Below are 57,671 nucleotides of genomic sequence, written 5' to 3' on the forward strand. Positions count from 1 at the left end.
AGACCGATATTTACCTGTCCTCCATCAATGATCATATCAATGGCTTCTCCCAGATCCTCTGCCACATGTCCCGCTGTCGTAGGACTTGGTCTTCCGGAAGTATTGGCACTTGGCGCTGCCACATATCCGCCAGCCGCAAGGATCAGCTCCTGTGCGATAGGATCACTTGGAAAACGTACTGCCACACTGTCCAGTCCTCCGGTTGTTTCCTTTGGCACGATATCTGCTTTGGGAAGGATCATTGTCAGCGGACCCGGCCAGTATTTCTCAGCCAGTATTCTGGCTTTTTCAGGAACCTCCGTAACGATCTTATCCAAGTCACGGATATCTGCGATATGTACGATCAGCGGATTGTCCGAAGGTCTTCCCTTGGCTGCATAGATCTTCATCGATGCTTTCGGATCCAGGGCATTTCCTCCAAGGCCGTATACAGTCTCTGTGGGAAATGCCACAAGCCCGCCGTTTTTCAGGATCTCGCCACCTCTGGCAATTGCCTTTCTGTCTATATTCTCCGCTGTCATAACTGCTATTTCTGCTTTCATTTTACGCTCCATTTACTGTCTGATATAAATCCCCTGCTCTTCAATAAAATCTTCCAGATCCTGAAGGGCATCCTGTGCCCAGGTTTCGGATTTCTGAAAAGTCTCCGGGAAAAACATGTCTTTTACTATTTTTTTACCTGTTTCTGTTTTAAAGATCTTCTCTGCACTTTTCTTTATATGTTCTTTATCCAGTCCATCTTCAAAATAATTAACCAGAAAATCAGCTTCCACAAGGATCTGATAATCCAGCCCGTCAATATCCTTATAGGTATGATGATGTCCTACCAGATATTCCACTCTGCGGATCACCCTCTCCTGAAAGCCCAGTGCGGTAAGCATCTCTCTGGCAGCTGCCGGACCTTCTGCTTCCTGCGTCTTTCCATCAGAGCGTCCGTATTTTTCCATACCGACTTTGATCCCGATATCATGAACGAGAGCCGCAGCTTCCAGAACATGCATCGTATCTTCATCCAGACCCTCACTCTGGCCGATCAGCCTTGAAAGATCATGCACCTTCACAAAATGCTGGATATGCTTCGGATCCCCCTGATAATAATGGATCATTTCCATATAAAGTCTGTCGATTCTGTTCATAATATCCTCCTCTCTGCTGCCATCCTGCAACTGTCACTTTTTTCTGTATACTGCTCAGCAGAAATCTCCTGCTGAGCATATCCGTTAACAGATAGCTACATAATAGTTACATTATAGCGTTATTATGGAAAAAATGTCAATCCTGCTCCACTTTCACAATGTAGGTTCCTGACATATCATCTTCAAAGACAATGCTTCCCAGACTCTGAAGAACACTGTCATTAAGCTCTGTTCCGTATTTTTCTTTTTCCTGTCCTCCTACAAAGATATAGGAAATATCATAACGGCTGATCAGTTTTTTTACCGTCTCTGCATCTGTAGATGTATAAATAGTCTGGATGTCCGCACTTTTTTCATTGAGGTCAGGTACATTATTTCTCCAGAGCCATTCATGCACATACCATCCCAGTACGGTCGGAAGCCCCGTAGATGCAGAAACTCTCTCATATCCGGTATAGCTGTCCCCGTTAGCCTCGAGCACCACAGGAGAGCCCTTGATATTCTGCTTCAGCCAGCGGATCGCCGACGCATCCTGAGGAAAATCCTGCTCAAGAAATGTAGTTGCATCCAGTCCCTGATACTCCGAAACCTTCCAGACATCCCCAAACCAGGAATGCACGGCATTTCCGAAATAGCCCACGGTCCAGAGCAGTACAAAAAGCCCCACACCTGAAAGGATCCGGATAATCTTCTGTCTGGATATCACCAGCATACGATAAATCCCATATCCCATTGTCATTCCGAAAAGGATATATGCCTGATACGTCAGCTTGAACATAGTATTGGCTCTGGCATTTCCATTTTCATAAATATCCCGCACATATACAAGCTCCGGGATCAAAACCAGTCCGATAGCACATAAGCCCATGATCACTGCAAAAAGATCCGGAACTGTGATCGCCTCCAGCAGCCTGTAAAGACTTTTATGCTTCAGTCCCTTCATTTTTTCTGTGATGACAGACAGGATCAGCAAAACAGTAAGGAGCACCGGAAGTCCCCAGAGGATCAGAAGCTGATACCACAGTGAATGATGCTGTGCCAGTGCCACCCCCTGTACCATCGTATCAAATTTCAATGTAAAGGGCAGGATCACCAGATAAGAGAGACCTATGATCTCCACTGCCTGTACGATCGTCACTGCCAGGATCCTGATTATCTTTCCCTCAAATCGTATGATATTTGCGATCAGGACAACTCCACCGGTCACTACAAAATAGATCACAAAATCCCAGTAATTGGTCCACTGGAACATGCCAAGAAAAACGGACGCCAGAAGGATATGCGGCATCAGAAGCTGTCTCAGCCAGAAAACACTGCGTTCCTGTTTTTCAGGCTCAGGCCCTCTTTTTCGGATCATTTTCAGCCATGCATAGAGCATTCCCACCAGAAATGTCACAAACATCACATTTACCACATGGGCATGAAGATCTCCCAGAACAAAGGAATAGCATGGGAATTCATGTATGGTCTTATCACTGTCATTCATCGGATTATACCCTATGTAACGAGTTGCATCCGGGAACCAGTAGCTGGCTGTTTCTGCCACTCCCTGTATCTTCCGGATCAGCGGCAGTACACAACGGTAGACGATATAATGTACATTTCCCGCGATAGATACTGCAATGCCTGCAGTAACTCCTGCCAGTGAAGGAAGATATTTCTTCTTTCCATCCAGCCGTCCATACAGCCTGTCCTTCGTCATCTGACGGACCAGGGAAAACGGATACACAAAGGCAAACGCTGCCACAAAGGTACGCATCAGATTATAAGTCACTTCCACTCGGCTTCCTGTAAGCTTCGTAAGAAATACTGCAAAATACTGCCCGCCATAGTAATAATTGATGGTTCCCTGTGAATACCAGAGATCACGTGCAGGAAGAGTTTTGCTCCGCATCATGGCCTCCATGAAGCCATAATCCATAAATTTCTCTGTTCCGTATGCCTGCGGCCGGAATCCTGCCAGATAAGTCCACAGCAGAAAGATTCCAAAAAACAGAAGCTCCTCCCGAAAGATCAGCTGCATCTTTCCTGACGGATAACATTCAATGCCATGCTTCAGCTGAACATGAAAAAGTACAGCACATAAAATGCCAACAGCCACAGATACTCCTACACACACTGCTGCTGTAAAAGGAAGGATTTCCACCGCTACCAGAAGCCAGGTGAGAAATCCGGTAACCGCAATGGCAAGTACCTTTGAAAAAAGCCATCCCCGGTCTTCAAAACTACCAAAAAGCCTTCCTGTGACCGGCATTGCCACCATTCCCATAAACAGCGCAAGCAGCCACCAGGTCCAGAATGTCCATACATCTCCTCCCAGGAGATACGCAGAAAGTACTGTCAGGAGCACTGCTGCAGTCAGCTCCGGAAATAATTCTCTGATCTTTTTTTTCATCCTTCTGTCCCTCCTGTATCAGATTCTGCCCCGCAGACGGATAAAGTCCGCAAATGCCTGTCTTCCGATCTTTATGATCCGTTTCATGTTGATAGAGTTTTTTCCGGCCTGTCTCGGTCGGAATGTGATGGGGATATATTCCACATAAAGATGATGTTTTTCATAGATCACGGTCATCAGCACATTGGAAAGGAAAAATCCGCTTGGGATACGCTTCAGTACTTTGGCGAGCTGTTTTCCATCCATCAGCCGATATGGCGTATTTGCATCTTTTACCCAGGTTCCAAAAATAAGAAAAAGCACAAGCCGCAGTATTCTTGTCACAAAAATCCTGGAAAGCCCATCCTCTCTCTTCTGCCGATAACCGATAAGAAGCCCGCACTTTTGACGTTTTTCCCAGAACTGCCAGAATTCCTCCGGAAGTGTCTGGCCGTCTGAATCCGTCTGAAAAATATAATCGGCACCTTTTTCTACTGCGTAACGATATCCCCTGAGTATTGTTCCTCCATGTCCTTCATTCGGTTTATCGATTCCGATAAGACGGTCATGATTTTTCTGATAATTCTGTATTTTTTTGTAGGTCGCATCTTTGCTGCCATCATTCAGGATCACCAGGCGGCTGTCCCCGCCGATTCTCTCCACTACCGGATACCATTGCTCGATCACGGTCCCGATATTTTTTTCTTCATTATATGCCGGCATAATGATATATAAGCTGTCATGTTTCATAGATTCTTATTCTCCCATCCTCTGAGGTATACACCAGTGGATATGTCTCCCTGATGATATCCTCACGACATTCCTGCTGTTCAAATTCCATATCCTCCTCAAACAGGATATATGTGATCTTTTCCTGTTTTACGGTAGCTTTCAGTAGCTCCGGATCATCCGTGGTATATATGAGCACTGCCTGGCCGGCACGATAGCTCGTATCGTACCCTGCAGACCATGCATAATAAGGCCATCCGCAATACAGCATGGCACCGGACATAGTGACCTCGTTCATGGTATATTCCGGTGTCAGCAGAAGATCATTTTTCTTAAGATTTGCACTGAGCCAGTCCGTCAGGCTGCTTTCCATATTTACAGTCATCCTGTGTGCGGAATCGTTGTCTCTTAAGATGATCACGTAATCATAGATCCCCGTTGCACTAAGACAGATACAAAGGACCGCTGCCGCTGCGCGACCGGCCCATTTCTTCCAGCTGTTTTTCCCTGCAAGGAAAACACATCTTACGATCCAGCCCCAGAAAACTGTCACAAAGGCATAGGAAATCATCACATATTTATGATTGACATTGATGTCCGGAGTCAGAGATACCAGAAATGCAAATGCCATTGGAAGCAAACAGCCCATCAGCACTGCCCGCTGACCTCTCTTCAGAAATACTGCTGCCACGATCATTCCCACAAAGAAAAATCCACTGATCTCCACCAGATACCAGAGTACACCGGAAATGCTTTTATTGTCTGCCAGAAAGCCCCAGTAAAAGGATGGACTCATAACACTTCCCGACACAAAGATCTTCGACTGCAGTTCCGAAAAAAGCACTGCCAATCCGGCACAGATCACATAATCCAGCTTACCGTCAGAAAACACTGCCAGTCCGGCAAGGATCAGAAGTCCGCCGATCAGCGCAGCTCCGTTCCAGAAGGCAGTTAATCCCAGAAACAGTCCCAGAAGAATCGCCGTATCCACATTTCTGCAGATCCAGGCTTTTTTTGTAAAAAAACGGTTACGGACCCACAAAAATCCATGCTCCTTGTGACTGCATCCGGCTTCCACCCAATCCATAAAGGTCCATACCGCTACAGCTGCCATCAGAAGGCCGAAAGCCAGATGACGCTGGTTCAGATATACATTGAAATTCCATAATCCCCAGTTTTCATTGGTAGTATAACCGATAAACGCCGTATTTTCTTCCAGCGTCCGTACAAGGTCCCCCGCCTGAAGATGTTCCCACAGATAATGCCAGAACGCTGTTCCGCTGCGGAAAAAAAAGAAAACAATGGCAGCTGCCCCTGCCCAGAAGCTTTTGAACATCCGGTAGCTGATCCCGTAAAGCACCATAAGAAATCCCGCCAGAGACAGGATGCTTACCAGATTATATCCCAGATCAAGACGGAGGCCCAGATACTCCAGATTTCCTACAAGGAACTGGAACATAAAATGATATTTCACATCCTGCCCGCCATAATGCGGATACTGGGTAGGAAAATTATTTCCCCTTGAAAAAGATCGCATCATTGCCGTGTGGGGTGCATAATCTCCGTATACCGAAAAGCCGGAGTACAGAATGCCGTCTTTCATATGGAAAACGTAAAACATCATCCAGGTCACAAAAACCGTCAAAATGCCAAAAAGCAGAAGCTCTTTTTTCAGGATCCATTTTCTGCTGATCATCCGTTCGGATATCACAAACATTTTTTGCTGTTTTTTCTTTTTCCACCGGAAGATTCCCGAAAGCAGCAGGATATCTACCAGAAATACGATCAGATTTCCATAAAAAAGAGGATGCTCTGCCCCCGCGCATATGCTGAACATCCAGGAAAGAATATAGACTGCCCAGGTCAGCATCAGGATTCCCATCCCAAACGCTGCCGGCAGGACCACCCATATCCTGTTTCCTCTTTCAGTTGTTTGACGCGGAAACAGACATCCTGCCATTTCCATTCCTGTTAACATACATAATATAAGATAAATGATTCCAAGCATAGGATTCTCCTTAATTCACGTAAAGTATAGCAGAATCACCTTCCTATGAAAAGGCTATTCACATTTTTTTCAATTATTTTCGTTTTCCTTCTGTTTTTTCAGATATGTAACGATTCCATCAGCCACAGCCTCTGCTACCTTTCTCTGATACTTCTCTGTCTGAAGCAGGGCAGCTTCCTCCGGATTTGTAAGAAATCCACATTCTACGATATTGATCACACCCGGACTTCTCTTCAGAAGATAATAGGTTCTGTTTTCTTTTGCCACCCGCGGCCGTGCAATGGAAAGCTTCCGGTTCATGTTTTCCTGGATCGCAAGTGCCAGTTCTTTTCCGCCTTCCGAATCCTCATAATAAAATACCTGCGGACCTTTTACTCCGGGATCACTGTAGCTGTTCTGGTGGATACTCACAGAAAGCACCGGTTCATATTTCCGGATCTGTTCAATACGATTCTGCAGATCCTGTGCTTTCATATTTTTTGTACCATTTTCATAAAGACCTTTATCTTCTTCCCGGGTCATTACTACGGCAAGGCCTTTTTTTTCCAGGATCGTTTTTAGCTTCATGGCAATATCCAGATTGATTCCTTTTTCCTTCAGTCCACCGATTCCCACCATTCCGGAATCCACACCGCCATGACCGGCATCCACCAGGATCACCTGATCTGCTTTTATATTTCCGGATACATCTATAAGTCTGCCTGCAGTTTCTGCCGCTTCCCATGACAGAATATAAAAACAGACCAGCATAAGAACTGCCATTGCCAATTCTATGAAATGTTTTTTCAACGCAAAACACCCCCGGCATATTTATTTTAATATATGTTGCCGGGAGTGTTTTTAGCATTGTGAAGATCACAATGTTTTCTTCTGTTTATGACAGGTTTTCTGTGATCACGCTCCAGATCCCGCTGTTCTCGAATCCAAGCTTCCACTCTGCCACACCTGCCAGTTTATATTTTTTGATCAGTTTAACCTTTTCCGCAATAGACTTAGAGTCCTCCAGCCAGATCTGGTATGTGGCACCGTCCCCTTCATAGGTTCCATAATTCTGACTTGTCTTCTTGTCCCAGTATGTTTCTGCTCCGTTATCACTGATCGTCTGCTGTGCCTGATCCATACCGATGGCCTCACTTGTCAGTGCACCGCCATCTGTAGTCTTCCAGAGCCTTGTGTAGAACGGAATCGCAAGGATCGTCCGTTGAGCCGCTACTTCTGAAAGCGTATCCTTAACCCCCTGTTCTACCCATGGCAGAGATGCCACAGAACCGGCATCGGAGCCTACGTAATGCTCATCATAGCCCATAATGATCACATAATCCACAACCTTGCCCTGCTCCGCACGGTCATAATGACTGGTAAAATCTTCCGGAACCGGATTATCTACAGACAGTACCAAATTATTGGCGTGACACTGGATAGAAAGCTCTCTTAAAAACTGAAGGAAATGGATTCCTACTCCTTCGCTCAAAGATTCAAAATCAACATTGATTCCATCCATTCCTACTTTCAGTGCATAAGTGATCAGCCGATTCTCCAGATTCTGCCTTGAACTGGTTTTTGAAAGAACTTCTTTGGTATTCATGTTCTCATTAAAATTATCCACCAGTCCCCATACCTTCAGTCCTTTTTCATGTGCCTGCATCACATACTCCCCAGATGCAAGACTTGAAATATTTCCGGAGTTATCTGTTACAGAAAACCAGGTTGGAGAGATCACATTCACGCCTGTCATATTCTGTACCGCATCTGCGAAATAGCTGTTTGCATCTGTGCTGGTAACCTGGTGCCATGCCAGGTTCACCGGTTCATCCATGGTAAGATATGTATAGGACTCTGTTTTAAAATCCCTTTCATAATCCGTTGTATCCACAGCACTTACTTTTTTCTTCTGAACATAACCGATGTAACCGTCATCGGTTGCCACCTGATCCCAGTCCTCTCCTTCATTCATCAGCCGGAGAACTGTATTCTTCGCCAGTTTGGAAAGGATCGGCGCCTTGATCCCGCCCCGGTAACGGATCACGGTATCTTTCTTCGTGGTCACGGTCTCCACATTGGTAAATTTGTACTGTATCGCAATCCTTGCAGGATCCTGCTCTATATAAGAATCGATATCTGTATACTTTTTTACATAATCCAGTTTCAGATAAACCGTGTCATCCTTCAGCCACACGTTTCCGTCTGCCTTATCTAAAGCCGGTTCCTCTGTGAGACTGGATGGTGTTGCATACAGTATCTTCTTGTTTTCGCTATCCCAGTAATATCTCTGATTCAAATATCCGTTCACTACATCCAGCGGAAGATATACATCTTCTCCTGAGATAAGTGCCTTCTCTTCCAGTTTCTCAGTTCCAAGTATCAACGCAGCCTCACCGTCTGCATTCTGGCCGTAGTATTCTGTCAGATCCATTTGTTTCCTGCTTGGTATAAGCTTATTGATCCCGTAAACAGTCCCTCCGGCAAGAGCGACCAGAACGATCAGCAGACCTACCACAAGGACCGGTATGTGTTTTTTTATCATGTTTTTTTCCTTTCGGTATAAAATGTCATAATTTGCTTTATTATAACATATCTTGTCTACATTTCGTTATAAAAATCGACTTTTAATAATTTTTCACAATTTCTTTAGAATTTCGGTTCCCCGCATGGTATGCATGAGTGCAGGGGATGATCGTTATTCGGGGAACCGTTTTTTCTTATGTACGGTCATTCTTTGCGAATAAGATCAAAGCTTACACAGGCGATATGGCCGTCTTCATCTTCCGTATAATCCCGCATATAGACCCCGTTTTCCGCAATCTGACAGGCTTTTGCGATTTTTTTCGGAGTGCTTGGTGCTCCATTGAGATAAAGAGAAACTCCGTTCTCACGATAAAGCTCCAGTTCCCTTCGAAGGGGTTTTGCGGATTTCTTTTTTTCCTGTGATATATTTGGCGTATCCCGACCTCCTTTCCTGGTTAGATTTTCAGAAAACACCAGCAATGGTTCTCGAAAAGCTGCACCTTCCCTGTTAGGATGATACTTGTAATAAAATATAAATAATAAAATGGGGGGAAATTTCTCTGTGTACCGACAGACTCGCCGATGAATTTCACACAGAATCCTTATCTTCAGAAAAATATGACTTTAAGTTATCGTTACTGTCTTCTTACTTCCGGGAGGAGACAGCTTTTCTGCTTTTCATTATACCTGATTTCTCTTCAGATGCAAGTCTTTTATAAAAGAATCAGAAATTTTCTTTTTTCTCCGGTTTCTACATCTTTACATCTTGTGTATAACTGTTATATAATACAGTATGTAAAAGATTAAATTTATTTACCTATAGGATGTGATCATATGAAAATAGAAAAAATCAATGAAAATCAGATCCGCTGTACCCTGACGAAAGAAGATCTGGACAGTCATCAGATCCGTATCAGCGAACTTGCATACGGTACCGAAAAAGCCAAACGTCTCTTTCGTGATATGATGCAGCAGGCACAGATACAATTTGGTTTTGAAGCAGATAATATTCCTCTGATGATCGAGGCTATTCCTGTCAATGCCGAAAGTATTATCCTCATTATCACTAAAGTGGAAGATCCTGAAGAACTGGATACACGTTTTTCCAAATTTGCACCCTTCAAGGGCAACAAACCTTCCGATACCGTAGAGATCGATGGCGCTGACAATATCATCGATATCTTCCAGAAGCTCTGTGAATCCAAGCTTAAGGATCTTTCACAGAAACCGGAAGAAAAAAGGGCGGAAACTTCCGCCTCTCAGGCAACAGAAACTCCGGATGCATCACAGCAGCCGGCTGAGAGTTCTGTAAAGCTTATACGCCTGTACTCTTTCCCGGGGCTGGATGATGTTATTGCCGCATCTCATGGTATGAATGGTTTCTTTACCGGTGATAATACTCTCTATCGTGAAGGAGAAGACGGTGTCTATCAGCTGGTACTTCATCAGTCAGACTGTACACCAGAAGAATTTAACAAGGTCTGCAATATCCTTTCCGAGTATGGCATCGGCCGCGCATTCACACCAGCCGGTGAAGCCTACCTCAGAGAGCACTGTGCACTGATCGCTGATCATGCACTTCAGAAGCTTCTGAATATCTGACAAACCAAATATCCTACAGACAAACAAACCGCTGTCGGAATGCGATCCATATGATCTGCATTTCCCGACAGCGGTCCTTTTGTTTCAGCAAAAAAACTTCTGTTTATTACTCACCAAGAAAATCATTGATCTGAGCTACGAGGACATCTGCGTCCAAGCCATGGACCATTGCTGCTTCTTCCAGAGATTCCATCTGTGAAGACGGGCAGCCAAGACAATGCATTCCTGCTCTCATCAGGATCGGTGCGATATTCGGGTCTACAGTGAGCAGTTCTCCGATCAGCATGCTCTTTGTAACTTTTGCCATGATTGTATTCTCCTTTACTGTTTTATCGAAATATTTTCATTCCGTTCTGCTATTATAATACGAATCCTGAATGGAATCAACGGGTTACGAATTTTCAGTTTTGTTTATAAATTTATACTTGTATTCTTTATGCAGATATATTAGAATGGGAATAGAATCCCTGGTAGGGGATACATATAATACACAATTTAAAAGGAGGATATCAATTATGGCATATGTAATTTCTGACGAGTGCGTTAGCTGTGGAACATGTGAGGGTGAGTGCCCGAACGAGGCTATTTCTCAGGGAGACGAGCATTATGTAATCGACGCAGACGCTTGTGTTGACTGCGGAACATGCGCTGAGGCCTGTCCAGTTGGTGCTATCTCTGCTGAGTAATGCATCATTAGCTTGATAAGCTGCTATAATGAATGAGGCTGCCGGTTTACCGGCAGCCTTTTCTGTTTTTTTTATTCTTTTTTCCCTCACAGGAAGCTGCCGCTTCTCTTCTTGCCTGCTGCTGCCTGCGGATCGCTTCATCCAGAGAACGACACCGGTACTCTCCTTCTTTCTTTCTCTGCATTTCCTCACGGATCAGGCGTTCCATGATTTCCTGAAACTCCAGTATCTTATCATTATCTGCCTCGCACTTCTCTGTATTCCCGGATTCCGTTTTTTCCATGAACTCCTTTTCAGATCCCGTTTTTTTCATTGGGATATCTTCAAGCTCAACAGCTTCTCCATCCAGGATCCTGATACCAGATTCTGAAAAATCCGGTGTATCTGCCTTTCTTGCCTCCGGTGGGATCAGTGTACGGATTGCTTTCAACTGAAGTCCTTTACTTTTCAGCTCATTTATTTTAAGAAAAAGCTGGATATCAAACGGTGTATAATAGCGATGTCCCAGTTCATTGCGTCCGATCCGAAGCTCCAGTTCTTCCTCCCAGTAACGCAGGACATAAGATTTCACTCCGGTCAGTGTTACGGCCTGTCTGACTGTATATCTTTTTTCCATTGTGAACGCCCCCTTATATAGAGATTCACTGCTGCTGTCTACAGTATAACCCCTGAGATCAGGAAATAGCAAGAATAATCGGTTGACATAATTTTACCAAATATGACTCTTTGCCTATATCCATAGCATCCTGAACTCCACGATCACACAGCCAAAAATACAAAAGGCCATCAGGATAACTATAAGCTTTCATCCTGACAGCCTTTCATTTACCGTCTGCACGGCTCTATTTTTTCATATTTACAAACTGGGTATATCTCGGCAGCCATACCAGCTCCACAGTTCCGATAGGACCGTTTCTCTGCTTGGCTATGATAATTTCCGCAATGTCTTTCTTCTCGGTATCTTTGTGATAATAATCATCTCGATAGATAAACATGACCACATCCGCATCCTGCTCAATAGCTCCGGACTCTCGAAGATCCGAAAGCATCGGCCTGTGATCCGGTCTCTGTTCCACTGCACGGCTAAGCTGTGATAACGCAATTACCGGTACATCGATCTCTCTTGCCAACGCTTTCAGCGATCGTGAAATATCTGAAATTTCCTGCTGTCTGGAATCCGATTTTCCACTTCCGCTCATCAGCTGAAGATAATCGATCATGATGATCCCCAGATTATGCTCAAGCTTATATTTTCTGCATTTGGAACGAAGCTCCGCAATGGAGATTCCAGGTGTATCATCAATAATAAGATTGGAGCCACCGATAATATCCGCTCCTTCTACCAGCTTCGTCCAGTCCTCATCTTTCAGATTTCCGGTACGGAGATTCTGGGAATCCACGTGAGATTCCATAGCAAGAAGACGGTTTACCAGCTGCTCCTTGGACATCTCCAGACTGAAAATAGCCACGGTCACATCTTTACGAAACGCCATATACTGGGCAATATTCAATACAAAGGCAGTTTTTCCCATGGAAGGTCGAGCTGCGATCAGTACAAGATCGGATGCGTGCATACCGGAAGTCTTATAATCCAGATCCACAAATCCGGTCGGAATCCCGGTAACGGAGCCCTTCAGCTTGGAAGCCTTCTCAATATTGCTGACTGCATTCAACACAACCTGCTGGATCGGCACATAATCGCTGCCATTTGTTCTCTGCAAAATATTAAACAGCTTTTTCTCGGATTCCTCAAGTATGGTTTCCGTACTGTCCTTTTCCAGATAACAGGCATTGGCAACTTCTTCCGTAGTCCGTATCAGCCGACGGAGAACTGCCTTTTCGCTTACGATATTGGCATAGTATTTCACATTGGCTGATGTAGGAACTGCTGCGATCAGATCACGGACATATTCCATACTGCTGATGTCCGGCGGAAGCTCTTTCTCCTTGAGACGATTCTGCAGAGTGATCAGATCTACCGGCTGTCCTTCATTACAGAGCTCCACCATGGCATCAAAAATGATGCCGTATTGTTTTTGATAAAAATCATCACTGGTCAGGATCTCGGAAGCCACCAGGATCGCATCACGATCCAGGATCATGGATCCGATCACTGACTGCTCTGCCTCAATGCTGTGAGGCAGAATCCTCTTGATCAGTGCTTCTTCCATTGATTACGCCTCTTTTACCCAGACTTTGAGACTTCCGGTTACCTTCGGATGAAGTCGTACCGGAACATTGGTAACACCCAGGTTACGGATCGGATTCTCCATCTGGAGCTTTTTCTTATCGATATCAAGATTCAGTTGTTTTTTGGCTGCCTCTGAGATTTCTTTTGAGGATACAGAACCGAATGTTCTTCCGCCTTCACCTACCTTCAGAGTAAGGATAACCTCCTTTGTGGAAAGCTCCTCTGCAAATGCCTTGGCAGCGTCCAGATTTTCCTGTGCAACCTTTTCTTCATTTGCCTTACGGAGTTTCAGGTCATTGAGATTCTTGGATGTAGCTTCAACACCAAGCTTTTTTGGCAGGATCATGTTTCTTGCATATCCGTCACTTACATTTACGATCTGTCCCTTTTTACCCAGGGATTTAACATCTTCCAGAAGAATTACTTTCATTTCTATTTGTCCCCTTCCTGATATAACTGGTCTATAATTTCTTTCAGCATTCTTTCGGTCTCATCCATGGTGTCTTTCACCTGTGCACCGGCAATATTCAGATGTCCGCCGCCGCCCATCCGTTCCATCATGACCTGTACATTCACTTCATCAATGGCTCTGGCACTGATGTAAACCTCATTATTATAGCTGGTAAGAACAAAAGATGCCTTGACTCCTGCGATATTGAGCAGCTCATTGGCCGCCTGTGCTCCTACAACGGTAGGACTTTCCAGACCTTCACTCGGACATCTTGCAATGGCAAAATAATCTCTGTAGATCTCCGCAGTACGAACTGCCTCCGCTCTCGCCTTATAGGAATCAATATTATCCCGGAGCATCTTACGTACACGTGTCACATCTGCTCCGCATCTGCGCAGGAATGCTGCTGCCTCAAAGGTACGCACACCCGCTCTTGTTGTAAAGTTGTTGGTATCAATCATGATACCCGCATAAATACAGTCCGCCTCAATACTGCGAAGCTTCAGCCCGTCTGCAAAATACTGCAGGATCTCTGCGATCATCTCGCAGCTTGAGGATGCATATGGCTCCACATAGGACAGAACTGCATTCTGGATCACCTCGCTGCCGCGGCGGTGATGATCCAATACCACAATGGTCTTTGTCATATAGAGAAGATCCTGGCATTCGGTATAGCTTGGCTTGTTGGTATCCACCACAATTACTACCGTATTGTTATCCACCAGTTCTTTGGCCTGATTACTGTCCACAAACATGGACGGCTCATAATCCGGATTCTCCATAAATCCACTCATCAGCGGCCGAATGGATGTGGTCGGATCATTGATCACAATATGCACCGGCTTACCAAGAGTCTTACCGGCACGGTAAATACCGATCCCAGCTCCCAGAGCATCCACATCTGTGATCTTGTGTCCCATAACCACCACTCGATCCTTGGTGCTCATAAATTCCTTCAGAGCCTGAGCCTTCACTCGTGCCTTCACTCGGGTTGATTTCTCCATCTGCTGTGCCTTGCCGCCAATGTAGGTAATATTATTTTCATTTTTGATCACTACCTGATCACCGCCACGGCCCAGTGCCATCTCAATGGCAATTCTGGCATATTCGTAATTCTGGATATACGTAGAAGCATTCAGACCGATTCCGATACTTAATGTCACAGCCATTTCATTTCCGATGTTAACCGTCTTAACCTCATCCAGGATATGAAAACGCTGTTCCTTCAGTGTTTCCAGTGAACTCTGGCGCATGATCAGAAGATATTTATCTTTCTCCAGTTTCTTCACAAGGCCGTCAAAGTTGGAAAAATACTTGGTGATCTTTCGGTCGATCAGTGCGATAAGCAGAGATCTTCTCACATCCTCCACGCTCTCCAGTGCTTCTTCATAATTATCCAGATAAGCCAGTGCTACAACAAGCTTGTTATCCTCATTTTTCTGGATGTATTCCTTAAGCTCTGTTTCATCATAAAGATACATGGCGATCAGACTGACATTCTGGGACATATTCTCCAGAATATCCGCATGGCTGACTACTTCACCCATAGTCACCCGCTGCATGGAAACCCGATAGATCCGATCCCCGAAATGTATACTCATCTCAGAAATTTCCGGTTCATCGGCTACAGGAAGCTTGTCCGGAGTAATATCCGGGAAAACTGTGCTGATATTTTTTTTATAAAACTGATCTCTCCCCGTGATCTCTGAAAAAATACGGTTGGACCAGATCATGCGGCCTTCCATATCCATAATGGCATAAGGAAGCGCCAGTTCTTCCAGCATCCGCTTTTCTACCACATCATACTGATTGGCAAATGCGATCATATCATTGATGATCAGCGGTTTGTGATATCGAAAAAGCTGTACTGCGATAAAAATATAGATCACAGTACCTACAGACACCAGAATTCCGGCCTTTACACTTACAATAAACACCAGCAGGTCCAGCAGCACGACCAGGACCGAAAGGTACAGCGGCCAGCGCATGAAGTGTTTCATAGGCCCCTTGAATTTAACTTTGTTGTTCATTGCTTTTTCCTGTTCTTAATGTAATTTAACCCATAAGTTATTTAACATTATACCAGATTCCTTATTATAATTCCATAGCAATGATAAAATCTGTTTTGCTCATAAAAAAAACAGGGCCGCTGCCTCCAGATGACTGCTCATCTGTTTCGCAACGACCCCGTATAAGATCAGAATTAGTCCTGAACGTATGGCATCAGGGACATATGACGTGCTCTCTTAACAGCAACTGTCAGTGCTCTCTGATGTTTCGCACAGTTACCTGTAATTCTTCTCGGGAGAATTTTACCTCTCTCGGAAACATACTTTCTTAACTTTGCTACATCCTTGTAATCGATCTCGTTATTCTCTTTACCGCAGAATACACAAACTTTTTTTCTTCTGCGTCCGCCTCTTCTCTTCATCGGAGAATCTGGTCTCTCGCCTCTATTGTAAGCCATGATTGTTTCCTCCTATCTTATTCGTCTCATCTGTCTTGATCAGATGTTCTAATTGAACGGCAGCTCCTCATCAATTCCATCTGGAATGTTCATGAAGCCGTCGGCGCTTGCTGCGCTCGGACTCGGCATAGACGTTGCAGGTGCTGCCTCTGTTCTCGGATGAGCTGCTGCATAGCTGTCGCTTGATGCTTTGCTCTCAGCAAATTCCTGATCCTCAACAACAACCTCTGTCGTATAAACCTTCTGTCCCTCACGGTTCGTATAGCTTCCTGTCTGGATACGTCCCGTAACTGCAATTTTCAGTCCCTGTCTGAAATACTTTTCCGCAAATTCTGCTGTACGTCCGAAAGAAACACAGCTGATAAAATCAGCACTTGCCTCTCCGTCACGACGGAATCTGCGATCAACTGCCAGTGTATATCTGGCGATTGCCAGGGCATTTTCTCCTGCGGAATATCTTACCTCAGGATCTCTTGTCAAGCGTCCCATTAATATTACTTTGTTCATCGTTCTACCTCTCTTATGATTTCACTTAACTGAACAGGTTCTTAATGGTGTTTTCAAAAATCCGCTGCAAAAATTATGCCTCTTTCTTGACAACCAGGTATCTTAATACATTGTCCATGATGCGGACATGTCTCTCGATCTCCGCCGGGCACTGAGAATCTGCTTCAAACTGAATAAAATAGTAGAAGCCTTCATGCATTTTCTGAATCTCGTAAGCTAATTTCTTCTTACCCCATTCTTCAACTTCTGTGATCACGCCGTTGTAACGTGTGATGTAGCCTTTTGCTTTCTCAACTACAGCGTCACGTGCTTCGTCCTCAAGCTTAGCGCTCACAACTAATGCTAACTCGTACTTGTTCATGCTTGTCTTAACCTCCTTATGGTCTTTTGGCCCTTTGCCTGTCAAAGAGCAAGGATATGAAATATATCACGATTGTTGATTCTAGCACATCTCTCCCGTGATGTAAAGCATAAATTTAATTTTTTTCAATTTTTTTCAAATCTCGTGTATTTTTCTCAACCAGCTTACGTGCCACCATGATCTGATGTCCGCAGCCCTTGCATTTCAGGCGGAAATCCGCTCCTACGCGAAGGATTTCCCATTCTTTACTGCCACAGGGATGAGCCTTCTTCAGTGTGACAATATCTCCAACTTCATAATTTAATCCCATTTGATACTCCTCATTTTTAATTTGCAGATCATCCCAGGTTCCCATATTTTCAGACTCTTATCTGAGAAAACACCTGCCCGATCGGTTCTTTAATAAGAAGATCCGCATATTTATCCCTCGGTGTCGGTGCCTTATTGATCACCACCAGATGATTTCCCCGGAAATAATCGATCAGGCCTGCTGCCGGATATACCGCCAGAGAAGTTCCCCCAATGATCAGCACCTCCGCCTCCGAGATCACTCTTACTGATTCCTGGATCGTATAGTCATCCAGCCCTTCCTCATAAAGGACCACATCCGGCTTGATCATGCCGCCGCAGCTACACCGCGGAACACCTTTCGATTCCTTCATATATTTAAAATCATAGAATTTCCCGCATTTCATACAATGATTTCGGTAAACGCTTCCGTGGAGCTCCAGGACCTTTTTACTTCCTGCCATCTGGTGAAGATTATCGATATTCTGAGTGATCACAGCCTTCAGCTTTCCTGTTTGCTCCATCTCCGCCAGCTTAAGATGTGCCGCATTCGGTTTTGCAGTATCACAAAGCATCTTATCTCTGTAAAATTTAAAGAATTCCTCAGGTTTTCGCATAAAAAATGTATGGCTTAAGATCGTCTCCGGCGGGTAATCATATTTCTGGTTATACAGTCCGTCCTGGCTTCGAAAATCCGGGATCCCGCTTTCTGTTGAAACACCTGCGCCGCCGAAAAATACAATATTTCTGCTCTCATCAATGATCTTTTGTAATTTTTCTATCTCATTTCCCATATCATTTCCTCCCAAACTTATCCGCAAAAGCTCTACTGTGGGTTCACCGCATTCACTCTTTTTCCCTGTACCACAAAACGTGTTGCCTGATTGCCGGTACAGGTTGATAATGTAACGATCTTATCCTTCACATTGGCTTCACTTGCAGTGGCATCTGTTCTGATCTCCGAATTCTGGAACATTTTTTTCTCATATTCCAGAAACTCTTTGCCAGGTCCTTTAAATAAGGTATACGTATCGCTGTTTACAGAAGTCGTATACGCTGCAATGATCTCATACCGGTAATCTTTTTCCGGTGTGAGGATCCAGAAATATTTGCTGGTATTATAAAGCGTCTCATCCGCTCTGTACTTTTTCAGCATTCCAAACATGGAACCATTCTTCATGTTGTGTCCGTACACCAGGGTATTACAATCGCTGAAATCTCTTTTGTTCTCATAATCAATAAAGATCGTTCCCGCAAAATTATAATTTTTCTCATATGTCTGGTGCAGATAAAAATTATTATCCTCTCCCTGTACCACCGGATAACTGATCTCAGGCAATGCTTCCATATAGATCCAGCCGATCACATCCTCATTGATACTCCTGAGAGAATCAAAATCAATGCTCACAGGTGCTACAGGCTGTTCATCCGGCTGATCTATCTCTTCCACCTGGTCCGGATCACGTTCTGTCACTGCCATTTCGGAAATGCTGTTATATTCATCGGTTCCTTTTTTATATTCTGTATAAATATGATAAAGGTTAAAAGCTGCATAACAGAAAATACAGATTGCCACGATCAGAACGATCGTCAGAATATGATCTCCAACTGTTTTTTTCTTTTTCACCTTGTTTTTCCTGCTCATAATCACACTCCTTTAAATCTGTCAGGATCATCTGGTTTCTGTATTTATTATAAATATCCCTCCGTTTTCTTGCAACCGTTTTGTTTTTGTCCTGTTTTATACAGAAAGAAGCCGCCTCGGAATGGGCATCCGAAGCGGCTTGTAAGGTATATTCTATTTCAGAGCTGCTGTTATTTTTCAGGCCAGTTCTTTTCCTGTAAGCATTTTGTATGCCTGGAGATATTTCTCAATAGTCTTGTCAACGATCTCCTGCGGAAGTGTCCAGTCGTTGTCCGGATTGGCTTTCAGCCAGTCACGTGCAAACTGTTTGTCAAAGGATGGCTGACCATGTCCTGGTTCATAGCCTTCTGCCGGCCAGAAACGGGAGCTGTCCGGTGTCAGCATCTCATCACCGATAACCATGTTTCCGTCCTCATCAAGACCAAACTCGAATTTTGTATCTGCAATGATGATTCCCTTGCTGAGTGCATACTCTGCACATTTTTTGTAAAGAGCAATGGTGTTGTCACGAAGCTTTTCTGCATACTCGCGTCCTTTTCCTGGGAAGTATTTCTCAAGATGATCGATACTCTGCTCAAAGGAAATATTCTCATCGTGATCACCGATCTCAGCCTTGGTAGATGGTGTGTAGATCGGCTCAGGCAGCTTGTCGGATTCCTTCAGTCCCTCCGGAAGCTTGATGCCGCATACAGTGCCGTTCTCCTTATAGCTTGCCCAGCCGCTTCCTGTGATATATCCACGTACGATACACTCGATCGGAAGCATGTTCAGTTTACGGCACATCATGGATTTTCCTTCGAATTTCTCCTGCTGGAAAAACTCCGGCATATCCTTGGTATCTACAGAGATCATGTGGTTCGGAAGAATGTCCTCAGTCATGTCAAACCAGAATTTGGACATCTGGGTCAGTACAGCACCTTTCTTTGTAACTTCGTTATTCAGAATTACGTCAAAGCAGCTGATACGGTCTGTTGCAACCATGATCAGACTGTCTCCATTGTCATAGATCTCACGTACTTTACCTTCTTTGATTGGTTTTAATTCCTGCATGTTCTCACACCTCATCATTCGGTTATTTGATTTTTGTTTTCGACACCGTTACCGTATCACCTCACAAGCCCTCCTGTCAAGATATCAGGCCCCTTTCAGTCATAAGTATTCGTTAAGGGATCATTCATATTTCTAATAGTGATGCACATTCCTCCTGAAGCTTTTTCTCCTGTTTCCGGTAAAGAAGCTTCTCACTGCAGGCAAAATAAGGATCACAGCCATACTCTCGGATAAAGGCCGCCGCATGGCTGTTCCGGGTCAGTCCGGTGACAAAAAGCACCGTTTCCTGTCCGTCCCCGAAGCATTCCTTCATAAATGCAAATGCCTGTTCCAGCTCCCCGCTGATCTTTTTCGCACAGGCCTTTCTCTTCTCCGCCATTTCCGTAAACAGCTGCCGGATCCGTTCAAAGCCAGCCTCTGTTTCTGTGATATGCTCCTTTCGGATAGTAAGGCTGAATTCCTCCAGAGTGCGGATCACAAGCTCTTCTGTAGTCTGCTGATCTGCGGTAAGAAGCTCCGCCTCCAGACGGACAGCCAGACTTTTCTTCTTCATATCTGTAAATTCATCCAGCGCTGTCATGTCCTTTTTATCCTGAAGAAAAGCTTTCAGATGCAGAAGTTCCTGATAAACAGCACCTGTCTCACCATCCATCTTCTCATAGGTCAGAAAACCTCCGTTCAGACCGTCAAGCAGAAGCCCTGTCACAAGGAAGCGTTCCTCAAAGGAAGCTTCCTTCGCCATTTTTACCTTTTTCTGCTGTTCCTCCTCCGGCATCTCTCCGGAAAGCAGACGTTCCAGGCCATAGTCCTCTCCGTACTTCCGGTACAGCTGATAGCTGGCAAAAAAGCTTCTTGCGATCTCCTCTCTGCATAAATACTCCCCGACCAGATTCTCTGTGATCTCCACGCCCAGCTCCTCATAAGCCTTCAGGATCTCAGACAGGTCTTCCCAGCCTCTTGCTGTCACGAAGAATTTCCCGTCCACTGTATTTTCCACAGAATAAAAATGATCCTTTTTCATGCCGAGATAAGCCAGGATCGATCCGTGGATCTCCTTTTTCCAGGCATACTCCATCCACACCTCAAGATCTGCCTCGATATCCATCCTCCGCACACGGTCCAGTGTTACAATATCAAACTCCCGGACCGATTTATTATATTCCGGAGGATTTCCTGCTGCCGCGATCAGCCATCCTTCCGGCACACTGTGGCTTCCGAAGGTCTTGTTCTGAAGGAACTGCAGCATGGTAGGCGCAAGTGTCTCGGAGACACAGTTGATTTCATCGATAAACAGGATTCCCTCCTTCTTTCCGGTACGTTCCATACAATCATACACAGAAGCAATGATCTCGCTTAAGGTATACTCTGTGATGCTGACCTCTTTTCCGTTGTAGCACCGGGTCACGATCCTTGGCAGTCCTACCGCACTCTGTCTTGTATGATGGGTAATGGTATAGGCTACCAGACCTACATTACATTCCTCTGCCACCTGCTCCATGATCGCTGTTTTCCCGATTCCGGGAGGCCCCATAAGCAGGACGGGACGCTGCCGGAGTTTGGGAAATGTGTAGCGTCCGGCTGCATCCTTCCGGTTGTAAGCCAGTAAGGTATGTTTGATCTCTTCTTTTGCCTCTTTTATGTTCATGTTCTGTAACGCACTCCTTCCTGTTCTGCCACAAGCCGGATCGCCCAGGGCGGAACAAGCTCCATTTTTTCTGTTTTATGTAAAAATACAAAGGCCGTTTCATAATCCGGTTTGCTTCCGGGATATATCCCATCCCCGTCTGTAAAATAGATCAGAGCCTTAAGACTGCGGATTTCTTTTTTCTCCTGCTGCTCCTTCACATACCGGAACACCGGCCGGAAATCTGTTCCGCCCCGGCCCTGTATGGTGATATTTTTGCTGTATTCCTTCCATTCTTCCTCGGAATGGATCACCTTAACATCCTGGATACAGCAGTCACACTGGATCAGGTACACCTTCATTTTATGGAAAAAATTCTCTTTTTCACTGAGAATGGAATACGTTTCTCCAAGGAATCTCCGCACAGTCTCTCCATCACAGGAGCCGGAAGTATCAATGGCGATCACCAGCTCCTCCAGACGGTTCACTTCCTTATATTCCAGCGGCTCGATCAGCGGAAGATTTCCATAATGCTCCATCCCGTAATTATAAAAAATATAATCAAAGCTTTCCGTATCCAGCTCCACCTCTTCCCGCAGCACAGAAAACTGACGGAGAAATTTTTTGTAATCGTATCTTCCGGATCTTACCGTTCCTGCCTCTTCCTTCTGGTCCCCTTTCTGACTTCCCCGCCGTTTCCGGTGATCCTGACGGTTTGCGGCAGTATAGGAAAGAAGCTTGTTCCATTTTTCCTTTGTTCTTTTTCCTTTTTCTCCTGTGCAGGCATCCCATAGTGAGTGATCATCAAAATGGAACGCTTCTTCCATCTCTTCCAATCGAAATGGAAATACCTGATCTTTCAGTTTCTGGCAGATCTTTTCTGCGGAATCCGCGCCGTTTCCAAGCATATGGAAAACTTTTTTCCGGATTTTTTTTTCATTTCCACCTGTCTCCAGAACCGGGATCTTTTCTCTGGAAATGATCTGTTCCACCGCAATATCACAGGCTAGGTTCCATAAACGTCTGTCTTCCTGATTTTCCCGAAAAAGATGCAGATACAGGCAGTGCAGCAACATATGCAAATACCCTCGTCGCACTGCCTCCGGCTTTTTCACATAAAGTTCCAGCAGATATTCCGGAGAAAAAAGGAAGAACTCTCCGTCTGTTCCAATGGTTCTGGTCTCTTCCGAACCCTTCCCGGAAATGCAGGCAAAAGCACCGTCCAGATATGGAAAATAGTAGTACAGTTCGTTCCTCACATTTTCCAGGATATGTATTCCCAGTTCTTCCTGATTCCGGTCCACCGAATCCGCCTCCTGTCCTTCTGATCAAACTATAGCACTCCAAAAAAATACTGCACACTCTTGACAACAGGACTATGATAGAGTCAAGAGGTGATTATTATATTACATGATGAAACACGTAAACTACTTATTGAAGCTTGGAATAAAACGCACAATGCAAAAGAAATCCCAGAGTGTTTTTCTGTGAATACCAGTACTGTTTACCGCCTGGAAAAACAAATGCGTGAAACAGGTTCTGTAAAAACAAGAACATCACAGAGAGGACGTAAACATGCCCTGACACCGTAAGATATCCAAAATATTGACCGGGTGGTTCAGCAGGAACCAGATATCACAATTGATGAAATCATCGATAAACTTGGTCTGCATGTTTGTAATGAAACAGTCCGCAAGGCAGTTATTAAACTCGGGTATTCTTACAAGAAAAAATCTCTTCATACCTCAGAGCAGGAGCGTCCCCGATGTCAGGGAAAAACGCAGAAACTGGAAAAAACATATGTCGGAGAGAGACATAAATCATCTGGTCTTTCTGGACGAAAGCGGAGTAAACATCAATATGACGCGACATTATGCCAGAGCATGGAAAAACCGGAGAGCAGTAGATAAAACTCCACTCAACACGCCCTGCAATACAACCGTTCTTTCTTCCATACGTCTGAATGGAGACTGTGCCTATACAGTCTATCAGGGAGGAACTACTGCAGAGCGGTTTGCAGAATACCTGAAAACAAAGTTGCTGCCGACGCTTTCAGAAGCAGACATTATCGTTATGGATAATATGCGTTCCCATCATGCAAAAGTGGTGAAACAGCTACTGGACAGCTCAAAAGTAACCTATCTGTATTTACCCCCGTATAGTCCGGATCTGAATCCGATTGAAAAGATGTGGTCAAAACTCAAAGCATTTTTAAGGAAAGAAAAGATACGGATTGCATCGGAATTACCATCAGCTATTTCAAAAGGATTTTTAACAATTCGTCCAAAGGACTGCATAGGGTGGTTTCATTCGTGTAATTATGTGCAATAATTTATTGGATTGCTATAGTTTTTCACCAGATTTATTTACAATTCAAATTCCTTCTCTTTAAATCCATAATTTGCTTTTTTCAAATGGAGAAGTCCCATCAGCGCTGCAGGTCTCCTCCACTCTTCAGCCAGTTTCAGGAACACCTCCAGCTCCTGTTCCCCAAACCATTCGTTCTCATAAAGCTTCTCGATCTTTTCCCAGTCATCTTCCAGGATCAGGCGTTCCACAGCCGGACGGATCCTTTTCTTAAGATATGCTCCATAATGCGCGCGTTCCTCTTCCTCCACACCTTCCTCCAGAAAATATCCCCGCAGGGCAACTGCCAGCCGCAGCGGCTCCTGCTTGGTACTTCCGAATTTCCGGTAAAGATGAATGGCCTCTTCTTTGGCATCCTCGTTCTCCGCCCGCATTTCAAGAGCAGTGGCAGCAACTTCCACATCTTTTTGAAAACGGCTTAATTCTGTCATAATGATCCCTCCTGTCTGCTGTCTGTTTATAGTGTTCGAGAAAATGCTTTTGTATGACATTATCATATCACGTACCGCTTTGTTTGAACATTATTTTTTGATAAAAAAGAAGCCGCCACTGCCTTTTTTCTGACAGTGACGGTCCGAAATTATTTTCTCAGATTCCCTTTTTATAAAGAATAAATGAATAGATCATTGGCACAAGGATGACCAGCAAAATTACCGCAAAAACAATTTCCGTTTTCAGGAGCAGCGAATTCATAAGAAAAAGCAGCCCTGACAGGATCAGTATCCAGCCTGTCATACGGTTGGTACGGTTCCAGTTCTCCTCGCTGTTCAAGGTCCAGGGAAGCTTCATTCCCACTGTATAATTCTGTTTCACCTTATGAACGTAATTTCCGAGAATGATAAACATGATCCCCACCATGATATTCACGATCACACCTATATCAATGTCCATACCCAGAGCAAGACCATAGATTGACATGCAGGTGATCACAGACACCACCGGAACCAGCCACAGGACCATGGTAAAAATACGCCTGTTGATATTTTTTCTCTTTGGATCATTGGCTGTAAAAAACACGCAAAACAAATGGATCAGCAAAAGCAGAAATGGAATTCCAAAAACTGCCATCGGCTTGCTGCTCCAGCCGTTGGCCACATTGTGCTGATCAAAATGTGTTGCGATCTTCTCCGGCAGACGGTTCCACAGCAGGATCCCTGCCAGTGACGGTGAGATCGTAAGGATACTCCCGGAGATCAGGGACATTTTATATTCCTTCAGAAACTCTTTTCTTTCTTCACCTTTCATCATTCTTTCCCCCTTTCAGATCACTGAGCCACAGAAGCAGCTCCTCTACAACTGTGGTATTCAGTTCATAATACACGAAATTCTTCACCTTCGTTTCCCACACAAGATCTGCTTTCTTCAAAATTTTCAGATGATAGGATATGGTTGCACCCGTCATGTCAAAATGTCCTCCGATCTCACCGGCTGACATTTTCCCGTTTTTCAGAAGCTGCAGGATTTCTCTCCGCACAGGATCCGAAAGTGCCTTGAAGGTTTCCGCAAACGCCATCGTGTATGTCTTCCTCCTTTCAGATAGTATTTAGAAATATTTCTAAATAGAATATAGCATTTTCGAATTTCCCAGTCAATAAGTATTTAGATTTTTTTCTAAATACTTACATTTGTCATCTATAAAAAAATGAGGATACCGATCATCGCCTCTGCGATCTTACGATATCCTCATTCACCATCGATCAACCATTATTTATTTTTTCCCCTCTTAAACCTACCTCATGCAAAAACCAAGACTGGATGTGATCTCCGGCGCAAGCTCCGGCACATGTGCACAAAAGTCCATCTCTCTTCCAAGGCCAATGGATGCAACTCCAAGAATGGATTTGCCATTTACCGTTCTGCTTCCCCTTTTCAGATCCACTGCAAACGGAAAATGCTCCGTCACATCAAGAAAACGGTTCACTTCATCCATGCTCTCAAACTGTACTTTTTTTACTGTCATCGTTTTTTTCACCTCTTTTCTCTATCTATACTACTATTTTACTATGATATAATTATTTGTATAGAGTAATTTTTTTATAAAAAAGGTGATTTTTTTAGATGTTATCTTCTCCTATTTCTGTTACAATATAAAAAAACAACACCCAGGAGGTATCAGAATGTCAAAAAAGAACCTTATCGCAGGACAGTCCGGCGGACCGACCGCAGCTATCAACAGCAGTCTTTACGGTGTGGTATCTGAAGCACTTAAACATACAGAAGAGATTGACCATGTTTATGGTATGGTCAACGGCATTGAGGGATTTTTAAACGGAACAGTCCTTGATTTCCAGGAAGCACTTCCGGGAGAGCAGCTTCTCGCTCTTACCTGGACCCCCGGCGCTTACCTTGGCTCCTGCCGTTACAAGCTTCCGGAATCCCTGGAGGATCCGGTTTATCCGAAGCTTTTTCAGAAATTCGAGGAGATGAACATCGGCTGGTTCTTTTATATCGGCGGCAACGATTCCATGGATACCGTCAGCAAGCTTTCCCGCTATGCTGAAAAGATCGGCAGCGACATCCGTATCCTCGGTGAGCCGAAGACCATTGATAACGATCTTGTAAACACCGACCATACTCCCGGATTCGGAAGTGCTGCCCGCTACGTAGCCTCCACCGTCCGTGAGATCACCCTGGACGCCTGTGTCTATGAGAAAAAATCCGTCACTATCATCGAGATCATGGGACGTCACGCAGGCTGGCTCACCGGAGCTGCTGCCCTTGCCCGGAAATACGTTGGAGACAATCCGCTTCTCATTTATCTTCCGGAAACCGATTTCGATGTAGAAGAATTTCTCCAGAAAGTTCATGCTGCCTTCGAGAAAAACTGCAACGTCGTAGTCTGTGTATCTGAGGGAATCCATGATAAAGACGGCACTTTCATCTGCGAATACGACAGCGCTGCCGGAACCGACGCCTTCGGTCACAAGATGCTTGCTGGCTGCGGTAAATATCTTGAGAATCTTGTACGCAGCCGTCTTGGTGTCAAAGCCCGCTCCGTAGAGCTCAATGTAAGCCAGCGCTGCTCTGCAGCTATGCTCTCCGGAACAGACCAGCAAGAAGGCATCCTCGCCGGTGAATTTGGTGTACAGGCTGCCCTGAACGGCGAAACCGGAAAGATGATCGCATTTAAACGTCAGAGTGATTCTCCGTACTCCATGAAATGTACACTGGAGGATGTCAACGTTATCTGCAACGAAGAAAAGACGGTCCCTGTGGAATGGATCACAGAAGACGGCTCAGATGTCACCGAAGACTTTATCCGCTATGCCCGCCCGCTGATCCAGGGAACTGTAACTGTTCCGGTTGGTGAGGATGGACTGCCGGCGTTCGTGTATCGGAAATAAGATTTGTGGTAATGCGGATAAAAATATCCACATTTGCTGCGTAACTCTGTCCTGAGTAACTGTTTATCCGTCATTCAATAAAAAATGCACCGGGAATTTCCTAATAGTTCCCGATGCATTTTCTTTATTTCTCTCTATATATTTTTCTTTTTTATTTCTTACTGCGATATGCTTCTGCTTCCCAGTGTGTGATAAAATATGTGATCTCATCAGTCATCTGCAGCGGACCGCCAAAGCTCTCTGCATACACTGCAAGCTTGATCGCATCCTTTACCAGAAGCTGTGCCTTTGCTGCCTTTCCTTTGTCATCTTCCATGATAAATGCGCCAACGCCCTGTACCAGGATCAGTCTTGGCTCTTTATCATGCTCTGCCATAAATGCATCCATCGCATTTTTCGCCTCATCAATATTTTCTACAAATAACGGATAAGGTCCGCAATATACAATATGATCCGGAGTAAACGGCTTCAGAAGAGGTGCCGCAGCAGTTTTATCTTTTACAAAATGATCCGCCTCCGCAGCCGGTACGACTTCCACCGCATGTCCAAGCAGACTGGAAAGCTTCTGTGCTGCCTGCTCTTTTTCAGGTGTAACTGCATCACTTACATCCGCAATTCTCTTTACCTGCTTTTCCAGCTTTCCGATCACACCATCGAATAAAACGCCGATCTCCTCTACAGTATCAGCCGCAACAAAAATTCCGTGATTCTGAAGCAGAAGAACCTGCACGTCTTTTCCTGTTTCTTCTTTATAGGCATTCATTTTCTCGAAGCAGATGCGGGCAAGTGTGTATCCCGGTTTGCAGATATCGATCCAGAGTACATCTTTTCCAAGAAGCTCTTCGCAAAGAGCCTTTGCGCCCTTTCCGCAGGTCAGTCCATTGATAAGTGTCGGATGAACATGCAGGACATACGTATAGGCAAACAGATTGTGGAGCAGTGCTTCCACGCTGGGACGTTTGGTTTTATCCTCATCGGTCACTGCCGCCATTACATCTGCAAGATATGCAGATTCACGCTTCACATCATCCGCCGGATATTCCGTTTTCATGATCTCATTCAGACGGGCTCTGTCCATTTTGACAAATTCCTCTGCCTTAATGGTAGCAAGCTGTGTACCGGATCCCTTTACATACAGTGTTGTATCGTCTTTTACAGAAGTATTACCGCCTCCTGCCAGAACATAGGCCGGATTGCTTCCGTAAGTGTTTGACATTTTTACCAAAGTTGAAAGCTCCATAAGTAAAATTCCTCCCTGTTGTGTCATTATATAATTTTTCCATATATTTATAGTACACGATACAAAGTGAATTATCTATATGAATATTTTTTCCAAAATTAGTACTTTCGTATCCTTTTTTTATTTTTCCAAATGTAATATCTATGCATCTTGTGCATCTACTCTTTCCAAAGGAAATGATCTGTTTCTGCTTTTCATATTTTTTCCAATTCTCATCATCTCACGTCAGCAGTTCAAAGGTATGATACAGATCCACCTTCCCATACCCCCACTCCGGGTTTGGGTACTGCATGTTTTCTTCTCTTCTTGCGCCTCTCTGCAGATAATATTTCACGCTGCTCCCGGTAAAAAACGGCTGGTTATCCCGTATGATCGCCCATTCAAACAGAAGTGCCGCGATGCCGGCGGTCTGTGCGGCGGAGATACTAGTTCCGGAGCGGGTTCCAAAGTCGCCTCGTACCAGCGGCACTTTTACGTTAACGCCAGGAGCTGCCAGATGTGGAGTGATCATGCCATCTGGCGTATAGCCTCTGCCTGCTGCAATGTAGATGCTTCCGTCACGATGCTGGTAGGCAGTTGCCGTAATGCTGTTCCTGGCGTCTCCCGGCGCTGTCACCGTGGTATAGGGGGATGGTTCCAGAAAATAGGTATCCTGGGAGATCAGCCCTTCCACAGGAAGCCATATATGGAACTGTACGTTCTGTTGATTTCTTGCCTGGGTAAAAATTTTCCAGATACCGGACGCCGGATGGAAAAATCGGATATACACCAGGGAATATCCGGTCTGACGCTCGATCAAGATATAATTCACATACACCTTTGTTTCCACAAAAACAAATGACAGCTCCTGGGTTCTGGAACCTATGGAACTGCTGACTTCCAGTATCTCACCGGTTGGTGACTGGATGGAAAGCTCATAGATTTCCGGCGGTTCTCCCCAGAATTCTATGGTAAAGCCCTGCTCTCTTTCCGCTACACGGAGTTCTGTCACGATCTGTTCCCTTCCCTGAGAAAAAATCCCCGTACTGTGGTTTCTTGTATTTCCTTCGTTTCCTGCTGCCACAGATACGGATACCTGAGAAAAATTTGCCACATAGTCCACATACTGGCTTAACGCATTGGTCCCCAGATGCGCGCCCTGGCTGCTTCCGATCCCCAGGCAGATAGAAAGTGGCATCTTCAGCTTTTTGGCCTGGGAAATCGCAAAAGCAATGGCCATCATCACATCATTTTCCTGAAAAGCTTCTGCCTCCGGAGGATAAAGATAAAAATTCCGGAGATATTGCTTTGCCGGCTTTACCTTGATGATGATCAGGGTTGCCTCCGGCGCTGCTCCGGTAAAATTTTCTCCGGGTACCATATTTCCGGCAGCAATACCCGCCAGTGCCGTGCCATGGCCGTTGGTATCTCTGGATGGCACGATGGCAAACGGCTCCTCGGAAGCCAGTGCCCGGTCGATATCCTTTTTCCGAAATAATTTGCCATATGGAACTTCTGTATCTGCTATATCATCCCCCGGCAAATTATCTGCATCTCCATTTTCAGCTTCCAACTCCCGTCCAGACTGATTTTGTTCTTCCTCTTCTATGGACTGATCCCATAAATAAGCGATTCTGGAGCCGCCTGCATTTCGAAACACTTCATTCTGATAATCAATCCCCGAATCGATCACCGCCACCGCAGTACCTTTTCCACGCAGCTTCAGATAAGGGTGATCGTGCAACCTGTTGATCCCTGATTCCCCTGCTGCCTCCATATCCATGTAGGTATAGCATTTCGGGATCGAATTATAGGAGGTTCCCGTGACCTCAATTTCTCCCATACTTTCCAGCGGAACATAAAGAACCCCGAAAATTTCATTGATTGCCCGAAAAGATGCCCCCGGAAAAAGTTCCATAGTATCCTGGACATTCTGCATATATTTCACGATAAAATCCCCGAAGCGCTGACTCTGTGCCGGATTTTCCGTCTGCGCTCCGGGGATCTTATCCTCTGTTTTCATATTTGGTTCAAAATCTTCTTTTCTGAGCATGACAGGCCTGCTTTCGCCTTTTTCATAGATGTATGCAGCGAAAACCTGTCCTTATACCACTATTGTCCAACTTTTTCCTGATACATGGGACTTCCCTGATCCATTTAAACACTGCTCTTGCTATCTCTTTTTTTCCTGATCCGTATCAGCAGCACGATCCCCGCAATCCCTGTAAAAATACTGATAAACTGGGAAGTCGACAAAATTCCCACACTTCCACGGATAATATCCCCACGGAAAAACTCGATCACAAACCGTCCAATGCTATAAAAGATCAGATAACAGGCAGTAACCTGACCATCTTCTTTTTTGTTCCGTGCGATCAGCAACAACAAAAGAAAATGCAGAAAATCCAGTCCGCTGGAATACAACTGCGTCGGGATCAGCGCCACGTGATTGGGCGCATATTCGGAATTCTGAAATATCACAGAAAAAACACTCTCTGTCTCTTTTCCATAACAGCAGCCCGCCAGGAAACATCCGATCCGTCCAAATCCCTGGGCCAGTGCCACAGATGGCAGGATCACATCCGCGTATTTAAAAAATACAAGCTTTCTGATCCTGCAATACAGAAGCCCCGTCAGTATCCCGCCGATGATACCGCCAAACACCACAAAACCGGAGCTTAAAGTTTCCATTATAAATCCCGGATCCTGAACAATTGATTTCCACTCTGTGATCCAGAAGAGAAGCTTTGCACAGAAAAATCCACCCACCAGGCACCACAGGATCATTGGAAAGATCTGTTCACTGTCAAGCTTCTGTTTTCCGGCTCTGTATTCTGCAGTCAGGCAGCCTGCCACAATTCCAATGGCGATCATCAGACCATAACCGTATACCGTAAATGGCCCGATGGTAAGAAGTTCATTTTTCATCGGTTTCCTCCTGTTATCTCATTCTTATTTCCGTCATGATCTTCGCTCCCGTATGCGGACAGAAAACACTCCAGCAATGTAGCATTGGCCCGGTCATTCAAGGCGCTGTTTCCAGATTCTGCTACATCACATTCACCACAGATATCCACGCCCAGGATTCCCTCTGCACATATTTCTCTGACTCTCTTCAGACATTCCAGCATCGTATCCAGGCGCATATCCCCCTGGCTCCAGTTCGTGTCCGCATCATCCTTGCAGAGAACATCTTTATCCACAGAAATGTACAGCGGCAGCTTTCCCACATGCTTGCTTACAAACGCACACACCTGCGCCTCTTCCATTTCCAGAAGCTTCTCTCTGCTCAAGAATTCCACCTTTTCCTGAATCTCCGATTCCACTCTGGAAAAAGCTTCCTCATCCGGGCCGATCAGGATCACCCTTTTAAGCAATGGAAGTTCCATAACAGAATCGTAGATCCATCCTCCGCAGGAAAGCAGACCTCCGAATGCCGGCGGCTGCATATCCGTGTGATTGTCAAATACAAGAAGCGAGAAAGGCTCCGATATCTTTTCCAGCCAGATCCTTGTCATATAGTGATAGTTTCCGGAATCAATAAAATGGATCCCTCCGGAAGAATAAGGGGCAATACGGCTGCGAATGGCATTCATCGCATCCTCATCACAGTAGCAGTTGGTTCCGGGAATGTCCCTGGCCTCCACCCGGGATACTTCTTTTCCCCTCCAGAACTGCTGATCCTCATATATTCCGGAAAAATCCATCATCAGTATCTTTATATTTTTATCTGTATTTTTCATGTGCACATCTTACCACGGAATGGCAGATGATGCAAGAGAAGGGTCAGTCCTTCCACTCTTCCAGTTCTTCATCGGAACCGTCCAGAAGATCCTTCAGGCTGCCGGTTTCCGCCTGGTCTTTGCCTACAGCCCAGAGCTTCATTTCCACATTCTCCGGTTCTTTTTCCCAGCGGGAATTCTTCTGCTTTTGCTCTTCTTCCGGTTCTGTGGATTCTTCTGTCTCTTTTCTGTCCGCAGAATATCCGTCTGCATCCTGCGCCGGCATAGCCGCTGTAGTCTCTGCTGTAGTTTCTGTTGGATATTCTGTTTCCTTCCCACTCTGCTGCTCACTCGGCGCGTTTTCATCCTGGGTTCTTGTATCATTTGGCACATCCATATCTGCCGTTTCATTTACAGCATCTGAACTGTCTGCACCAGAATCTTCCTTCTCTGTCTCCGCTTTTTTTGCGATCTTTCGAAGCCCCAGCTTCATAATAATATAGAATACGATATCCGCAGCTCCGTCACACACCAGCACCCAGCCGGAAAAGATCAGCAGAGTCATGATCTTCGGAAATCTTCCAAACAGCATCACGATTCCAAGTGCAATGAAAACAAGACTTCCGATCAGAAGCACGCTCCATGCGCCGTTTCCTCCTTTTTTCAGAAGGAAGGCTCCTTTAAACTTCCACAGACTGTCAACCAGTACAAATGCGCTGAGCATCCATGGAAGCAGTTTGATCACAATGGACGGTGTCATAAAAAGAAACACCCCCAGCACAAAAACAACCACACCACTTAGAAGATCCATGATCGTAGCTTTCGCTTTTCCACGTATGTAAATATAGATATGATAAATGCCAGCTCCGATGAGGATCAGCCCGAATACTACTTTGCAGATCACGTCCACCGTCTGCGTGGGGATCAGGATCAGGCAAAGTCCCAGCAGTATATAAAATACTGAGGAGATGATCTCACCCTTTAGAATGTTGTTGATTTTTTCACCCATGTTCCTTCATACCTCCTCTGTTATTTCAACAGTATAGCTCTTTTCCACTGGTCAGTCCACCCTGAACCGTCAAAAAAATTTCTTTTTTCCAGAAAAATATTCTTATAATTCAATACAGCCCGAAGGACTTTTCCGGCGTCATTTCGCCTTGTTCCTTCAGGCTGTATTTTACTTTTTATGTTTCTTCTTTTTTGTCATAAGACCACCGATCCGTCCGGTTTCTTTTGCAGAAAGGCTTTTCCACCCGTCTTTGATCACTTTATCCAGAACTCCCATCTCATCGGCAATCTCGTATTTCAATTTTTCCGCCTGGGAAAGCTTTCCCTCAAGATATGCTTTTACTTCTTTCTCCCTGTTCATCTTCCACACTCCTCATCTTTTTTATGGAGTATGGACAATTTCCGGATAAATTATGCATTCTGAAAAATATGTCCGTCCTTTATGGGTACTGTCATTTTTAATCCGGGATAATGATCGCCGCAATGATATACGCCAGGATTCCAGCTCCGCCCATCAGCGTGATGATTACCCATACCAGCCGGACAAGAGTCGGATCGATATTAAAGTATTCCGCAATTCCGCCGCAGACACCACATAACATACGGTTTACTGATGATTTGTATAGTTTTTTGTTACTCATAATGCTTCCTCCTTTAGTCTTCTTCAAATTCAACCTGAACGTTTCCCATTCCGCAATCCAGTTTTATATTTTTCGTGGCACCTTCATTTGTGATCTGTTTATTTCCGGAAGTAATGGATGTTTCCAGAGAATCATCCACCTCCAGATTTCCAAGACCACATTTCAGCTCATAATTATACTCAGCAGCTTTTCCTGTAAGTGTAAGCTCCATATCTCCCATACCACAGCTTCCTTTTAAATTCTCCACCTGAAGTTCACTGATGTCAGCAGTTCCCACTCCGACTGTAAAATCTGCTTCCTTTATATCCAGGCTGCCGGAATTTTCAATGGTTCCGGCCCCCACATTTACTTCCATCTGCTCCGCTTTAAAATCACCATCCAGTTCGATGGTTCCGGCTCCCATCTGAAGTTTTATCTTATGAAAGCTTAAGTTTTCCGGGCAAAAAATTTCTATGGAACGGTTTCTCACTTTTTGATTGCTTGCAATTCTCAGACTACCGTTGTCATTGCTGATCTGAATGCGATTGTGATCCTTCCCTGAAACTTTCACCTGAACTTTATCCTCATTCCATGTTTTCAAAACCAGTTCTTCGTATCTCAGATCACAGAAAAGATCTGACACAGCCGAGGCCTCATATACTTTCGTATATGCGGAACTGTCTGCACTGTCTGCCAGAACGCCCTTCTCAGTTACCGCGCTCTCTGCAGCTGCCTGAAAATCGTCCTCCTGCTCATCCATATCTTCCTCGGAATCTTCCACTTCCCAGCTGTCTTCATGATCCAGAACACGAAGCACCTGCGTGATTCCATGATCCAGAACACTCACATCTCCCATAGTCGCTCCCATGGCAGCTCCGCCGGCAGTAAGTCCCAGGCCTGCTACACCGAATACTGCTGCAAGGATCAGAATTACCTTCAGAAAACGTTTCATACTTTTTCCGCCTTTCTTCCATTCAGGAGATTGCTGCAGAATCCCGTAAATTTCCGCAGGATCGCAGGCAATATCTTACCTGTAAACCACACCGTCAGTAACAGTAACAAAAGTCCAAGTGCCATCATCAGGCATCCGATACCGATAGTCAGGATTCCGGCCGGCGGAAGAGACACCGTCATGGCAATCCCAACAACAATGCACGCAACTGCACCGATCACAAGGATGATCGATCCCGCTCCTGCAAAAAATGTCAGCAGGAAAGGCAGCAATGCCAGTGTCACCAAAATCCCCAGTACTCCGCCAAATAATCCTTTTATCAGAGGAGCCGCAAAAACAAGAACGATCAGCGCAAGAATGATTCCTGCCTTATTCTGCTTTTTCTCTGCGTGATAGCCGCGCTGGGCACGTCTTTTCCTGCGGTCTTCGAAATTTTCTGTATTTCCCGTATCACGATGGGCCTCTCCCTGTCCATTTCCGTATACGGTTACTTCTGTATAATGGTCCGGCATTTCCCCGTTCTCTTTCACACGGGTATCCTGATATCCGTTCTCTGTGTATTCCCCGTAATCTTCACTGTTCTCCTGAAGATCTGCCTTAATGATCGCAGCAACCTTCCCCGGATTTCCCAGTTCCCGGATCACTTCTCCTTCATTCTCAGGACCTGCATCATCAAAATATCCTTCATAATATTCCAGTGCTTCCTGTCTCTCTGCCTCTGAAATATCGGAAAGCAGCCGTTCAAGCTGTTCCATAAACTGCTTTCTGTTCATAATCAAACTCCCTCCTCAAACATCCTGGTGATCTTGGATGAATAGATCTCCCATTCACTTCTGTAAAGATTCAGCTGCGCTGCGCCCTTATCTGTCAGCTTATAATATTTCCGGTTTCTGCCTGCATATTCCATATTGTAGGCTTCCAGACATTCATCCTTCTGAAGCCTGCGAAGGACCGGATACAGCGTAGATTCTGAAACCTCCAGAACACTTCGCACATCCTGGGTGATCTTGTACCCGTAGGTACCGTCCTTCTCTCTGGAAATAACAGCCAGGACGACCGCATCCAGGAGGGCTGCTCCTGTATTAAATACCATCTGCTCACCTCTCTATGACCTGTAAAACGGACATTCACATTCCGTCTTACTACATGCTGATGAACGCGATCACTTCACGATCCAACGCTCACATGATAAGTCATGTAATATTGTTCTGTGAATAATACTATATATCGTATAATATAGTTTTGTCAATAGTATTTAGAAAAATCCCTCTATACTTTATAATATTTTTCGGAAACCACTCTTTTCACACAATATCCGAGAGAGTCAAGTTTATATTATGGAGGAAATTATGACAGATTCAGATAAAATACAGACATTACCGCTTCCTTTTCTGGAGCGTATGAAAGAAATGCTGGGAGATGATTATGATGCTTTCCTGAAAAGCTACAAAAATCCCCGCACCTACGGTCTACGTGTAAACACCGCCAAGCTCTCCTGCCAGGATTTTCAGGCGCTTTCCCCTTTCCCTATCCGGCCGATCCCGTGGATCAATACCGGATACTTCTACGAGGAGGAAAGCCGCCCTGCACGATGTCCTTACTACCAGGCGGGCCTTTATTATCTTCAGGAACCAAGTGCCATGACACCAGCTTCCAGGCTTCCTATCGAACCTGGAGATTTTGTCCTGGATCTCTGTGCAGCTCCCGGAGGAAAAGCCACTGCCCTGGGTGCAGCCTTAAATGACACCGGATTTCTCCTTGCCAACGATATCAGTACTTCCAGAGCCAGAGCCCTTCTTAGGAATCTGGAGCTTTTTGGCATGAAAAATATGCTCGTCACCGACGAAAAGCCCGCCAAACTTGCCCAGCGTTTTCCTGCTTTCTTCAATAAGATCCTTCTGGACGCTCCATGCTCCGGGGAAGGCATGTTCCGAAAAGAGGAAGCCCTTGCCCGCGACTGGACACCGGAAAAATCTGCTGAGCTTTCTGATATCCAGAAAGACCTGGTCTTAAAAGCTGCCGATATGCTCCGTCCGGGCGGAATGCTGCTTTATTCCACCTGCACTTTTTCCCCATGTGAAGACGAAGAAGTGGTAGCCTATCTTCTCAGACAACGCCCGGATATGGAACTTATGGAAATGCCAGGATATGAAGGCTTCTCCAGCGGCCGCCCGGAATATGCCGGCACAGCAGACACTTCCGATTCCGAAATCGCGTTAAGCTTAAATGCATTTAATCCGGAAGAACTTCAAAAATGCGTCCGAATCTTTCCACACAAAATGGATGGCGAAGGTCATTTTCTCGCCCTGTTCCGCAAAAAAGGTGACTCTCTTCCACCTGTTTTCCGCTTTTCCGCAAAAGGACCGGACAAAAATACCCGGAAATGGCTGGAGGAATTTTTCTCTGAGATCGGCCTGAAAACCATTGGCGGTCAGGAATTTGACTGGAACCGTGTGGAAGTCCGCAAAGATAAAGTATACTATCAGCTGCCCTTCCCTCTGGATCTCCGCGGAATCTCCTTTCTTCGAAACGGCCTCTACCTGGGTGATCTGAAGAAAAACCGTTTTGAGCCGTCTCAGCCTCTGGCGCTGGCGCTTCACAAAGGAGATGTGGAAGCAGTTATCTCCCTGCCGGTTTCTGATGAACGGCTTACCCGTTATCTGAAAGGCGAAACTCTTATGATCGAGCCGGAAGAGGCCGCTCACAAAAAAGGCTGGCACCTTCTCTGTGTGGACGGTTATCCTCTCGGCTTCGGAAAGCTTGTAAACGGAATCCTGAAAAACAAATATCCTGCTGGCTGGAGAGTGTAATCTCTCCGCCGCAGGATATCTGCCCACATTAACATATCATTTCATTTTCAGATCAGAGACTGAACGCTTCTCCAAGAGTAAACGAATAAATATACCGTTCCTTCACCTTCCGGCCTGTCATCCGTTCCAGCGCCTGGGCGTAATCCTCCAGCTGTACATGATAACGGTCGATCAGCTTCTGTTCTTCTCCACGTCTCACAAAGTCCGTTTTATAATCCACCAGAACGATTTCTTCATCCTCTATAAAATACGCATCAATGATTCCCTGTACCAGAACATTTTCCTCACACTGCCACTGCGGATCGAGCTCCGAAGCTTTTCTTGCGATCACAAAAGGCTGCTCCCGGAACAGAAGTCTCTTCTCTGAAGCTGCTTTCATCCGCTGTCCGAGAGGTGCTTCCACAAAATTCCAGATATCCTTTACCCGGACCGACTCAGCCTCTTTTCTTTCCATCTTCCTGGCGTCAACCCATTCTCTCAGCTGTCTGCGAATCTCATCCCTGTTTGCTGTCTTCTGATAGTCCAGGCATTCCATTACACGATGATAAGCCGTTCCACGAAGTGCTCCTGTATATCCTTCCTCTTTCTTCTCCTCGATAAATCGGGGAACCAGCGGCTGGATCTCTTCTTCCGTCTCATAATCCACCGTTTCTTCCAGATCCTGCTCACTGTGGTAGCTTCGCTTTTTCAGTTCTGATACACTCACCTTCACAGGAAGATCTTCCAGATATTGATAGGGATATACAAAGGAAAAACGTCTCTGGATCTCCTCCCGAATCTCACTGTCAAAAACTCTGCCCGGATTCCAGTTCTCCAGTGTTTCCTTCTTCATTTCCCGCTCTGCCTGTTCCATAACCTCACTTTCTGTCAGTTCCTGTGCTGTGACCCGTGTAACTTTGAATTCTGCCGGATCTTTGTACAGAGGATTTGCGGTATTCATAAAGATGCCATATTCATGAAATAATGGTGCCATGCAGCGATGCCTTGCCAGTGCCGGAAGCACATAATCCCAGTAAGTCTTCCCGCCAAGCCTCCTGCCCAGAGAAAGCAATGGTTCCTCACTGTCCCTTAATGCGGACAATTCCCCCAATTCCGGATGCAGGGCTCCAATAGTTCCACTGAGGATCAGTTTTTCCTTTGCACGTGTAAGCGCTACATAAAGTACCCTCAGCTCCTCTCCGAGGCTTTCCATCAGGAGCGCTCTCCGTATGATCTGCCTGCAAAGGGATGGAGCGATGATCCTCTTCTCCGGCAGGATCGCATCCGCACCGATCCCCAGCTCCGGATGGATCAGGATACTTGCGTTCATATCCCGGAAATTAAAGCGTTTTCCCATTCCTGCTGCAAACACTACCGGAAACTCCAGTCCCTTGCTCTTATGGATCGTCATGATCTGTACTGCACTTTCCCCGGTTCCGGAAAGATTTACCTCCCCGTAATCCACCTGATACTGCTGAAGCTTCTGGATATATCTTACAAAATTAAAAAGGCCTCGATAGCTTGTCTTCTCATATTCCATTGCCTTTTCCACAAGCATGTTCAGGTTTGCATTCCTCTGTTCACCATTTGGCATTGCCTTTGCATGGTCTCCATATCCGGTGCGTGCAAGTACCTCCAGGATCAGCTGATGGACCGGCGTGTAAGCCGCCTTATCACGAAGTGTATTCATGGTGTCCATAAAACAGGACAGCTTCTCTCCGAGGATTTTTTTGTTTTCCTCAGAGCTCCCATGCTTTCTGTAGTCCTCCACAAACCTGCACACACATTCATAGATCATTCCTTCCGGATATGCGATCCGAAGCTCAGCCAGCTCTTCTGTGGTACATCCAACGATCGGTGAACGCAGTACGCCGGTCATGGGAATATCCTGCAGCGGATTATCCAGGATCCGGAGATAATTCAGCAGTGTCACAACCTCTGTTGCAGAAAAATATCCGGTTCTGGAGGCCGTATATACCGGTATCCCTCTTGCACTCAAAACCTCCCCGAAGGTTTCAGCCCAGCCTGAAGCAGATCGGAGCAGGATCACGATATCTCCATATTGAAGAGGTCGATACTCTCCCGTTTCCTTATCCAGCACCCGTTCATGCCCTACCATAGATCGGATCCTTCCTGCAATGGCAAGGGCCTCCAGCTCTCTCTCATTCTCCGTTACTTCTTCATCCTCCTCTTCCAGCAGCGGACTGTATTTATCCACAAGAAGGATCTCTGTTTTTACAAATTCCGGATCCTGGCCTTCCGGAAAAGAAGCTCCGGGATACAGAGCTGCCGCCTCGTCGTAAGCAATTCCTCCCAGATCTTCCCCCATGATTTGCCGGAAAATAAAGTTGACACTTTCAAGGACTTCCGGTCTGCTTCGGAAATTTTTGTGCAGGTCGATCCGCTGTTCCGGACTGTCTTCCAGTGAATAGCTCTTATATTTTTCCATGAACAGTTCCGGACGGGCCAGACGAAAACGGTAGATGCTCTGCTTTACATCTCCTACCATAAAGATATTTTTGCGTTCATTGACCCAGCCGGAAACTGTCTGCATCAGGATTTCCTGAACCAGATTACTGTCCTGATACTCATCCAGCAGGACCTCATCATATTTTTCAGAAAGCTCTCTTGCCGCCTGGCTGGGCACATAGGTTTCTCCTTCCTTTTTCAGAAGGATGTCCAGGGCAAAATGTTCCATATCTGAAAAATCCAGAACATTTTTTTCACGCTTCTTTGCCTGGAAACGTTCTGCAAAATCCTTTGTCAGCTTTACCAGCATCTCCAGCGGTGGTGCAGATGCTTCTGTCAGTTCCGTCAGCTCAGCCAGATTTCCGTAAAAATATCGGATCCCCAGTTCCTTCAGATTATCTTTTGCATCTTCGCGAAGAGTTTTTACCAGATTTTTCAGCTGCTCCGATACTCCCTCCATTTTTTTTGAGGAAAGTCTTGCAAACTTCAGATTCCGGAGATTCTGCGCTATCTCATCATAATCCCTTTTAACGGACAGTTGTTTTAACTGCCGGATCAGTATCATATCCTTTTCCAGAGCCTCCAGATAAAGCTCCGGTCCATCCTGGAGCTGACAGGTCTTCATTGCGGTTTCGGTAAGCTCTTCCGCTTCTTTCAGTGCACAGTCTGCAGCCTCCCACAGATATCGGAACCATTGCGTTCCCTCAAGACCTTTTTCCGGATCCAGATGATAATTCTCCACACAGCTGTCCAGCCATTTTTCGGGCCATGGATTACTCATCGCAGCATTATAAAGCTCCAGCACATGTTCCTTCAGTCCTTCATCCGTTTTTCCTGGCGCATAGCATTCCACAAATGCAGTAAAATCTGCCTTTCTTTCTGCATAATAATCTTCAAAAAGCTCCTTCAGCACATCTTCCTGCAAAAGCTTCAGTTCACCCTCATCTGCAGTCCGGTAACCCGGATCCAGTCCGATCAGATGAAAATAATTTCGGATCACATAGGCGCAAAAGCCGTCAATGGTAGTGATCTGTGCCGTATGGATCAACGTCATCTGTCTCTGCAGATGCTCATTATCCGGATCTTCAGCCAGTGCCTGATCCAGTCCACGTTCGATACGTTCCCGCATCTCTCCCGCTGCCGCCCTTGTAAATGTCATGATCAGAAGACGGTCAATGTCCACCGGTTTCAAAGGGTCCATGATCTTACTTAAGATCCTCTGCACCAGCACTGCAGTTTTACCGGAACCGGCTGCTGCGCTGACCAGAATATTCCGGTCCCGGAGCGTGATGACCTTTTTCTGCTCCTCAGTCCATTTCACTGCCATTCTCTTCCTCTCCCTTCATGATCTTTTTCCACAGTGCATCTTCTTCTATGGACGACAGCCTGTGAAACTCATATCCCGGTATCTTCCTGTCGAAGCCGCACACAGTAAGATACGGACAATATGTGCAGGCATTCTTTTTTCCAAGTTCATAGGGTTCCACTGCCGCATTTCCATCCAGGATCGATTCCCTGATGTCACAGATCTTTCTCCGCACATACGCTCCCAGAGCATCAAACTGCTTCCTTGAGGCAACAGAAGATCTTTTGCTGAAGCTTCCGTCCCGGTTCAGGGATACCGGTATGGAGGCCATAGTGCTGTCGATTTTGGTACTCATATTATCATCTGCCTGTACAAGCCCGTTCATTTTCATTTTCTTCAGCATCTGTTCATTGATGCTTTCCATATCCGCATGGATCTTCTCCTGTATCATAGGATCCTTCACATTATAATAAAACACACCGGCCGGAACGATCTCGCGATCCGGATACTTCCGTTTTTCCACCTGTAATGCTCCATCCAGATAGACCATCAGCTGAAGCTGAAGGCCATGATACAACGCCAGCAGATCAAACGAAGTATTTCCGGTTTTATAATCGATCACCTTCACATAGACCCGGTTGTTCTCCGGCTCTTCCATGATATCCACACGGTCGATCCTTCCGCCCTGAAACCTCACCTCAAATCCTTCCGGCCGGAATGCTCCATGCTTCAGCTGTTCCTGCAAAGCCCACACGGTACGCCGCAAAATACGTCTGGTCCGTTCGATCATATATTCATTTCTCGCACTGCTTTTAAGGATCGTATTTCCGTAATCTGCGGAAACCTGATCCAGACAGCTGTCTATGATACGGTTTCGCTCTTCCTCCGTAAGCTCTGCCCAGTCCAGTCCCTCTTTTCGGACTTCCGCCGCAAATTTTTCCAGTGCCATATGCATGACATTTCCCATATCCATAGCCCGGAACTCATACTCTGCACGTTCTGTAATCTTCAGTCCATACTGCAGAAAATGTGCAAATGCACAGGCCGCAAAACGCTCCAGCCGGGTAGCACTGTACGGGGAAATTTCTCCATAGAGAATCTTTGCCACTGTTTTTCCGATCTTGTCTGACGGTCGTTCTGAAAAAGATGCCTCTGTAAGATTTTTTACAAGGATCCTGTATTCCGGGCTCTGAAGATACCAGCTGTACAGTTCCTGGAAGACCGCATTATCCTGGTAAGCTTCTCCTGCAAGCCCTCTCAGGAAATAATCCAGGCTGATTCCCGGAAGCTCCAGTAATTCCATAGGTTCCTGCATATCTCCGCACTGCCGGATCTCCATTTCCGGAAACATCTCCCGGATATTACTGACAAGAAAGGCCGGACTCAGGGCTTTTCCCTGGCTGTCGGACTGACAGAAGGACAGACAGAGCAGTTCTCTTGGCTTGGTCATGTTCAGATACAGATAAAATCGCTGCATGTTCATCAGTTCCTTTGGCCCCGGTGCAAGCTGGATCCCCTGATCTTTAAAAAATTCTCTGTCAATCTCCGTAAGCATTCCTCCACCGGATGTATTCTTCGGAATATTCCCTTCATTTACTCCCACAAAAAACAGTGCACGGATATCCTTCAGCCTGGTTCTCTCCATATCTCCCACAAGTACCTGGTCCATACTTGGCGGGATCAGAGCCACCTTGGCCTGGTTCAGTCCTGTTTCCAGAAGCTGACGGAAATCCTGGCGGTTCACGGTTTCCTCTCCAAGGATCTCCACCATATTATCCAGAAGTTCCATAACGATTCCGTAGATCTGGGCATATTCCTTTTCCATGGCCTTGTCGCCCTGTTCCTTGAATTTCAGTTCCTGATGCTTCAGTTTCTGCTGCACCTGGCTCCGCACTGCAAACTCGTAGAGAAAAGTACAGTATTCCCGCACCGTCTTTTTCCCACCTTTAAAGCTTAGCGCAAGCTCTCTGGTCTCATCTGCGAACCGCTGCCGGATCTCATTAAGCCTCTGAATGCTTTCCGGCGGCATTCCCCGGTAAATACGCACCCACACTTCATCCCATTTCTTAAATCCACGGATACCAAGAGCCAGCACATAATTCTCCAGAAGGTCTGCTTCCTCCCTGGTCACACAGGACATTCCGCACCGGAGATACCGGAATACACTCTCATAGGAAAAATCCTGCACTGCCATCTCAAGTGCTGCCCGGAAATATTCTACAAACGGATTCATCAGGACCGTATGCTTCTCATCAATGAAATACGGGATCCCTGCTGCTGTAAATACCTGCTTTGCAAGATTTCCATACTCCTCCAGGTTACCTGTGATCACGGCGATCTCACCGTAACGGCAGCCCTTTTCCCTTACAAGTCTGGCGATCCGGCGGGCAGCTTCTTCCATTTCCTTCTGCGGGTTCACTGCCGAAAACATGCAGATCTCATCCTGCGCTTTTTTATATATATTTTTTCGGTAACGGAAGATATTTTTTTCAAGGAAATGAAGGGCAGGTGCCTGGGAAAAGCGGGATTTTCCCACATCCTTCAAAAGAACCGGTGTCTCGATCTCCCTGGTCAGCTCCGAAAGCCCGTGGATCATCTGACGGCTCATATAAAAAAGCTGATAAGGTTTTCCTCTCATGCTCAGATTCTCATCCGCATCCATGGTCACCGTTACCATCACCTTCTCACAGACAGCAAGAAGTTCTCCCACAACACGCATCTGAATAGGCGTAAAACCGGTGTAACCATCCAGAAGGAGTACACTGTTTTTCATTTTTTCAGAAAACGGAAGAGCTTTTTCCAGCGCATCCATTACTTCTTCTCCTGTCATATAATGATCCTTCAGATATCCGGTAAATGCCTGGTAAAGAACAGCTACGTCTTTCAGCTTCATCTGAAGTAACGCTCTGTCACCGGAATCCTCGATCATCTCCTGGATCTCACTGTCCCGGATATCGTACTGCATAAACTCCGACAGGATAGACTTCACTTCATCCAGGTATCCCGCTTTACGCATCTGACCTCCCAGATAGGAAAGCTCCTTTCCATGCTGCTGTACCATCTTCTGCAGCACCATACTCTTACCGGTTTCTTCCAGAAGGATGCGGCTGTCTCCTCCAACTTCCTCCAGAACACGGTATGCAAGACGCTCAAAGCTCAGGATATCAATATTCAGGATTCCCCTGCCCGGACTCATCTCCACCAGTGTCTTCTGGGTCTGCATGGTAAACTGCTCCGGCACGATCACATAAAAAAGCTTCTCAGGATGCAGCCCCGCCTGTTCTATGATATTCTGATAAGCATAACAGGATTTTCCGCTTCCGGAACTTCCTATGATAAACTGTAATGACATCTTCATCCTCCCGATCACTTGCAGATTTTCAGTCATTCCGGCGCCATCCTGCGCCTGAAGTATTCCTATCATACCACAAATTCTACTCCTATAGAACGGTCGTTCTCTATATTCTGAAATATCTGCCTGCTCTTTTCCTTATTTTTCCAGGCACAGTATCGGATAACCTGCGCACAGCTGTGGCATAAATCCTCCCTCCCGATAATAAACTATATAAAAAGCTTTGGGAGGCGTGCGCCATGAGTTCCAAAACCAGGATCATCGTCCTACATATGAAAGAGATCATTTACACAGCTGTCTTTCTGGCTCTCGCTGTTGTTCTGGCTGTCGTTCTTTTCTTCATGTTCGGTCCCGGAAAAAATGCCAGTCATACAGCCAGCGAAAAATCCCGCTACAAGCCGGGCGTCTATACCTCTTCCATCACCCTGAACGAGAATACCTTCGATGTGGAAGTTACTGTAAATGCTGACAGGATCAAGGCCATCCGTCTGGTGAATTTAAATGAAGCCACAAAAGCTTCCTATCCTCTTATGGAACCGGTTCTGGATTCTTTGGCAAGTCAGATCTATTCCAGTCAGTCCCTGGAAGACATTCAGTATGCAGGAGACCGGAAATATACCTCCCAGGTACTCCTTTCAGCTATCACGGATGCAGTAAAAAAAGCGGAGAACACTTAAGCTCTCCGCTTTTTTCTCATATCAGATATATTTGATCCTGTAACAGCATTCACATTCCTCTTTGTGATCTACATTCAGATTTCAATCTTCTCCAGCACATCCTGCCAGATCCTTGCACTTGCATCACTTGGCATTCTGAGATCTCCTCTTGGAGAAAGTGCCACACTACCTACCTTCGGGCCATCCGGCAGACAGGAACGCTTGAACTGCTGGGCAAAAAATCTCCGATAGAAGGTTTTTAGCCATTTCAGGATCGTCTCTTTATCATAAATCCCCTCAAAGGTCAGGCAGGCAAGCCTGTAGATCTTATCCGGTGTAAATCCTGCACGCAGCATGTAATACAGATAAAAATCATGAAGCTCATACGGTCCTACCAGATCCTCCGTCTTCTGGGCGATCTTGCCATCCTTAGGAGGAAGAAGCTCCGGGCTTACCGGAGTATCCAGGATATCCAGAAGAACCTCCTTCAGTTCCTCATCTCCGCAGGTATCCGCATAATAACGTACCAGATGACGTACCAGTGTCTTCGGGACAGAAGCATTTACACCATACATGGACATGTGATCGCCATTATAGGTTGCCCAGCCAAGAGCCAGCTCGGAAAGGTCTCCGGTTCCCACAAGAACGCCGCCTTCCTTGTTTGCCGTATCCATCAGAATCTGAGTACGCTCACGTGCCTGACTGTTCTCATACGTCACATCGTGGATCTCTGGATCATGTCCGATATCCCGGAAATGGATATTTACCGCCTCTTTGATATTTACCTCGGTAAGCCTTGCACCAAGGCAGCGGCTTAACTTGCAGGCATTCTGATAGGTTCTGTCTGTGGTTCCAAAGCATGGCATGGTCACACAGTGGATCTGTTCTCTCGGCATTCCCATCCGGTCAAAGGCACGTGCCATTACAAGAAGCGCCAGGGTAGAATCCAGTCCTCCGGAAAGTCCTACCACCGCACTCCTGCTGTGGATATGCTCCATACGTTTCTTAAGTCCCATAGCCTGGATGTTCAGGATCTCCTCGCAGCGCTCATCACGCTCTTCCTTCACAGACGGAACGAAGGGATACTGTGGATATTTTCTGGTAAGTCTTGTTTCCTCCTCTGCTACGGAAAAATCAACTCTTGTATGACTGCAGGTAGAAACTGCCGGATACGTGGACATTCTTCTTCTCTCATCAGCCAGTCTCTGCACATCGATCTCACTGTAAATGATGCCGTTCTCAAAGCGTCTGCTTTCCGCAAGCATGGAACCGTTCTCTGCGATCATATTCTGTCCGCCAAACACGAGATCCTGGGTAGACTCCCCTTCCCCTGCACTGGCATAAATATATCCGCAGATCAGTCGTGCTGACTGCCCGCTTATCAGAGTTCTCCGGTAGGAATCCTTACCTACCATCTCATCACTGGCAGAAAGATTAACGATGATATGCGCACCGTTGACGGCATGACGGATACTTGGCGGCGCAGGGACCCAGAGATCCTCACAAAGCTCTGCTGCAACAGTGAATTCCGGAAATTCCTTACATTCAAAGATCAGCTCTGTTCCAAAAGGAATTTCATCCCAGAACTCATCCTCCTCATTTTTCTCGCACTTCAGGAAGTCCACAAATTCCACATCTTCTTCCTCTGCACCTGCAAACTGTCTCTGCTCATAAAACTCATTATAATTCGGAATATGAGTCTTCGGCACAAATCCCACGATACGGCCATGATTCAGAGCTGCTGCCACATTATAGAGCTTGCCTCTGTGACGCAGCGGGAGTCCCACAAAGATCAGGGCGTCCGTCTCCCTTGTCTCCTCTGCAATATGCAGAAGCTCATCCCACGCACTGTCCAGAAGACATCTCTGGAGAAAAAGATCGTGACAGGTATATCCTGTGATACAAAATTCCGGAAATACCATCAACTTGACATGTTCCTTTTCCATTTCATGAATGGCCTTCAGGATTTCCTCTCCGTTTGCCTTGCAGTCTGCAACGGTAACTCTCGGCGTTGCCGCTGCCACCTTGATAAAACCATGCTTCATTTTTTCTTCCTCCCGAGTTTTATCGCTTGCACTCTCTTATGATCCTCTTAAGATCTTCCACGGTAAAATTATAATTCTTATTGCAGAAATGGCAGTTCATCTCAATGTCCTTGCCTTCCTGGATCATCTCGTTAAGTTCTTTTCTTCCGATGCTGATCAGCGCTTTTTCCACACGCTCTCTGCAGCAGTTGCAATGGAACTGTGTGGGCAGTGTATCATTGACCTCTATGTCAAAGCCTTCCAGTACTTTTTCAAGAAGACTTTCCGGTGTGTGTCCCTGCTCCAGAAGATTGGTAACAGAATCGATCTTTGATACGTTTTCCTCAAGCTTTGCGATCACCTCTTCCTCTGCAAAAGGCATCAGCTGTACAATAAAGCCTCCCGCCTGACGGACTGTATTATCCTTATTCATCAGCACACCCAGTCCTACCGCAGACGGAACCTGCTCGCTGGTTGCAAAATAATAGGTGAGATCTTCTGCGATCTCGCTGGTCTGAAGAGCAACCTGTCCCACATATGGTTCTTTCAGTCCCATATCCTTGATCACATCCATAAAGCCTACGCCGACAGCTCCCGCAACATCCAGCTTGCCTTTGCTGTTTGCCGGGATACATACATCCGGATTCCCCACATAGCCCTTTACATTTCCGTGAGAATCCGCAGTTACTGTGATTCCCTGCAGTGGTCCGCCTGCATGGATCCGAAGTGTAAGGAGATCCTTTTCCCCTTTCATCATAGCTCCCATCATGGCACCGCCGGTAAGGAGACGTCCCAGTGCCGCTGTTGCCACCGGACTGGTGTTATGATTCTTTCTCGCTGTCTCCACCATATCGGTTGTAACAGCCGCAAATGCACGGATCTGGCTGTTTGCCGCTGTTGCTCTTACAATATAATCACTCATATAAAAAATTTCCTCCTTTATTTCTCGTCTGACGGAATTTCCTTTCCATGTTCTCTGGCCACAAAAGTCAGTCTTCCGCTGTCCGGCTTCGGTGCATCCTTGGTGTATGCGTCATAAACCGCCAGCGGGATCAGGCCTGCCTTTTCAAGAAGTTCCCTTACTTTCTCCGGATCATAGGCCTTCTGGTAATGAATTTCCTCGTCTCTCTCATAAAGACCATCTTCTCTCGGAAGAAACAGAGTTAGATCATACACATTGATCCCGGTCTCCTCATCAAATTCATTTTCCCAGATAAAGCTTCCCTCTTCCCGATTCTCTGCAATAGTCGTATTTCCAAGCATTTCCCGGTATTTATACGGGGTGTTCATATCAAATATAAAAATTCCATCCGGATCAAGATAATTGTTCACCAGTTTAAATACAGTAAGCAGATCATCCTCCTCTGTGATGTAATTCATACAGTCACAGACGCTGACGACAGCACGTACCGTTCCATAAAGTTCAAACTCCCGCATATCCTGTTCCAGATAAAGGATCTCATGACCGGATTCTGCACGTTTTTCCATGGCTTCGCCAAGCATTTCCTCAGAGTTATCCACACCGATCATATCATAACCGGACTCAGCCAGAAGCTCTGTCATCACTCCGGTCCCACAGCCAAGTTCCAGCACGATCCCGTCTTCAATTCCGTATTCTTTAAGACTTCCTATAAGATATTCCGCCCATTTTTCATATTCCACATTGTCCATGAAAATGTCATAAACTCTGGCGAAATCACTGTATGCTTCCATAAAAACCTCCAAATATTTTCCGGGCGTTCCATCGCCCGCAGCGTTCACATTATACCATGTCTTCCTGTATAAGTATACGCCTGTGACATAATATGACACAAAAAATCCGGGACCGCAGCCACAAAAGCTGTGATCCCGGAATTCTTATCTAACCGAATCTCCTGCTACTCCAGGCTTTACTGTACAGGCATATAGTATACGTCTGCAGCCTCACCGTGCCAGTAGAAGCTTGTTCCATCCTCTTCATATACATCACAGTCATACTGAGAAGAGAAGGTGAAACGGTTTCCTTCGTTATCCATCCATGCACCGTTTCCGTCCGGAACGATAACACGTGGTTTACCATCGGAGTTTCTGTAAATAGTTCTTGTCTCATCTGTGTTGCCAAGCTGCTCATCTGTAAATCCGCCATTTACGATAGCACCGGAGGAGCTGCTGTCAGTGGATGCAGTTCCATTGGAAGAACCATCAGATGTACTGCTTCCGTCTGTAGATGTTCCGTCAGATGCTGCACTTCCGTCTGTAGATGTGCTTCCATCGGCAGCTGTAGTTCCATCTGCTGCTCCGTCAGAAGAAGCTGCAGCATTACCATCTGCAGATGCACTTCCATCAGAGGAAGCTGCTGCATTACCTTTACCGGCAGTCTTGGCTGCGGAACCATTTGCCGCACTCTTCAGAGTGGAATCACCAAGGATTGCAAAGCTGTCGACAGACTCCTGAACCTTTTTCAGAGCATCCTCTTTTTTAACAGATGCCACAAGGCTGTAATACTCACTGTCATTTACAAAGTATTTATTGATAGCATATACATAACCGTCACTCTTGGTCGTATCCTTATATTTCACAGTATAGGAATAAATGTTGATTCCGTCTTTCTGATCTGCCTTGTAATCCTGGATCTCAAAATCGGTTCCATTTACCATGTTCTCTGCCTGTGTCATGGAAACTGCCATATCCTGGGAGTTCGGGATCACTGCAGATTCCAGATCTGCACCGGAGCCGTGAAGGATCAGGATCCTGCCCTGGTCCGGAGACTCGAAGCTTACCATATCTGTCTCATCGGACTTGTTGGCCCAGGTTGCATCCGGAAGCTTGATCGCTACGGATTTATCCTTGGATGTGTAGGTTGTATTCTGTGCGTCTGCTGCAACAGTCGGTGTAACCTTCGCTTTTTTCGCCGGTGTCGGAGTAGGAGTAGACTCCACAACCACGCTGTCCTCTTTTCCTCCTCCGAAACTACATGCCGTCATGACACCAGAAAGAGCAACAGTCATAGCTAAAAGTGCAATAAATTTTTTATTCTTCATAGTATCCTCCTCATAATCATCATCAGTCACAAAGTGTGTCCGGAATATTCACTCCTGAACACACTCTTTGCTATAGTTTACGATTTTATTACAGCTTTGTCAATTGATTTCTCCCTGTACTTTATGAATATCCTGTAAGCAGATATCCTGCTCCGTACAGGATTTTTCTAACATTATAATTTTCCCAGATATACCTATCTTATTCTCTTCTTATGCTGATCCTGTATTTCCCGTTTTACGCCTTCATTACGAAAGTTCTGATTTATTCCCCACCAAGTAAGCCTCCTGTTTTAATGACAAATATCTCCTTGAATCTGTCCCCTCTTTTTTTTCTATAATTGTGTCTTTATTCATGTACACTCATGTTGTAAAGTATACCCAACCAAAAATATATGAAAAGAGGACATCCATACATCGATGTTTTCGGGAAAGGATCTATCACTATGGAAAAAGCAGTTCAGACATCTCAGAGAACTGACCAGGAGCTTTCATCTGTTCAGTTTCTCACCATTACAGCCGCATTTGTTGCACTGACTTATATCTTCACCGCATTTATTAATGTTAAGCTTCCGATCGCTGCCAACGGCGGACTGATCCACCTTGGAAATGTGCCGTTATTCATCGGTGCCATTTTATTCGGAAAGAAAACCGGAGCCATTGCCGGTGGGATCGGAATGGGGCTCTTTGACCTTCTCTCCGGCTGGACCCTGTGGGCACCATTTACTCTTATTATTGTAGGGATCATGGGCTTCACAGTAGGTAAGCTCACAGAGGATCCCCGGCACCAGAACATGAAATGGTATGTGATCGCCATTGCCGCAGCCTGCGTGATCAAGGTTGTGGGATACTACATTGCAGAGGTTATCATCTATGGAAATCCACTGGCACCGGTATCTTCCATCCCGGGAAACCTGGTCCAGATCGGTGTTGCAGCTGTCATCGTTCTCGTAGTGATCACACCATTAAACCTTGCAGCAAGAAAAACCGGATTAAAAAAATAGCTGTAACAGCTGCCGTAATTTGCGGAAATAATATAAAGATCAAGAGGTGAGCTTATGTATAAGATCATGACACCGGGACCTACACAGGTCGCAGAAAATGTCCGTCTGGCAAGAAGCATGGAATGCACAAATCCGGATCTGGACGAAGATTTTGTCGAATTTTATAAAGAAACCTGCGAGAAGATCAGCACTCTTCTCCATACCTCCAACGAAACCCTCATCTTAAGCGGTGAGGGTATCCTTGGACTGGAGGCTGCCATTGCTTCCATGACTGAGCCCGGAGATAAGGTTCTTGTTCTGGACAATGGTATCTACGGAAAAGGCTTTGCCGATTTTGTTTCCATGTACGGAGGCAGACCGGAGCTTTATACCAGAGATTATCAGAACACTCTCGATGTAAAGGAACTGGAAGCCTTCCTTGCGGATAACCATGACTACAAATATGCAACCGTAGTACACGGCGATACTCCAAGTGGCATGCTCAACGATGTATCTGCCATCTGCCCGCTTCTTAAAAAATACGGGATCCTTACCATTGTAGATTCTGTCTCCGCTTCCTTCGGCGAGCCTCTGAACATTGATGCATGCCAGATTGATATCATGTGCGGCGGATCCCAGAAGGTGGTATCTGCACCTCCGGGACTTACCTTTGTTGTAGTCAGCGACGATGCAAAAAAATCCATGACAGACCGTAAGGCGCCAATTGCTTCTTTCTATGCCAACCTTACAACTTTTGCACATTATTACGAAGAGAAATGGTTCCCATACACAATGCCGATCAGTGATATCTACGGACTGCGTGCTGCCATTGACAACATCGCAGCAGACCCTGACATCCTCTCCCGCCATGCAAAAATTGCCGCAGCCTCCCGAAAGGCCATTACAGGCGCAGGCCTTAAGCTGTATCTCCACAGCGGCTATTCCAGCACGGTAACTGTTTTTGAAGTCCCGGAAGGCACCACTGCCGCCGCGATCCTGGACGGAGTCAGAAGAGACTATAACATCATGCTGGCAGGCTCCTTTGACGTCCTTGCCGGAAAGGTTATCCGCATCGGGCACATGGGAAACAATGCTACATTTTATAATGTAAGAGAAGTTTTTGCAGCCCTGGACGGAACTTTACGCAAGCTTGGTGTTCCGCTTAAGGCTTCCATGGAGGATATCTTCTGCGAAAACATGCAGTAATTTCTGAGAATTCTATAGTAAAAGCACTGTAAGATGAATTCAACCATTTCATCTCGCAGTGCTTTTTTATAATTCTTATAATATTTCCTTTATTCTTTTACCGCACCGGAGGTCATACCGCCTACGATGTATTTCTGGCCGATCATGTAAACAATGATAACCGGGATACAGGTAAGTACGATATCAGCGAAAATATAGTTCCAGTAACTCTTGTTCTTTCCGAAGAACTGATATACAGCCATTGTCATTGGGAACAGTTTACTCTTGCTTGACAGATACAGAGGTGTAAGGAAATCGCTCCATACTGTCATGAACTGAAGGATAAAACATGTTACCATAGTTGGTTTCAGAAGCGGCATGATGATCTTGAAGAACAGGCTTAACGGACCTGCACCGTCAATAACAGCTGCCTCATCCAGTTCAACCGGAACCGAGATTACGAAGTTACGGATGGTAAATACACAGAACGGAATCATTGCACTGGTAAATACCATGATAATGCCAACTCTTGTATCGTTCAGGTGCAGTGTACTGAGTACACGTACCAATGTTACATAGTTGACCGGGAAGAACAGTCCGCAAAGTACAAAGTAGTAAAGGAATACATTTAATTTTGTTCTCTTACGGCACATAACGAATGCTGCCATGGAGCAGAGCACAACACCAAGTGTTGTAGCGATCAATGCATATGCAAAACTGTTCAGGAAGCCCTGGATCAGATCACCTTTTTCAATAACTTCAGAATAGTTGTTGAACACCCACTCTGTAGGAAGTGCCAGGCTCATTCTTGCAGCCTCTGCTTTTGTCTTGAAGGAGTTGATCAGTACCATATAAAATGGAAGTACAACACACAGACACAGCAGGATACATACAACATGTTTTAAAATATTCTCGACTCTCTTTTTTGTCATTACTGCTGTACCTCCTGTTTACCTAATGTCTTAACAATAAATACACCGATGATCGCTGTGATCACAAGAAGAACGGTATTCAATGCGGAAGACATTCCATACTGGCCTCTTGAGTAAAGCTGGAATGCGTAAGTTGTAAGAACCTCTGTTGCATGTCCAGGGCCGCCGTTTGTAAGTACGTAAACAATATCGAATACTTTCAGACCATATGTAATACCAAATACAAGGTTGATCATGATAGCACCGCTGAGCATCGGAAGTGTTACATAACGAAGTCTCTGCCAGAAGTTTGCACCGTCGATCTCTGCTGCTTCATAATAGGATTTCGGAATGGTATTTAAGCCTGCAAGGAAGATGGTCATAACATAACCAATACCACGCCATGCATCTACTCCGTAAATGGATTTCCATACAACAGCCAGATCGGACAGCCATTTCTGTTTGAAGATTCCAAGATGGAATGCATCAAGAAGTGTGTTTAAAAGTCCGTTATTATAATTCAGGATGGATTTAAATACAAGACCAATGATCACAAAAGGCAGAATAGACGGCAGGTAGAGCAATGTTCTGTAAAGCCCTTTGCCTTTAAGTCCCTCCTGAAGCATAATTGCGATCAGAAGAGCCGGAATCAACTTAACGATATTGGAAATGATCGTAAACTTTAATGTGTTGCCAATACCGCTGAGATAATTTTTATCAGATGTAAAAATCTCTGCAAAATTCTGCAGTCCCACAAAATGTGTACCGTTAAGAACACTCCTGGAGTTCCAGTCTGTAAAGGAGTATCCAATACCCATTACGCTCGGAAGCAGGAAAAATATGATATACAATGCCAGTGGCAGAATCAAAAACCACTGTGGATAGATTCTCTTCTTATTCACAGAAGGTACCCCCTCTTCTTTTTTGTTAAAACAGAGCCGGTAAGTACCGGCTCTGCCTCTAGTCAATACGTTACTGTTTCAATAATTCTGTATTGCTTACTTCCAGTTCTCGTCGCCTACAGTTTTTGCTGCCTCAGCACGGTTGGTATCCATGTTCTTAAGAACATCGTTTGCTTCCATCTCGCCCTGGCAGAATGCAACCATATCCTGACCAAACTGTGTCCAGTAGTCGTTTGTATATTTTGTACCTGTCTGAAGTGTTACAACAGTCTTCTTGTCATCCGGAACTGTCTTAAGGAACTCCTGCTCCTCTGGCAGCCAGTGCTGCTCAAGATTGTCATCGTTTACATCAAGGTTTGTGTATGCCGGAGAGTTGTCAAGGATTTCCTGAAGGCTCTCTGTTGTTGTAACGAAATTGAAGAACTCTTTTACAAGATCCTCATGCTCTGTTCCTTTGTAACCGAACATTGTCGGGCCGGAGTTGCTGCTTGGATACCAGGTGTTGTCGCCAAGTGGCTCAAGGAACATTCCGAACTCATCAGATGTGCCTGTATCTTCCTGGATCTGTTTGATGAAACTGGAGTTTGCAAGTGCCATTGCACAGTTTCTGTCACCAAACTCATTAGACATGTTTGTGCTGTCTGTTCCGATCCAGTCATCTCCGAAGTATCCTGCATCAGAAAGCTCTTTGAACTCATTGAGAACCTCAAGCATCTTCTCATTGTCTGCGAATGTAGCTTTGTTTGTATTTAAATCATCATAGAGACCAGGTGTTGCCTCTTCATAAACACCGCCAATCTGGAAGAATGCCAGCTGATGCTGCCATCCATCTGCACCAGGCATGAACCATGGTGTGATTCCTGCATCCTGGATCTTACCGCAAAGCTCTTTCAGCTCATCATATGTTGTCGGTACTTCCCAACCGTTCTCCTCGAACAGTGTCTTGTTGTAAACCATTACATACTCCGGAGATGCGTTCCAGATCTGAAGTCCGTACAGTTTGTCATTGTATACGCAGGACTCTTTTCTTGTCTCCGGCATAATGTTCTCCCAGGAAGCTCCTGTAAAGTCGATGCAGTATTTCTCAGGATCAACGATGGTAGACTCGATCGCAAACGGGCTGGACTGGATCCAGAAGATGTCTGCACAGGAATCTGTAGCAAGTTTTGACTGAAGAAGATCTGAATACTGGTCAGCCGGAATTGTCTGAAGGTCTACCGTAACATCGTAGGTGTCCTCAAAACGTTTGATGGTCTCATCATAACGGTTGTCCATCCATCCTGCTGAAACCAGGATGCTGAGCTCCTCGCCTGCGAAATCGCTCTTCTTATCTGCTGCAGATACGTTCACTGCAAGCCCTGTAGTCATGGAAGCGATCATTGCTGCTGCACAGGCTACTGCCAGAAATCTCTTTCTTTTCATTATTGTTTCCTCCTTTTTTTTGAACTGTGTTTCGTTCCGTTCTTTGATGATAATAGTTTATCATTTACTATTTTTTAAAGCCATGGATATTCCTGTCCTGTATTTGTACTTTTTTCACACTTTATTATACTTTTTTCATATTTTTTGTGATATTGCACAAGCCTCCATGTGCGTTTTTAAGCAATATTTCTGAACCTTCTTTTTGTGGTTTGTACTTTTTTTACAAATGTGCTATACTTTTAGCCAATGTTTTGCACGACCACTTTACACACACAGGGAGGCTTATTGATATGAAAACACGCAGTCTGCAGTCTAAACTTTTTATTGCCTATCTTGGCATGGCCTGTCTGATCCTTTTTTCTTTTGCCATATTCTTTTATGTTTTTGCATCCGGGCAGCTGAAGAAAAGCCAGATCAGTGCCATGAGCACCTTAAATTCCACATTTCAGTCCCAGGTAGACTCTGCAATCCAGAATCTTGACACTGTATCTGTAAACATCAATTACAGCAACATGTCGAAATCCGTTCTCGACCAGAAATTTGACCTTAATATTTCCGATGAAATGCTTTCTGCCATGTCCGATCTTTTTATCTCCTTAAGCGGCACTGAATTGAAAGCAGATCAGGTAAATCTTTATGATTTCTCCGGATATGTGCTCCAGGCCGGCCTTTCCACCATGGTCAAAAAAAGCAACGACTCTCATAATGAATGGATCCAGAAAGCCCGTGAAGCCAACGGAAAAAAAGTCCTGACAGCTCCTTACAGCACTTACGTCTATTCAAAATCTGCCCGCTATCCCCAGTGGTTCATCTCCCTGTACCGCTCCTTCACCAACCAGTACGGCCGTGGTGTCGGCGTGATTGAAACCGCCAAACAATGTAAATCCATCTTTAAGAGCATCATTTCCTATGAGAAAAAAAATCACGGAAATGCTGCCAGTGTCTATGTTTTCAATGAGTCCGGCGATCTTATCTATCCTTATGATATCACAGCCGACGATACCAATGATATTTCAAAATATTACAAACTTACTGATTCTGACCAGGATACCCTTACCATACAGAGTCCCGTCACAGATCAGAAAGAATACGTCTCCAGACTGAATTCCGCATATACAGGCTACACTTATCTGACTATCCAGCCGGAATCTGTGATCCTTGCCCCTGTATACAAAATGCTGAAGATCCTTTTGGCTGTTGTTGCTGCTTTTCTTGCCGCAGCAGTAATCGTTTCCTACAGGCTTTCCCGCTCTGTAGTAAAACCGGTGAAACACCTGAAGCACATTATCCAACGTATGGAACTGGACACTCTCGGCCAGGAAAAAGTCACTTCCTATCCGGTTTCCGTCAATGAACTGGAAGAACTGTATCAGGCATTCCAGCTGATGAGCGATAACCTAAAAGATTCCATGACTCAGCTTAACGAAGCCAAGGAGCAGGAAATGAAAGCACGCAGCATGGCTTTGCAGAGTCAGATTAATCCTCATTTTTATTACAACTCTCTTTCCAGCATTATGGTGCTTGCAGAAAACGGAGATACGGATACCGTGGAAAAAATGTGCCGCAATCTTTCCAGGATCATGCGGTATATTACCAATACTGCTGAAACAACTGTAACACTCCGCGAAGAGCTTGATTATGTCCAGAAATATCTCTACTGCATGAAGGTCCGCTACCAGTCCAGTCTGAATTATTCCATTGATGTGGATGAATCTCTTCTGGATCAGCCGGTTCCGAAGCTGATCATCCAGCCTATTGTGGAAAACGCTATCAAATATGGTTCTGACTGCGAACCGCCA

The 57,671-nt window shown here is 45.5% G+C and carries 54 protein-coding genes (2 of these 54 cut by a window edge); 9 read left to right on the forward strand and 45 right to left on the reverse strand.

Annotated features, from left to right (window positions below):
* The 8 genes from EAI83_RS04120 to EAI83_RS04155 all read right to left on the reverse strand — a co-directional run.
* Positions 1 to 542, reverse strand: partial view of an L-threonylcarbamoyladenylate synthase gene (locus tag EAI83_RS04120; protein ID WP_129974654.1) — the 5' portion only. It extends 541 nt beyond the left edge of the window; 542 of the gene's 1,083 nt are visible here — the first part of the coding sequence; its start codon is at positions 540 to 542; its stop codon lies beyond the left edge, outside the window.
* Between the two features lie 12 nt (positions 543 to 554).
* Positions 555 to 1,136: an HD domain-containing protein gene (locus EAI83_RS04125; RefSeq protein WP_015527168.1), complete on the reverse strand. Its 582-nt coding sequence runs from the start codon at positions 1,134 to 1,136 to the stop codon at positions 555 to 557.
* A gap of 136 nt (positions 1,137 to 1,272) precedes the next feature.
* Positions 1,273 to 3,531 carry a DUF2298 domain-containing protein gene (locus tag EAI83_RS04130; RefSeq protein ID WP_129974655.1) on the reverse strand — a complete coding sequence of 753 codons (2,259 nt, stop codon included), beginning with the start codon at positions 3,529 to 3,531 and terminating at the stop codon, positions 1,273 to 1,275.
* An 18-nt stretch (positions 3,532 to 3,549) separates the two neighbouring features.
* On the reverse strand, positions 3,550 to 4,260 hold the full coding sequence (locus tag EAI83_RS04135) for a glycosyltransferase family 2 protein (protein ID WP_129974656.1): 711 nt from the start codon (positions 4,258 to 4,260) through the stop codon (positions 3,550 to 3,552).
* Positions 4,250 to 6,247: a hypothetical protein gene (locus tag EAI83_RS04140; RefSeq protein ID WP_129974657.1), complete on the reverse strand. Its 1,998-nt coding sequence runs from the start codon at positions 6,245 to 6,247 to the stop codon at positions 4,250 to 4,252. Before EAI83_RS04140 ends, EAI83_RS04135 begins: the two co-directional genes overlap by 11 nt.
* A 69-nt stretch (positions 6,248 to 6,316) precedes the next feature.
* Positions 6,317 to 7,036 (reverse strand): N-acetylmuramoyl-L-alanine amidase, encoded by a 720-nt coding sequence (locus EAI83_RS04145; protein ID WP_059085996.1) that lies wholly within the window; start codon positions 7,034 to 7,036, stop codon positions 6,317 to 6,319.
* Between the two features lie 85 nt (positions 7,037 to 7,121).
* Complete coding sequence (locus tag EAI83_RS04150; protein WP_129974658.1) at positions 7,122 to 8,771, reverse strand: glycosyl hydrolase family 18 protein; 1,650 nt, start codon at positions 8,769 to 8,771, stop codon at positions 7,122 to 7,124.
* A 185-nt stretch (positions 8,772 to 8,956) separates the two neighbouring features.
* The gene (locus EAI83_RS04155; protein ID WP_021651392.1) at positions 8,957 to 9,226 is read right to left on the reverse strand and encodes a hypothetical protein; all 270 of its coding nucleotides are present in this window, start codon (positions 9,224 to 9,226) and stop codon (positions 8,957 to 8,959) included.
* A gap of 360 nt (positions 9,227 to 9,586) precedes the next feature.
* Here EAI83_RS04155 and EAI83_RS04160 point away from each other — a divergent pair, with 360 nt between their 5' ends.
* Positions 9,587 to 10,354, forward strand: coding sequence for an adaptor protein MecA (locus EAI83_RS04160; protein ID WP_021651393.1), 768 nt, complete (start codon positions 9,587 to 9,589; stop codon positions 10,352 to 10,354).
* A gap of 106 nt (positions 10,355 to 10,460) precedes the next feature.
* Here EAI83_RS04160 and EAI83_RS04165 read toward each other — a convergent pair whose 3' ends face one another.
* On the reverse strand, positions 10,461 to 10,661 hold the full coding sequence (locus EAI83_RS04165; protein ID WP_015527179.1) for a DUF1858 domain-containing protein: 201 nt from the start codon (positions 10,659 to 10,661) through the stop codon (positions 10,461 to 10,463).
* 208 nt (positions 10,662 to 10,869) lie between these two features.
* Between EAI83_RS04165 and EAI83_RS04170 the strand changes: the two genes are divergently transcribed.
* On the forward strand, positions 10,870 to 11,040 hold the full coding sequence (locus EAI83_RS04170) for a DUF362 domain-containing protein (RefSeq protein WP_015527180.1): 171 nt from the start codon (positions 10,870 to 10,872) through the stop codon (positions 11,038 to 11,040).
* Positions 11,041 to 11,086: 46 nt separating this feature from the next.
* Here EAI83_RS04170 and EAI83_RS04175 read toward each other — a convergent pair whose 3' ends face one another.
* From EAI83_RS04175 to EAI83_RS04235, 13 genes are all read right to left on the reverse strand, one after another.
* Positions 11,087 to 11,656, reverse strand: a complete 570-nt coding sequence (locus tag EAI83_RS04175) for a MerR family transcriptional regulator (RefSeq protein WP_114002149.1) — start codon at positions 11,654 to 11,656, stop codon at positions 11,087 to 11,089.
* Positions 11,657 to 11,882: 226 nt separating this feature from the next.
* Positions 11,883 to 13,211: a replicative DNA helicase gene (gene dnaB / locus EAI83_RS04180; protein ID WP_015527183.1), complete on the reverse strand. Its 1,329-nt coding sequence runs from the start codon at positions 13,209 to 13,211 to the stop codon at positions 11,883 to 11,885.
* 3 nt (positions 13,212 to 13,214) lie between these two features.
* A complete protein-coding gene (gene rplI, locus EAI83_RS04185; RefSeq protein ID WP_118608331.1) occupies positions 13,215 to 13,661 on the reverse strand; it encodes a 50S ribosomal protein L9 in 447 nt (148 codons plus the stop codon).
* 2 nt (positions 13,662 to 13,663) lie between these two features.
* Positions 13,664 to 15,712 (reverse strand): DHH family phosphoesterase, encoded by a 2,049-nt coding sequence (locus EAI83_RS04190; protein ID WP_022426425.1) that lies wholly within the window; start codon positions 15,710 to 15,712, stop codon positions 13,664 to 13,666.
* Between the two features lie 173 nt (positions 15,713 to 15,885).
* The gene (rpsR, locus tag EAI83_RS04195; protein ID WP_021651398.1) at positions 15,886 to 16,149 is read right to left on the reverse strand and encodes a 30S ribosomal protein S18; all 264 of its coding nucleotides are present in this window, start codon (positions 16,147 to 16,149) and stop codon (positions 15,886 to 15,888) included.
* A 48-nt stretch (positions 16,150 to 16,197) separates the two neighbouring features.
* Positions 16,198 to 16,656 (reverse strand): single-stranded DNA-binding protein, encoded by a 459-nt coding sequence (locus EAI83_RS04200; protein WP_015527188.1) that lies wholly within the window; start codon positions 16,654 to 16,656, stop codon positions 16,198 to 16,200.
* Positions 16,657 to 16,729: 73 nt separating this feature from the next.
* Positions 16,730 to 17,017 carry a 30S ribosomal protein S6 gene (gene rpsF, locus EAI83_RS04205; RefSeq protein ID WP_015527189.1) on the reverse strand — a complete coding sequence of 96 codons (288 nt, stop codon included), beginning with the start codon at positions 17,015 to 17,017 and terminating at the stop codon, positions 16,730 to 16,732.
* 115 nt (positions 17,018 to 17,132) lie between these two features.
* The gene (locus EAI83_RS04210; protein ID WP_022426426.1) at positions 17,133 to 17,327 is read right to left on the reverse strand and encodes a DUF951 domain-containing protein; all 195 of its coding nucleotides are present in this window, start codon (positions 17,325 to 17,327) and stop codon (positions 17,133 to 17,135) included.
* A gap of 49 nt (positions 17,328 to 17,376) precedes the next feature.
* Positions 17,377 to 18,099 carry an NAD-dependent protein deacylase gene (locus EAI83_RS04215; RefSeq protein ID WP_110103217.1) on the reverse strand — a complete coding sequence of 241 codons (723 nt, stop codon included), beginning with the start codon at positions 18,097 to 18,099 and terminating at the stop codon, positions 17,377 to 17,379.
* 32 nt (positions 18,100 to 18,131) lie between these two features.
* The gene (srtB, locus tag EAI83_RS04220) at positions 18,132 to 18,950 is read right to left on the reverse strand and encodes a class B sortase (protein WP_021651401.1); all 819 of its coding nucleotides are present in this window, start codon (positions 18,948 to 18,950) and stop codon (positions 18,132 to 18,134) included.
* A 177-nt stretch (positions 18,951 to 19,127) separates the two neighbouring features.
* On the reverse strand, positions 19,128 to 20,000 hold the full coding sequence (locus EAI83_RS04225; RefSeq protein WP_015527192.1) for a phosphoribosylaminoimidazolesuccinocarboxamide synthase: 873 nt from the start codon (positions 19,998 to 20,000) through the stop codon (positions 19,128 to 19,130).
* Positions 20,001 to 20,124: 124 nt separating this feature from the next.
* Entirely contained in the window at positions 20,125 to 21,645 is a 1,521-nt protein-coding gene (locus EAI83_RS04230) for an AAA family ATPase (RefSeq protein ID WP_118752993.1), read from the reverse strand.
* Positions 21,642 to 22,928 carry a vWA domain-containing protein gene (locus EAI83_RS04235; RefSeq protein ID WP_021651404.1) on the reverse strand — a complete coding sequence of 429 codons (1,287 nt, stop codon included), beginning with the start codon at positions 22,926 to 22,928 and terminating at the stop codon, positions 21,642 to 21,644. The genes EAI83_RS04230 and EAI83_RS04235 overlap by 4 nt, the downstream gene beginning before the upstream one ends.
* A gap of 496 nt (positions 22,929 to 23,424) precedes the next feature.
* Here EAI83_RS04235 and EAI83_RS04240 point away from each other — a divergent pair, with 496 nt between their 5' ends.
* Complete coding sequence (locus tag EAI83_RS04240; protein WP_084449127.1) at positions 23,425 to 23,955, forward strand: IS630 family transposase; 531 nt, start codon at positions 23,425 to 23,427, stop codon at positions 23,953 to 23,955.
* A gap of 35 nt (positions 23,956 to 23,990) precedes the next feature.
* On the opposite strand, the gene EAI83_RS04245 is transcribed toward EAI83_RS04240, so the two are convergent.
* The 4 genes from EAI83_RS04245 to EAI83_RS04260 form a co-directional block, all read right to left on the reverse strand.
* On the reverse strand, positions 23,991 to 24,422 hold the full coding sequence (locus EAI83_RS04245) for a hypothetical protein (RefSeq protein ID WP_015527195.1): 432 nt from the start codon (positions 24,420 to 24,422) through the stop codon (positions 23,991 to 23,993).
* Between the two features lie 157 nt (positions 24,423 to 24,579).
* Positions 24,580 to 25,239 carry an SdpI family protein gene (locus EAI83_RS04250; protein ID WP_326929022.1) on the reverse strand — a complete coding sequence of 220 codons (660 nt, stop codon included), beginning with the start codon at positions 25,237 to 25,239 and terminating at the stop codon, positions 24,580 to 24,582.
* Entirely contained in the window at positions 25,226 to 25,504 is a 279-nt protein-coding gene (locus EAI83_RS04255; RefSeq protein ID WP_015527197.1) for an autorepressor SdpR family transcription factor, read from the reverse strand. Before EAI83_RS04255 ends, EAI83_RS04250 begins: the two co-directional genes overlap by 14 nt.
* A 216-nt stretch (positions 25,505 to 25,720) precedes the next feature.
* A complete protein-coding gene (locus EAI83_RS04260) occupies positions 25,721 to 25,951 on the reverse strand; it encodes an HPr family phosphocarrier protein (RefSeq protein ID WP_015527198.1) in 231 nt (76 codons plus the stop codon).
* A 157-nt stretch (positions 25,952 to 26,108) separates the two neighbouring features.
* On the opposite strand from EAI83_RS04260, the gene EAI83_RS04265 reads away from it, so the two are divergent.
* Entirely contained in the window at positions 26,109 to 27,335 is a 1,227-nt protein-coding gene (locus EAI83_RS04265; protein WP_129974659.1) for a 6-phosphofructokinase, read from the forward strand.
* Positions 27,336 to 27,486: 151 nt separating this feature from the next.
* Here EAI83_RS04265 and EAI83_RS04270 read toward each other — a convergent pair whose 3' ends face one another.
* From EAI83_RS04270 to EAI83_RS04315, 10 genes are all read right to left on the reverse strand, one after another.
* Positions 27,487 to 28,575, reverse strand: a complete 1,089-nt coding sequence (locus tag EAI83_RS04270; RefSeq protein ID WP_044961478.1) for a class II aldolase/adducin family protein — start codon at positions 28,573 to 28,575, stop codon at positions 27,487 to 27,489.
* Between the two features lie 220 nt (positions 28,576 to 28,795).
* Complete coding sequence (locus EAI83_RS04275; RefSeq protein ID WP_015527201.1) at positions 28,796 to 30,607, reverse strand: S8 family peptidase; 1,812 nt, start codon at positions 30,605 to 30,607, stop codon at positions 28,796 to 28,798.
* A 104-nt stretch (positions 30,608 to 30,711) separates the two neighbouring features.
* Positions 30,712 to 31,482 carry a prolipoprotein diacylglyceryl transferase gene (locus EAI83_RS04280; protein WP_129974660.1) on the reverse strand — a complete coding sequence of 257 codons (771 nt, stop codon included), beginning with the start codon at positions 31,480 to 31,482 and terminating at the stop codon, positions 30,712 to 30,714.
* Positions 31,479 to 32,297 carry an arginase family protein gene (locus EAI83_RS04285; RefSeq protein WP_015527203.1) on the reverse strand — a complete coding sequence of 273 codons (819 nt, stop codon included), beginning with the start codon at positions 32,295 to 32,297 and terminating at the stop codon, positions 31,479 to 31,481. Before EAI83_RS04285 ends, EAI83_RS04280 begins: the two co-directional genes overlap by 4 nt.
* 43 nt (positions 32,298 to 32,340) lie before the next feature.
* Positions 32,341 to 33,285, reverse strand: a complete 945-nt coding sequence (locus tag EAI83_RS04290) for a DUF308 domain-containing protein (RefSeq protein WP_129974661.1) — start codon at positions 33,283 to 33,285, stop codon at positions 32,341 to 32,343.
* Positions 33,286 to 33,453: 168 nt separating this feature from the next.
* The gene (locus EAI83_RS04295) at positions 33,454 to 33,645 is read right to left on the reverse strand and encodes a small, acid-soluble spore protein, alpha/beta type (protein WP_015527205.1); all 192 of its coding nucleotides are present in this window, start codon (positions 33,643 to 33,645) and stop codon (positions 33,454 to 33,456) included.
* A gap of 97 nt (positions 33,646 to 33,742) precedes the next feature.
* Positions 33,743 to 33,925, reverse strand: a complete 183-nt coding sequence (locus tag EAI83_RS04300) for a PspC domain-containing protein (RefSeq protein ID WP_015527206.1) — start codon at positions 33,923 to 33,925, stop codon at positions 33,743 to 33,745.
* Between the two features lie 13 nt (positions 33,926 to 33,938).
* Positions 33,939 to 34,856 (reverse strand): DUF4097 family beta strand repeat-containing protein, encoded by a 918-nt coding sequence (locus tag EAI83_RS04305; RefSeq protein WP_129974662.1) that lies wholly within the window; start codon positions 34,854 to 34,856, stop codon positions 33,939 to 33,941.
* The gene (locus EAI83_RS04310; protein WP_129974663.1) at positions 34,853 to 35,629 is read right to left on the reverse strand and encodes a DUF1700 domain-containing protein; all 777 of its coding nucleotides are present in this window, start codon (positions 35,627 to 35,629) and stop codon (positions 34,853 to 34,855) included. The genes EAI83_RS04305 and EAI83_RS04310 overlap by 4 nt, the downstream gene beginning before the upstream one ends.
* A gap of 2 nt (positions 35,630 to 35,631) precedes the next feature.
* Positions 35,632 to 35,949, reverse strand: coding sequence for a PadR family transcriptional regulator (locus EAI83_RS04315; RefSeq protein ID WP_129974664.1), 318 nt, complete (start codon positions 35,947 to 35,949; stop codon positions 35,632 to 35,634).
* Positions 35,950 to 36,205: 256 nt separating this feature from the next.
* Between EAI83_RS04315 and EAI83_RS04320 the strand changes: the two genes are divergently transcribed.
* Positions 36,206 to 37,666, forward strand: a complete 1,461-nt coding sequence (locus EAI83_RS04320; RefSeq protein ID WP_173722851.1) for an RsmF rRNA methyltransferase first C-terminal domain-containing protein — start codon at positions 36,206 to 36,208, stop codon at positions 37,664 to 37,666.
* A gap of 52 nt (positions 37,667 to 37,718) precedes the next feature.
* Here EAI83_RS04320 and addA read toward each other — a convergent pair whose 3' ends face one another.
* Both addA and addB read right to left on the reverse strand, forming a co-directional pair.
* On the reverse strand, positions 37,719 to 41,441 hold the full coding sequence (gene addA / locus EAI83_RS04325) for a helicase-exonuclease AddAB subunit AddA (protein ID WP_129974665.1): 3,723 nt from the start codon (positions 41,439 to 41,441) through the stop codon (positions 37,719 to 37,721).
* On the reverse strand, positions 41,422 to 44,844 hold the full coding sequence (addB, locus tag EAI83_RS04330) for a helicase-exonuclease AddAB subunit AddB (RefSeq protein ID WP_330547756.1): 3,423 nt from the start codon (positions 44,842 to 44,844) through the stop codon (positions 41,422 to 41,424). Before addB ends, addA begins: the two co-directional genes overlap by 20 nt.
* 167 nt (positions 44,845 to 45,011) lie before the next feature.
* Between addB and EAI83_RS04335 the strand changes: the two genes are divergently transcribed.
* Positions 45,012 to 45,449, forward strand: a complete 438-nt coding sequence (locus EAI83_RS04335) for a hypothetical protein (RefSeq protein ID WP_022426589.1) — start codon at positions 45,012 to 45,014, stop codon at positions 45,447 to 45,449.
* Between the two features lie 74 nt (positions 45,450 to 45,523).
* On the opposite strand, the gene EAI83_RS04340 is transcribed toward EAI83_RS04335, so the two are convergent.
* The 4 genes from EAI83_RS04340 to EAI83_RS04355 form a co-directional block, all read right to left on the reverse strand.
* Positions 45,524 to 47,473 carry an NAD(+) synthase gene (locus tag EAI83_RS04340; protein WP_092068377.1) on the reverse strand — a complete coding sequence of 650 codons (1,950 nt, stop codon included), beginning with the start codon at positions 47,471 to 47,473 and terminating at the stop codon, positions 45,524 to 45,526.
* Between the two features lie 19 nt (positions 47,474 to 47,492).
* Positions 47,493 to 48,374, reverse strand: a complete 882-nt coding sequence (gene hslO / locus EAI83_RS04345) for an Hsp33 family molecular chaperone HslO (RefSeq protein ID WP_022426587.1) — start codon at positions 48,372 to 48,374, stop codon at positions 47,493 to 47,495.
* 17 nt (positions 48,375 to 48,391) lie between these two features.
* Positions 48,392 to 49,165, reverse strand: a complete 774-nt coding sequence (locus tag EAI83_RS04350) for a class I SAM-dependent DNA methyltransferase (protein WP_022426586.1) — start codon at positions 49,163 to 49,165, stop codon at positions 48,392 to 48,394.
* A gap of 176 nt (positions 49,166 to 49,341) precedes the next feature.
* The gene (locus tag EAI83_RS04355; RefSeq protein WP_059086908.1) at positions 49,342 to 50,472 is read right to left on the reverse strand and encodes a hypothetical protein; all 1,131 of its coding nucleotides are present in this window, start codon (positions 50,470 to 50,472) and stop codon (positions 49,342 to 49,344) included.
* A 443-nt stretch (positions 50,473 to 50,915) separates the two neighbouring features.
* On the opposite strand from EAI83_RS04355, the gene EAI83_RS04360 reads away from it, so the two are divergent.
* On the forward strand, positions 50,916 to 51,473 hold the full coding sequence (locus EAI83_RS04360; RefSeq protein ID WP_129974666.1) for an ECF transporter S component: 558 nt from the start codon (positions 50,916 to 50,918) through the stop codon (positions 51,471 to 51,473).
* A gap of 54 nt (positions 51,474 to 51,527) precedes the next feature.
* Positions 51,528 to 52,658 (forward strand): pyridoxal-phosphate-dependent aminotransferase family protein, encoded by a 1,131-nt coding sequence (locus EAI83_RS04365; RefSeq protein ID WP_129974667.1) that lies wholly within the window; start codon positions 51,528 to 51,530, stop codon positions 52,656 to 52,658.
* Between the two features lie 89 nt (positions 52,659 to 52,747).
* Here the strand turns inward: EAI83_RS04365 and EAI83_RS04370 are convergent, their stop codons facing one another.
* From EAI83_RS04370 to EAI83_RS04380, 3 genes are all read right to left on the reverse strand, one after another.
* Positions 52,748 to 53,569: a carbohydrate ABC transporter permease gene (locus EAI83_RS04370; protein ID WP_129974668.1), complete on the reverse strand. Its 822-nt coding sequence runs from the start codon at positions 53,567 to 53,569 to the stop codon at positions 52,748 to 52,750.
* Positions 53,569 to 54,450 carry a carbohydrate ABC transporter permease gene (locus EAI83_RS04375; protein WP_243113441.1) on the reverse strand — a complete coding sequence of 294 codons (882 nt, stop codon included), beginning with the start codon at positions 54,448 to 54,450 and terminating at the stop codon, positions 53,569 to 53,571. Before EAI83_RS04375 ends, EAI83_RS04370 begins: the two co-directional genes overlap by 1 nt.
* Positions 54,451 to 54,546: 96 nt before the next feature.
* The gene (locus tag EAI83_RS04380; protein WP_129974669.1) at positions 54,547 to 55,872 is read right to left on the reverse strand and encodes an ABC transporter substrate-binding protein; all 1,326 of its coding nucleotides are present in this window, start codon (positions 55,870 to 55,872) and stop codon (positions 54,547 to 54,549) included.
* A 290-nt stretch (positions 55,873 to 56,162) separates the two neighbouring features.
* Between EAI83_RS04380 and EAI83_RS04385 the strand changes: the two genes are divergently transcribed.
* A protein-coding gene (locus EAI83_RS04385; RefSeq protein WP_129974670.1) for a sensor histidine kinase crosses the window boundary here: on the forward strand, positions 56,163 to 57,671 show its 5' portion. 294 nt of this gene lie beyond the right edge of the window; the window shows 1,509 of its 1,803 coding nt (coding positions 1–1,509); the start codon lies at positions 56,163 to 56,165; its stop codon lies beyond the right edge, outside the window.

The organism is Blautia sp. aa_0143, assembly GCF_004167315.1.
GTDB lineage: Bacteria > Bacillota > Clostridia > Lachnospirales > Lachnospiraceae > Blautia_A > Blautia_A fusiformis.

Excerpts from the sequence above, each read along its gene's own strand:
- EAI83_RS04125 (WP_015527168.1), bottom strand. The coding sequence starts at position 1,136 with ATGAACAGAATCGACAGACTTTATATGGAAATGATCCATTATTATCAG.
- EAI83_RS04130 (WP_129974655.1), bottom strand. The coding sequence starts at position 3,531 with ATGAAAAAAAAGATCAGAGAATTATTTCCGGAGCTGACTGCAGCAGTG.
- EAI83_RS04135 (WP_129974656.1), bottom strand. The coding sequence starts at position 4,260 with ATGAAACATGACAGCTTATATATCATTATGCCGGCATATAATGAAGAA.
- EAI83_RS04140 (WP_129974657.1), bottom strand. The coding sequence starts at position 6,247 with ATGCTTGGAATCATTTATCTTATATTATGTATGTTAACAGGAATGGAA.
- EAI83_RS04150 (WP_129974658.1), bottom strand. The coding sequence starts at position 8,771 with ATGATAAAAAAACACATACCGGTCCTTGTGGTAGGTCTGCTGATCGTT.
- EAI83_RS04160 (WP_021651393.1), top strand. The coding sequence starts at position 9,587 with ATGAAAATAGAAAAAATCAATGAAAATCAGATCCGCTGTACCCTGACG.
- EAI83_RS04165 (WP_015527179.1), bottom strand. The coding sequence starts at position 10,661 with ATGGCAAAAGTTACAAAGAGCATGCTGATCGGAGAACTGCTCACTGTA.
- EAI83_RS04170 (WP_015527180.1), top strand. The coding sequence starts at position 10,870 with ATGGCATATGTAATTTCTGACGAGTGCGTTAGCTGTGGAACATGTGAG.
- EAI83_RS04175 (WP_114002149.1), bottom strand. The coding sequence starts at position 11,656 with ATGGAAAAAAGATATACAGTCAGACAGGCCGTAACACTGACCGGAGTG.
- dnaB (WP_015527183.1), bottom strand. The coding sequence starts at position 13,211 with ATGGAAGAAGCACTGATCAAGAGGATTCTGCCTCACAGCATTGAGGCA.
- rplI (WP_118608331.1), bottom strand. The coding sequence starts at position 13,661 with ATGAAAGTAATTCTTCTGGAAGATGTTAAATCCCTGGGTAAAAAGGGA.
- EAI83_RS04190 (WP_022426425.1), bottom strand. The coding sequence starts at position 15,712 with ATGAACAACAAAGTTAAATTCAAGGGGCCTATGAAACACTTCATGCGC.
- rpsR (WP_021651398.1), bottom strand. The coding sequence starts at position 16,149 with ATGGCTTACAATAGAGGCGAGAGACCAGATTCTCCGATGAAGAGAAGA.
- EAI83_RS04200 (WP_015527188.1), bottom strand. The coding sequence starts at position 16,656 with ATGAACAAAGTAATATTAATGGGACGCTTGACAAGAGATCCTGAGGTA.
- rpsF (WP_015527189.1), bottom strand. The coding sequence starts at position 17,017 with ATGAACAAGTACGAGTTAGCATTAGTTGTGAGCGCTAAGCTTGAGGAC.
- EAI83_RS04210 (WP_022426426.1), bottom strand. The coding sequence starts at position 17,327 with ATGGGATTAAATTATGAAGTTGGAGATATTGTCACACTGAAGAAGGCT.
- EAI83_RS04215 (WP_110103217.1), bottom strand. The coding sequence starts at position 18,099 with ATGGGAAATGAGATAGAAAAATTACAAAAGATCATTGATGAGAGCAGA.
- srtB (WP_021651401.1), bottom strand. The coding sequence starts at position 18,950 with ATGAGCAGGAAAAACAAGGTGAAAAAGAAAAAAACAGTTGGAGATCAT.
- EAI83_RS04225 (WP_015527192.1), bottom strand. The coding sequence starts at position 20,000 with ATGCAGGAATTAAAACCAATCAAAGAAGGTAAAGTACGTGAGATCTAT.
- EAI83_RS04230 (WP_118752993.1), bottom strand. The coding sequence starts at position 21,645 with ATGAACATAAAAGAGGCAAAAGAAGAGATCAAACATACCTTACTGGCT.
- EAI83_RS04240 (WP_084449127.1), top strand. The coding sequence starts at position 23,425 with ATGTCGGAGAGAGACATAAATCATCTGGTCTTTCTGGACGAAAGCGGA.
- EAI83_RS04245 (WP_015527195.1), bottom strand. The coding sequence starts at position 24,422 with ATGACAGAATTAAGCCGTTTTCAAAAAGATGTGGAAGTTGCTGCCACT.
- EAI83_RS04250 (WP_326929022.1), bottom strand. The coding sequence starts at position 25,239 with ATGATGAAAGGTGAAGAAAGAAAAGAGTTTCTGAAGGAATATAAAATG.
- EAI83_RS04255 (WP_015527197.1), bottom strand. The coding sequence starts at position 25,504 with ATGGCGTTTGCGGAAACCTTCAAGGCACTTTCGGATCCTGTGCGGAGA.
- EAI83_RS04260 (WP_015527198.1), bottom strand. The coding sequence starts at position 25,951 with ATGACAGTAAAAAAAGTACAGTTTGAGAGCATGGATGAAGTGAACCGT.
- EAI83_RS04265 (WP_129974659.1), top strand. The coding sequence starts at position 26,109 with ATGTCAAAAAAGAACCTTATCGCAGGACAGTCCGGCGGACCGACCGCA.
- EAI83_RS04270 (WP_044961478.1), bottom strand. The coding sequence starts at position 28,575 with ATGGAGCTTTCAACTTTGGTAAAAATGTCAAACACTTACGGAAGCAAT.
- EAI83_RS04275 (WP_015527201.1), bottom strand. The coding sequence starts at position 30,607 with ATGCTCAGAAAAGAAGATTTTGAACCAAATATGAAAACAGAGGATAAG.
- EAI83_RS04280 (WP_129974660.1), bottom strand. The coding sequence starts at position 31,482 with ATGAAAAATGAACTTCTTACCATCGGGCCATTTACGGTATACGGTTAT.
- EAI83_RS04285 (WP_015527203.1), bottom strand. The coding sequence starts at position 32,297 with ATGAAAAATACAGATAAAAATATAAAGATACTGATGATGGATTTTTCC.
- EAI83_RS04290 (WP_129974661.1), bottom strand. The coding sequence starts at position 33,285 with ATGGGTGAAAAAATCAACAACATTCTAAAGGGTGAGATCATCTCCTCA.
- EAI83_RS04295 (WP_015527205.1), bottom strand. The coding sequence starts at position 33,645 with ATGAACAGGGAGAAAGAAGTAAAAGCATATCTTGAGGGAAAGCTTTCC.
- EAI83_RS04300 (WP_015527206.1), bottom strand. The coding sequence starts at position 33,925 with ATGAGTAACAAAAAACTATACAAATCATCAGTAAACCGTATGTTATGT.
- EAI83_RS04305 (WP_129974662.1), bottom strand. The coding sequence starts at position 34,856 with ATGAAACGTTTTCTGAAGGTAATTCTGATCCTTGCAGCAGTATTCGGT.
- EAI83_RS04310 (WP_129974663.1), bottom strand. The coding sequence starts at position 35,629 with ATGAACAGAAAGCAGTTTATGGAACAGCTTGAACGGCTGCTTTCCGAT.
- EAI83_RS04315 (WP_129974664.1), bottom strand. The coding sequence starts at position 35,949 with ATGGTATTTAATACAGGAGCAGCCCTCCTGGATGCGGTCGTCCTGGCT.
- EAI83_RS04320 (WP_173722851.1), top strand. The coding sequence starts at position 36,206 with ATGACAGATTCAGATAAAATACAGACATTACCGCTTCCTTTTCTGGAG.
- addA (WP_129974665.1), bottom strand. The coding sequence starts at position 41,441 with ATGGCAGTGAAATGGACTGAGGAGCAGAAAAAGGTCATCACGCTCCGG.
- addB (WP_330547756.1), bottom strand. The coding sequence starts at position 44,844 with ATGATAGGAATACTTCAGGCGCAGGATGGCGCCGGAATGACTGAAAAT.
- EAI83_RS04335 (WP_022426589.1), top strand. The coding sequence starts at position 45,012 with ATGAGTTCCAAAACCAGGATCATCGTCCTACATATGAAAGAGATCATT.
- EAI83_RS04340 (WP_092068377.1), bottom strand. The coding sequence starts at position 47,473 with ATGAAGCATGGTTTTATCAAGGTGGCAGCGGCAACGCCGAGAGTTACC.
- hslO (WP_022426587.1), bottom strand. The coding sequence starts at position 48,374 with ATGAGTGATTATATTGTAAGAGCAACAGCGGCAAACAGCCAGATCCGT.
- EAI83_RS04350 (WP_022426586.1), bottom strand. The coding sequence starts at position 49,165 with ATGGAAGCATACAGTGATTTCGCCAGAGTTTATGACATTTTCATGGAC.
- EAI83_RS04355 (WP_059086908.1), bottom strand. The coding sequence starts at position 50,472 with ATGAAGAATAAAAAATTTATTGCACTTTTAGCTATGACTGTTGCTCTT.
- EAI83_RS04360 (WP_129974666.1), top strand. The coding sequence starts at position 50,916 with ATGGAAAAAGCAGTTCAGACATCTCAGAGAACTGACCAGGAGCTTTCA.
- EAI83_RS04365 (WP_129974667.1), top strand. The coding sequence starts at position 51,528 with ATGTATAAGATCATGACACCGGGACCTACACAGGTCGCAGAAAATGTC.
- EAI83_RS04370 (WP_129974668.1), bottom strand. The coding sequence starts at position 53,569 with ATGACAAAAAAGAGAGTCGAGAATATTTTAAAACATGTTGTATGTATC.
- EAI83_RS04380 (WP_129974669.1), bottom strand. The coding sequence starts at position 55,872 with ATGAAAAGAAAGAGATTTCTGGCAGTAGCCTGTGCAGCAGCAATGATC.